Origin of the sequence: Pseudomonas sp. BJa5 (assembly GCF_030272875.2) — a bacterium.
In the GTDB taxonomy this organism is placed as follows: Bacteria; Pseudomonadota; Gammaproteobacteria; order Pseudomonadales; family Pseudomonadaceae; genus Aquipseudomonas.
In genome coordinates, this window is sequence record NZ_JALRNG020000027.1 from 1 (window position 1) to 56,865 (window position 56,865).

Genomic DNA, 56,865 nt, shown 5'->3' on the forward strand with positions numbered 1-56,865 from the left:
ATCGCAGGCTTCGCCAGCTCCCACGAGGGCCGGCGGTGTGCTTGCCACTGTGGGAAACTGAGTTAAGTGGTGCCTTCTTCGCAGGCTTCGCCAGCTCCCACAAGGGCCGGCGGTGTGCTTGCCACTGTGGAAAACTGAGTTGAGTGGTGCTTTCATCGCAGGCTTCGCCAGCTCCCACGAGGGCCGGCGGTGTGCTTGCCACTGTGGGAAACTGAGTTAAGTGGTGCCTTCATCGCAGGCTTCGCCAGCTCCCACAAAAGCAGGAGCAACCCTGGCCTCTGTGGGAGCTGGCGAAGCCTGCGATGGGCCGCAGCGCGGCCCCGGGTGATTCAGGCCGGCCGCGAATCCACCAGCACCGGGCACCTGACCTGATCGACGACCTTGCTGCTGATCGAAGGATCCAGCAGCCGTCCCAGCCGGTTGAGGTGGCGGTGCCCCATGATGATCAAGGCGCACTCGAGCCGCCGGGCCTCGGCCACGATCGCCGCCACCGGCTCACCTTGAACCAGCTTGCCTTCACAGGCGAAGCCCAGTGCCCGCAGGTCATGCAAGGTTTGCGCGACCGCCTGATCGGCATGGCGCTGTTCATCAGTGGCCGCCGGAAACTCCTGCTGCTCGTAAAGGCTGATCGGTTCGCTCAAGGCAAAGGCACTGTCGACGGCCAGCATCACTTGCAGGCGATGGCGGTCCGGCTGGCAGAACTGTTGCGCGAGTGCCACCAATCCCCGGGAAACGCTGGAACCATCGATGGCAATCAGGACCGGACTGAGCATGCAGGACTCCATAAGCGCAATGTCGAGCCGCCCATTGTTGGCCAAGCGCCGGTGCGGATAAATGGCCTGCCGCGCACTGTGTGATTGCGTCCGGCGCACGCTGCTGCCTGCAGTCGAGCTGCTAAGATCCCCTCATTCTTCACGCTTACTCATGGATGCCTGGCAATGCAGATCCCGGATATGAACCTGCTGGTCGCCCTCGACGCCCTGCTCGACGAGGGCAGCGTGGTGGGCGCGGCGCGCCGCATGAACCTCAGCCCGGCCGCCATGAGCCGGACCCTGGGGCGCATCCGCGAGGCCATCGGCGACCCGATCCTGGTCCGTGCCGGTCGTGGCCTGGTGCCCACGCCTCGGGCACTGGCCCTGCACGATCAGGTGCGAGCCCTGGTCGAGCAGGCCGGGCTGGTGTTCCGCAGCCGTGAAGAGGTCGACCTGAGCACCCTGGACCGCGCCTTCAACATCCGCACCAATGACCTGTTCATCGCCCTTTATGGCGCGCAACTGCTGCGCATGATGCATGAGCAGGCGCCACGCACGGTGTTGCGCTTCGTGCCGGAAAGCGTCGGCGACGACGATAGCGTGCTGCGCGACGGACGCACCGACCTGATCGTCAGTTCGACCATCGACCTGGGGCCCGAGATCAAGATGCAGAGCCTGTTCCACACCCTCTATGTGGGCCTGGCGCGTCAGGACCACCCGATTTTCGACGCCCAGATCACCCCCGAGCGCTTTGCCGCCTACCCGCAGATCAGCGTGTCGCGCCGTGGCCGGGCCAACGGGCCGATCGATGTCGAGCTGGCCCACTACAAGGTGCAGCGGCGAGTGGCGCTGATTACCCCGAGCTTCCACTCGGCGATGTTCTCCTTGCCCGACTCCGACCTGCTGCTGCCCATGCCGGCCAACATCCTCAGCAGCGTCAGCAAGCTGGGCCTGCCGCTGCGTTCGTTCGCCATTCCGCTGCCGATGGAGCGGGTGACGGTGATGCAGGCCTGGCACCCACGCTTCGACAACGACCCGGCCCACCGCTGGCTGCGCCAGACACTCAAGGCCTGCTGCAGCGAACCGGTCTGAGGATTGCGTTTGCTGCACTAGTAAGCTGTCAATATGTCGATTTTCGTTAACATTGCCCCTTCGTAAACTTCTTCGGGTTCCTTGCCAGCCCGGAGATGTTTGTCATGAGTTCGCTGACCGCGACGCCTTTACCTGTGGTGCCGACACCGGTCGCTGCGCCTGCGGCGCCGGCAGCCTTCGGCACGCGCATTGTGGTCGGCCTGCTTGGTGTGCTGCTGGCGGTGCTGTGCGCCGGTCTCAACGAGATGGTCACCAAGGCCTCGCTGGCCGATATCCGTGGCGGGATGTTCATCGGCGCCGATGAGGGTGCCTGGCTGATCGCGGTTTACGCGGCGGCGTCGGTGTCGGCCATGGCCTTTTCGCCATGGCTGGCGGCGACCTTTTCCCTGCGCCGCTTCACCCTCTGCGCCATCGCCGCCTTTGCCCTGCTGGGCCTGCTGCAACCCTATGCGCCCAACCTGTCCAGCCTGATGTTGCTGCGCACCTTGCAAGGCCTGGCGTCGGGCGCCTTGCCGCCGATGCTGATGAGCGTCGCGCTGCGTTTCCTGCCGCCGGGGATCAAGGTCTATGGCCTGGCCGGCTACGCCTTGACTGCCACGTTCGGGCCGAACCTGGGGACGCCGCTGGCGGGGCTGTGGACCGAATACGTCGGCTGGCAGTGGGCGTTCTGGCAGATCATCCTGCCGTCGTTGCTGGCCATGGCCTGTGTGGCCTGGGGCCTGCCCCAGGATCCGCTGCGCCTGGAGCGCTTCAAGCAGTTCGACTGGCGCGGCCTGGTGCTCGGATTGCCAGCCATCTGTTCGCTGGTGATCGGCCTGACCCTGGGGGATCGCCTGGGCTGGTTCAGCTCGCCGCTGATCTGCTGGCTGCTCGGCGGTGGCCTGCTGTTGCTGGTGCTGTTCCTGTTCAATGAATGGTCCGAGCCCTTGCCGTTCTTCAAGCTGCAGATGCTCAAGACCCGCAACCTGACCCACGCTCTGGTGACGCTGTTCGGCGTGCTGATCGTGCTCACCGCGGCGATCGTCATTCCTTCCAGCTACCTGGCGCAGGTTCAGGGCTATCGTCCGGTGCAGACCGGCCCCTTGATGCTGCTGGTGGCCCTGCCGCAGTTGCTGGCGCTGCCGCTGGTGGCCGCGCTGTGCAATATCCGCGCGGTGGACTGCCGTTGGGTGCTGGCGACGGGGCTGGGCATGCTGTCGTTGTCGTGCATCCTGGGCACCCAGCTCACCAGCGTGTGGATCCGCGACAACTTCTACCTGCTGCAACTGCTGCACATCTTTGGCCAGCCGATGTCGGTGATCCCCCTGCTGATGCTCGCCACCGGTGGCATGACCCCGCAGGACGGGCCGTTCGCCTCGGCCTGGTTCAACACCATCAAGGGCCTGGCCTCGGTGGTCGCCACCGGGCTGCTCGAAGCCCTGACCACAGTGCGCCGGCATTTTCATTCCAACGCGCTGGTCGACAGCCTGGGCAATTCACCCCTGGCCGACAGTAGCGCCCCAGGCCTTGCCAAACGTATCCACGAACAAGCGCTGGTGCTGACTTCGGCCGACCTCTACCTGTGCATGGCGCTGCTGGCCGCGGCGCTGATCCTGCTGATTCCTTTTGTACCTACACGGATCTACCCGCCGCGTGCGGTGGCTTAGGTTCGTGGCCTTGAGAGAACGACATGACGACTACAACAACACATCGAAAAACCGCCTTGATCGTCGCCGCCCTGGTGGTCGCCGGGCTGGCCGCGATCGCCGGCCCGATATTGCTCGGCAGCGATGCCGAGCAGAGCACCAACGACGCGTACGTGTCGGCCGACTACACCGTGATCGCCCCCAAGGTGGCGGGGTTCATCAAGCAGGTGCTGGTGGAGGACAACCAGCAGGTCAAGGCCGGGCAATTGCTGGCGGTGATCGACGACCGTGACTACCAGGCCGCCCTGGCGGCGGCCCAGGCACAACTGCTGGTGTCCACGGCCCAGCGCCACAACGCCCGCGCCACCCTGGAGCGCCAGGCCTCGCTGATTGCCCAGGCCCTGGCGGCGGTCAACGCTGACCAGGCTGAACTGGCCTTTGCCAACCATGAACTGACCCGCCACAGCCGCCTGGCCGAGCAGGGCGCCGGTACCGTGCAGAACGCCCAGCAGGCGCGCAGCCGGGTCGACCAGGCCCGCGCCCGGCTGGCCAATTCCGAAGCGGCGCTGGCCGCTGCGCGCAAGCAGGTGGACATTCTCACGGCCCAGGTCGACAGCGCCGAAGGTGGCCTCAAGCATGCACAGGCCAGCCTGGAACGGGCGCAACTGGACCTGTCCTATACCCGCATCGAGGCGCCGATCGACGGCATGGTCGGCGAGCGCGCCGTGCGGGTCGGTGCCTACGTCAACCCGGGTGCACGGCTGCTGTCGGTGGTGCCGCTGGAGCAGGCCTATGTGGTCGGCAACTTCCAGGAAACCCAGCTCACCCATGTACAGCCCGGGCAGCCGGTGCAGATCCGCGTCGACACCTTCGCCGACCAGTACCTGCACGGCCGGGTAGAGAGCATCGCCCCGGCCACTGGCGTGACCTTCGCGGCAGTCAAGCCGGATAACGCCACCGGCAACTTTACCAAGGTGGTCCAGCGCATTCCGGTGAAGATCGTCTTCGATGCCGACCAGCCCTTGCTCCAGCGCTTGCGGGTGGGCATGTCGGTGGTGGCGAAAATCGACACCGGCGCCACGCTCACCAGCGGCAATGAGGTCAGCGCCCGATGAAACCTGTGTTCGCCCTCAGTCCCTTGATGCTGAGCCTGCTGGCCGGCTGCACCCTGGGCCCGGACTTCCACCCGCCCGCCAGCCAGGCCCCGGCCACCTGGGCGCCCGTGCAGGAAACGCCCGCGCCCAGTCAGGCGGTGGCCGAGCCACTGGAGCAACGCTGGTGGGAGAGTTTTCATGACGCCAAACTCAGCGACCTGGTCGAGCGCGCCAGCCAGCGCAACCTCGACCTGCAGATCGCCACGGCACGACTGGCGCAAAGCCGGGCGTTGCGCACCAGCATCGCCGCGGAGCAAACCCCCGCGGTCGATCTGAATGCGGGCTACAGCCGTGCCCGCAACAGCGCCGAAGGCTTGAACGATCCTTCAGGCCACAGCGGCAAGTCGGCTTTCAACCTCTGGCAGGGCGACCTGGTCGCCAGCTGGGAGCTGGACCTCTGGGGCCGGGTGCGGCGTCAGGTCGAAGCCGCCGATGCCGTGGTCGAAGTCGCCGAGAACGACCGGCGTGGCGTGTTGCTGGCGTTGCTGGCGGAGACGGCCGGCGATTACATCCAGCTGCGTGCAGTGCAGGGCACCCTGGCCGTGACCCGGGAAAACCTCGATGTCTCGCGGCACAGCCTGCGCCTGTCGCAGATGCGTTTGCGCGATGGCGTCGCCACCGCCCTTGACGTGGCCCAGGCCAGTGCCCAGGTGGCGTCGATCGAGGCGCGCCTGCCGATCCTGGAGGAACGCCAGGCACAGTTGATCAATGCCTTGAGCCTGTTGCTCGCCGAGCCGCCGCGCAGTTTGCAGGCCGAACTGCTGGCACCGGGCGCCATGCCGGCGCCAGAGCAGCGCTTTGCCATTGGCGTGCCGTCGGAACTGGCCCAGCGTCGCCCGGATATCCGCCAGGCCGAGGCGCAACTGCATGCGGCCACGGCCAGTATCGGTGTGGCCAAGGCCGACTTCTATCCGAGTATTCGCTTGTCGGGCAATGTCGGTTTCCAGTCCCTGCAACTGTCCGACTTCGGCGGCTGGGACTCGCGGCGCTTCGGCATCGGTCCCCAGTTGAGCCTGCCGATCTTCGAAGGCGGGCGCCTGCGTGGCGTGCTCCAGTTGCGCGAGGCCCAGCAGCAGGAAGCGGCCTTGCACTACCAACAGGTGGTGCTGGGCGCCTGGCACGAAATCGATGATGTGCTGCGCCTGTACAACGCCAGCCAGCTGCGTCGCGACCTGCTGGCCGAAGCGGTGCGGCAGAACCGCATTGCCTTGCAGACGGCGCAGCAGCAGTACGTGGAGGGGGCGGTGGATTTTCTCAACGTGCTCAGCGTGCAGGGCGCCTTGCTGGCCAGCGAGGAGCAATGGGTCGAAAGTTCGGCGGCGGTGTCCCAGGCGCTGGTCGGCCTGTACAAGTCGCTGGGCGGCGGCTGGCAGTCGTTCGAACCGACGGCGCAGCTCGCGGCACAGGGTTGATCAGAGTACGCCGTCGAGGCCGAAGCGCTTTTTCAGTACCCGCTGCAGCAAGCCCTGGGGCAACCAGGCTTGCAGCAATGGCAGGGCACGGCTGCCATTACCCAGGCGCAGCAACGCCGGAGGCTGCGGTTGCTGCGCTGCCTTGAGCAGGCCTTGAGCAAACTCGCTGGCCGGGGTCGGCTTGTCCTGGGAGGCGCGGGCGCGGGCGCGGATGCTTTCGCGCACCGGCCACCACGGCGAGTTTTCCTCGATCACCTGTTCCGCTTCGCGTCCGGCATTGCTGGCGAATTGCGAGGCGATGGCCCCTGGCTGCACCTCCATCACCCGCACACCGAAGGGCGCCAGCTCCAGGCGCAGGGCATCGCTCAGGGCGTGCACCGCCGCCTTGGAGGCGCAATAGGCGCCGGCAAAGGGGGTGACCAGCACGCCGGACACGCTGCCGATATTCACCACCAGCCCCTTGTTGCGGCGCAATGCCGGGAACAGCGCGCGGGTGACGCCGACCAGGGCGAAGACATTGGTCTCGAACTGTCGGCGCATGGCCTCGACGCCGCCATCGAGCAACGGCCCCATGGCGCCATAGCCGGCATTGTTGATGAGTATGTCGAGGCCGCCATGGGCGCTTTGGATTTCTTCACTCAAGCGTTGCAGGGCATCGGCATCGTTGACGTCCAGTTCACGACTCTTGAAGCCGGCTGCCTGCAACTGCGCCACATCGCCGGCTTTGCGGGCGGTGGCCCAGACCTCGAAGCCGGCATTTTTGAAGCTGTCGGCCAGGGCACGACCGATACCGCTGGAACAACCCGTGATGAGGACAATGGGCATGAGCGAACCTGAGCGCAGAAGAGGGGGAAGGCTCGATCATACGTGCACTCCCAGCAGCTTATCGAGTGCCTTGTTGATATGCCTCCAGTCGCTGCCCATCACCACGCTGCGGTTACCGTTGCGATCGATGAACACTTGCGCCGGGAAGCCGACAATACCCAGTTGCTTGCACAGCAGGCGTTGCCCTTCGGCGGCCAGGGCATAGAAGTCCACTTCGGGGGTGAGTCGGGCTACCTGCTCGACTTGCGGGTGCAGCTGCTCACAGGGCGGACAGTGCCTGGCATACAGCAAGATCACTGACGGTCGAACGCGAGCAGTGCACCCCAAAAGCTGGTTGACCCTGTCGCTGTCGCAGGGTCCGATCTCCACGAGCTGTCCCATATGCTTGTTCCAGGCGGCATTGAACTGGCCTGATTGAACGTCATTTTCGCGCAGGGGGTAACTGACAAAAATACTAGTTGGCGAAGCTGCCTTGCAGCTGTTCGGCGCGGAACTCCAGGGACTGCGGGCGATACCCGGAACGCAGCGGCGGCAAAGGCAGGCAGTCGCTCCAGTCGGCGCCAGGTTGCAGCTCGGGGCCGCGGTAGCGGGGGGCGCTGTAGGTGTTTTCGCTGAGGTTGACGCTGTCACCCGGTGCGTAGGCCGCCACGCGCCAGCGTACGTTGAGCAGCGGTACGTCGTTGCCATTCTTCATCTGCACCCGCAGCGGGCGGTCGGCGGGACAGTGTTCGGGGGCGTAGCTCAGGCGCAGGTCCAGGCGTGCCAACTGCTTGGTTTCGCGGTTGTCCTGCCAGACCACCCAGAGTGCAACCAGCCCCAGGCCGAACACCGCAGCCAGGGAGATGGGCAGGGCCTTGGCCGGGTAGCGCAGCAGCAGGACCAGCCAGGTGAGGATAAGCAGGGCGCCGATCAGCATGGATGAAGCCTTGAGTGCCTGTGAGCTTTTATCCTAACTGGAAATCGGGTGGGCCTCAAAAAAGCATCGCGGGGCAAGCCCGCTCCCACAGGTCTTGTGTCAACCTTGTGGGAGCGGGCTTGCCCCGCGATGGGGTTTTACTGAGCGATGGTCTTGATCGAAATCCCGCGCTCGATCGGTGTCGAGCGTCCGTAGATGTCTTCGAAGCGCTCGATGTCGTCCTCACCCAGGTAGCTGCCCGACTGCACCTCGATGATCTCCAGCGGGATCTTGCCCGGGTTGCGCAGGCGGTGCACCGAGGCGATCGGGATGTAGGTGGACTGGTTTTCGGTGAGCAGGAACACGTTCTCGTCGCAGGTCACTTCGGCGGTGCCGGACACCACGATCCAGTGTTCGGCACGGTGGTGGTGCATCTGCAGCGACAGGCTGGCGCCGGGCTTGACGGTGATGTGCTTGACCTGGAAGCGCCCGCCCATGTCCACCGAGTCGTAGGAGCCCCACGGCCGGTACACTTCGCAGTGGTTCTGGGTCTCGCTGCGGCCTTGCTCGTTGAGAGTGTTGACCAGTTGCTTGACGCCCTGGACCTTGTCCTTGTGGGCAATCATCATCGCGTCCTTGGTCTCGACCACCACGATGTTCTCAAGGCCGATCACCGACACCAGCTTGCCGTTGCCATGGATCATGCAGTTGCGGCTGTCCTGTACCACCACGTCGCCCTTGGTGACGTTGCCGTTGTCGTCCTTCTCGTGCACGTCCCACAGCGACGACCAGCAGCCCACATCGCTCCAGCCGGCACTCAGCGGCACCACGCAGGCGCGCTGGGTCTTTTCCATCACCGCGTAGTCGATGGAGTTGTCCGGGCAGCAGGCGAAGGTGGCTTCGTCGATGCTCAGGTTGTCGCCGTCCTCGACGCTGCGCTCCAGGGTCAGCAGGCAGGTGTCGTAGATATCCGGGTCATGCTTTTTCAGTTCTTCGAGGAAGCGGCTGGCGCGGAACAGGAACATGCCGCTGTTCCAGAAGTAGTTGCCGCTGCGGACGAACTCGGCGGCGCGCTGTTCATCCGGCTTTTCGACGAACTGCGCCACCCGGCTGACGCCCTCGGGCAGCAGGGCATCCTGGCTCGACTTGATGTAGCCGTAGCCGGTTTCCGGTTTGGTCGCCGGCACCCCGAACAGCACCATTTCGCCGCGCTCGGCCGCCACCGTGGCCAGGGCCAGGGCTCGCTGCAGGGCTTTCTGGTCGTCGATCACGTGATCGGCGGGCAGTACCAGCATCAGCTCGTCACGACCTTCGTTGACCAGCTTCATCGCGGCCAGCGCCACCGCCGGGGCGGTGTTGCGCCCGAAGGGTTCCATGAGGATGCCCTGGGTTTGCAGTTTCAGGGTGCTCAACTGCTCGCTGACGATGAACTTGTGGTCCTTGTTGCAGACCACGACGGGGCTGTCCATGCCTTCGAACACCAGGCGCGAGAGGGTCTGCTGGAACAGCGTGTGCTCACCGGTCAGGGCCAGGAACTGCTTGGGGAATTGCTTGCGCGACAGGGGCCACAGACGCGAACCGCTACCACCGGACAGGATGACTGGAATCATGAGAGTTCTCCGAAGATTGAAAGAGGCAGGTGATTAACGGGTCGATACCGGGCGCTTGACCCAGACCGGCGACAGGTTGCTGCCGGAACCGGTGACGTAGAGCACCGCGGCTTCGCCGCGCTCCAGGGCCACGGGCTTGAGGTCGCTGATTTTCTTGTCGCCCTCATACAGCGCCAGGCTGACCTTGACCGGGTTGATCTCGCGCTCGCCGCGAGCCTTGGCGGCTACCGCCTTGACCACTTCGGTCTTGCCGTCGGCGGTCTTCAGGGTCAGGGCCTGGTCGCTGAGGTTCTGCACCCGTACCAGGGATTTCTGCTTGTTCTTGAATGGCGGTTCCTCGACCAGTTGCGGCGTGCCCGAGGCGTGGTTGACCAGGGTGTAGTAGTGATCGGAGGCGAGCTTGACCGGCACGCTCTGGCTGCCGACCTGGGCGCTGTAGTCGCCCTGGGGCATGAAGCTGAAGTCGCTGCTGGCCTGGGCGGCCACCTCGTTGATCTTGGTGTTGCCGACGCTGGCGCTGACCGCCTGGTTGCCGGCGTTAAAGATGCGCACGAAGGTCGAGCCCTTCGGCGCGCTCGGGCCGTAGAGCGCGGCGTCGGCGCCGGCGAAGGCCTGCAGCGAGAGCAGACTCAGACCTGCGGCCAGGGCGCAGGCTTTGGCGATGCGGTGCTTGGTGGTGTGCAAGGTCATGGGTATTTCCTCTTCAGTGTGGCGTCCGGATGGACGACTGGGCCAGGTCTTGGTTGGCAGTTCGGGTTTTTTTCAGTTGGGCGATCCACTGCGGATCGAAGTCGCCCAGGTCGTTCTTCATTGGCAGATAGCGTTCCGGGAACTCCCAGATCAGCACCTGTGGGGCGCTGCTCTTGAAGGCATCGCTCTGCAGGTACTTGAGCATCGGCAGCAGCGGGCCATGGCCGTCTTCGGCGTAATTGACCACGTCGCTGCGCAGGGCCTGCTGCAGGGCGCCGAGGAAGTTCCAGTTGGCGTTGGCGCTGTAGCTGGTGCCGACCAGCGCCACCGGGATCTGGTTGTCGGCGAACAGGGCGTCGCCGTCTTGTGCTGCGCTTTCGGCCGGGCGGGTGCTGCGCTGTTGCAGGGTGTCCGGCGGTGGCAGCAGGTTGCTGAACAGTGGATCGAGCGGCAGGAAGTTGGTCAGGTCGCCCTTGTACGGGGCGCTCTGGCGTTGTTCGGTGACGAACGGCTGCGGCTCGCCGTTGAGCAGGTTCTGCCGGCTGACAGCTTCGGCCAGCTGCTGGGCGACTACTTCGGCGCCCATCGGCGTCCAGTGCGTATCGGTGCGCAGGAACAGCTGGCCGTGGGCCTTGGCGCTTTGCAGCGGCGCCAGCAGGTCCGGGGCGAACACCCCGGCCTGGCGTGCCTGAGCGTGGAACTCGTTGTACAGGTCGCTGTGCAGGGTGGACGGGGTCTGCTCACCCAGGTACTCGCTGTACAGGCGCGCCTTGGCCGGGACGATGGCCAGCACCAGTTGCACGCCGCGCTGCTGCAGGGTGTCGTGTACGCCACGGATCAGCGCCAGGTTCTCCTGTTCGAACTGGTCGCTGCCGGCGATCGGCTTGAACTCTTCGTCACTGAACAGCCAGTGCTCGCGGCCCAGCACCACGCCGGGACGGCCTTCGTTGAACAGGGTGAAGTCCAGCGCCGCCCACAGGTTGGTGCCGATGCGCTTGAGCGGGAACTGCTCGTCGTAGTGGGTCTCGGCGGCCTTGGCCAGCTTGCCGTCGAGCACGCTCATCTGCGCCGTGCGCTGGAAGCCGCTCAAGGCACCCAGCGACCACAGGCCCAGGCCCAGCAACAGGGCGAGGAACAACAGGGAATAGAGTTTGCGTAATGATCGGGTCATGGTCGGCTCGCTCAGAACTGGAAGTAGAGGAACGGCGAGTAGCTTTGCGCCGAGAGCTTGAGGATCGAGGCGACGAACAGCAGCAACACCAGTGCGCGAGTCAGGTACAGGCCCCAGTCCAGGCTCAGGCTGCCGTCGGCCTGCACGGCCACCGGGCTGGCCTTGGGCGCGGGCCTGGCGTTGCGGTAGAAGTCGCGCAGGCCGAAGAAGGCCAGGGTCGCGTAGGCCACCAGCAGGGTGGCGACCTGCAGGCTGGTGAGGTTGGCGCGGTTGAGTTCCGACAGCTGCCAGTCAGCGAAGCTGAACATGGCGCCGTACATGCGAGCGGCCACTTCCATGTTCTCGGCGCGGAAGATCACCCAGCCGACCACCACCAGCAGGAAGGTGAAGGCCCACTTGATCGGGTTGAAGCGCTGCGGGTTGGTGTCGATGCCAAGGGCCCGCTCGATGGCCAGCCACATGCCGTGCCAGGCGCCCCAGATGATGTAGGTGACGTTGGCGCCGTGCCACAGGCCGCCCAGCAGCATGGTCAGGAACAGGTTGCGGTAGGTGGCAACGGTGCCGCCGCGGTTGCCGCCCAGGGTGATGTACAGGTAGTCGCGCAGCCAGGTCGACAGGCTGATGTGCCAGCGCCGCCAGAATTCGGTGATCGACTGGCTGATGTAGGGCTGCTTGAAGTTCTCCATGAAACGGAAACCCATCATCAGGCCCAGGCCGATGGCCATGTCGCTGTAGCCGGAGAAGTCGAAGTACAGCTGCGCGGTGTAGGCCAGGGCGCCAAGCCAGGCGTCGCCGGTGGAGGGGTTGTGCAGGGCGAAGCAGTGATCGGCGACCACCGCCAGGGTGTCGGCGATGAACACCTTCTTGATGAAGCCCTGCATGAACCGCGTGCAGCCCTCGGAGAACTTGTCCAGGGTGTGGGTGCGGTGGTTGAACTGGTCGGCCAGGTCCTTGAAGCGCAGCACGGGGCCGGCGATCAGGTGCGGGAAGATTGCCACGAAGGCGGCGAAGTCGATCAAGTTGCGCGTGGCCGGGGTGTCGCCGCGGTACACGTCGATGATGTAGCTGATCGACTCGAAGATGTAGAACGAGATACCGATCGGCAGCAGCACATGGGTCAGGATGAACGGCTCAAGACCGAAGGAGGTCATGATCGCGTTGATGCTCTCCACGCCGAAGTTGGCGTACTTGAAGTAGCCGAGGATGCACAGGTCCACCGCAACGCCGAGCAGCAGCCAGCGCTGGGCCGGTTTGGTGCGCACGCCGGCGGCGCCGACCTTCAGGCCGATCCAGTAGTTCCACAGGGTCACCCCGGCGAACAGGGCGAGGAAGTCCACCCGCCACCAGGCGTAGAAAATGTAGCTGGCCAGCAGCAACAGTGCGTTGCGATAGCGTTGCCCGCTCAGGTAGTACAAGCCGAGAAAGATCGGCAGGAACAGGAACAGGAACACGTTGGACGAGAACACCATCCCGATCTCTCCTTGTCGTTATCAGTCGGGGCAGCAGCCCCCCAAACCCCCCGTGAAAAATCAGCGGGGAGCGTTCAATAGCATCGCGGGGCAAGCCTGCTCCCACAGGGTTCGCCGCGCTCCTGTGGGAGCGGGCTTGACCGGCGATTGGTCCTACCTCATTTCTTCTGTTCAGCCTGCGGGTCATAGACCCGGGTCAGGTCGCCGCCCAGGCGGAAATTCCGGAACGGCTGCATGGCGTGCTTCTTTTCCAGCACAGCGGCGCTGCAGCGGTAGAGGCTGCACCAGGGTTCGAGCCAGGCGTATTTGCTATCGACCTTCAGGTCGTGCATGTCCTGCTTCTCGCCGTTCTTCGTCTTGAAGGGGCTCGGATCCTTCGCCCCGGCCAGCACCCGATCGCCCAGGCGCTGGAGTGCGCCGTTGTTCTCGGGACGCACATCGACGCCGTTGGCCTGGGCGAAGCTGGCGATCATCACCAGCGGCGGCAGGGCATAGTTGTGGTAGGCCAGGGCACGCTGCTTGCGCTTGAGCTCGTTGGGCAAGAAGCCCTGGGCGTCGACCTGGTTGGCGGCCACCCGGTATTCCTTGATCGACCAGTCGAACAGGTCGCGGCGGTCGGTGACCACGGCCGTGGCCATGACCGACCAGGCCGCCCAGTAGGAGTGGTTGTTGATTTTCGCCAGCGGCAGGCCGCTCCAGTCCTTGACCACCTGGTCGGCCAGGCGCGCGAACCACTTCTCGATCAGTTCGGCCTCCTGCTGGTGTGCGGCCAGGGGCTGGGACCTGGAGAACTTCAGGTGCAGCCAGGACGAACTCAAGCTGCCCAGGGCCCATTTGCGCATGGACTTGCCGGTGTGGTTGTAGTCGGTGGACATCAGCGCATCGGCACGGGCCCAGGTGCCCAGCCACTCTAGGGTGCAGTCCAGCTGCTGCGGGCGGCCGTCGCGCATGTACTGCATCACCTGCTGGCTGACGCCGCGCTCGAGCGTGGTAATGCTCGCGGTGGAGTCGCGGAAGGCCTTTTCCGAGGCCTTGTTCAGGGTCGCGCGGGCGCCGTCCGAACCTTCGTATTTGCTGCGAAACAGCAACTTGCCGGTATAGGGCTTGGGGACGGCCTCGCATTTGTAGCCGCCACCGGTCTTGAGTTTCTCGATCCCGGCGTAGTAGCCCTGGGGCGGAACCAGCCCGGCGGCCTGGGCGAGCGGGCCGAACAGGGCCAGGGCGAGCACCGATACGCAGAAACGGTGGGAGCGCCCCTTGTGGGAGCGGGCTTGCCCCGCGATGCTGTGTTCGCTTGAATCGCGGGGCAAGCCCGCTCCCACAGAAGTGGGGATTGTGCTGAATCTGTTCATAAGTGACTCACTTGCGTTTGCAGAGCGTGGCCTCGACCTTCTGGCTGCCGCTTTGCGGCCCCTGGAGTTCCACGGCGAGCAGGGTCTGGCTGGCCCAGTCCTCGTCCTCGCGCAGCTGGAAGGCGAAGCGCCCGTCGGTGTCGGAGGTCTCCGGCTTCTCGATCTTCACGTCCTCGTGGCGACCGTTCAGGTACCACAGGGTGGCTTGCAATACCTTGACCGAGGTGTCCTCGAAGCGGATGTCCAGCTGGTGGCGGCCATTGACCAGGTCCTTGATCACGCCGCCCTTGCCGTTGACCATCAGCTCGTTCTTGCCGGGCTTGAGGGCGGTGCTGGCCTTCATCAGCGCAGGCTTGCCTTCACAGCCGTTGTCGATCAGGGCGAGCATCTGCCGCCAGATGGTTTCCTGGTCCAGGCGATACAGCGGCGAGAACTCCCAGATGAGAATCTTCGGCGGCTTGTTCTGGAATTCGTCGCTGCCCAGGTACTGGATCATCGAGCCCTCCAGGCCGCCGCCGGGGAAGGCGACGTTGAGCACGTCGGCACCGATGTACTGTTCGAGGAAACCGGAGAAGTTGTAGTTCTTGCCACTGTGGCTGGTGCCGACCAGGGTGATCTGCGGGTTGCCGGAATCGCCGAACAGGTCGTCGCCGCCACTTTCGCCCTTGGGCTCGGTGACGAACTGGTCCATGTACTGCACCGCGTAGCTGGTGCCGCACAGTTGCCCGGCGACGTTGTGCAGGGTGCCGGTCTTGCCCATGCGCCCGGACTTGTGGCTCTCGAACTCACGCCGGGGGATGCCTGCGAACGCCGGCATCTTGTGCACGGTGTCGGCGACGATCTTCGCCGCCCGCTCGGCGCCGTACGGCGTCCAGTGCTGGTCGCCACGGAAGTAGAAGTCCTTGCCCTGGTCGGCGGCCGCCAGTTGCTCGTTGGTCAGCGGCGAGAGATCGGGCACGTGGTAGCCCATCTTGCTGAAACGCCCGAGCATGGCCTGGTAGTTGCCCAGGGCCTTGGCGTAGTTGAAGGCCGCCTTGTCGGCCGGATTGAGCATGTTGCGGTTCACCAGGCCACGGGTCGGCTGGTAGACGATCACCAGCTCCACGCCCCTGGCCTTGAAGGCATCGTGCAACTGCTGCAGGCGGCGATAGCCGGCCGGGGTGGTGTCGAACTCGGTGCGCAGGTCCTCGCGGGTGCGGAACAGCCAGTCGCCCCGGGCCTGTATCAGGGTGGTGAAGTTCTGTTGGTAGCGGGTGGTGTAGCGGCTGGCGTCATGGGCCTCGGGGCACAGCTGGCAGCAGGGCTCGGCGGTAAAGCTCGGCGCCTGTACGTCAGCGGCGCGGGCCGCGTCGGCGGTCGCCAGCAGGGCGGCGCCGAGGCCAAGCAGTTTGATCAGGTGTGGGGTCATGTGGGCTTCCTCAATCCGCCATTTCGGTCTGGCGTTCGACCGGGTCGATCAGTACGGCTTTCTGCTGGCGCACCATCAGGTCGAGGATCTCGTCCTGACGCTCACCCAGCACGCCGGAGAAGCTGATGCCATTGGCCTTGCTCGGCGCCAGCAGCGAGACCCGGTACAACTCGACGCTCAGGGGCGAGTCGATCGACAGCGGGCCGCTGCCATTGGCCGCCAGTTCGCCGCCGACCACGATCAGCGAGACCTTGGTGTCGAACGGGTCCAGGGCGATGTCGCGGTCGGTGTCGGACAGGTCCTTGATGTGCCCGTAGACGCCCACCAGGCCGTTGGCCATGGCGACGTTTTCGTACAGGCGGATGTTCACGCTGTTGCGCACGCGAATGCCGTGGCGGCGGTTATTGATCAGCTTGTTACCCCAGATCAGGTTGTCGCCGCTTTCGTACAGGGTGATGCCGTCGGTGTGGTTGCGATAAATCTCGTTGTAGGCAATCAGGTTGTTGACGCTGTTACGGTCGATCACCACGCCCGAGAGCTTGTTGTCATAGCTCTTGTTGTTGATGATCCAGCTGTCGTTGACCTCGCGGGAGACGATGATCCCGTGCTTTTTCTTGGTCCCGTACACGGTGTTGCCGGCGATGATCAGCCGGTGCGAACGGTCGTGGGGGTCGATGCCGTAGACGATGTTGTCGCGGTAGGTGCTGTCCTTGACCACGAAGTCGCTGGTCTCGTAGCAGTAGAAGCCGTACCACATGTCGCTGAACTCGGAGCCGATGATCCAGCCGGTGGGTTCCGGGCGGCCCATCTGTTTGGCCATGTTCGGCGTGTATTGGGAAATGCTCACGCCATAGGACTTGGACTTGGCATAGCCGAAGCTGGCCATCTTGCTGTTGACGATGTAGGTCTCGGTGCCGCCCCAGGACAGCAGGAACGGGCGGAACTCCTTGGGCGAGCGGAAGGTGGCCGGACCGTTGTCCTTCTCGCGCCAGCCGGTCACCTTGCTGTCGGTGACGAACAGCTTGCCGTCGTTGACGATGAACGAACCGCCCTCCTGGGACAGGCGCAGTTCCTTGACCTTGGCGTCGATCTCCAGCACGCCCTTTTGCCCGACCACGATCGGCAGGCGCGCCAGGTACACGCCTGGCGCGGTTTCGCTCAGGTACTGCTTGGGCACGCGCTTGCTCAGCTCGGTGAAGTCGACATGACCGTCATCGATGAAGATCGCCTGGGGGATGCCGTGCTGGCGTGCCACCCATTCGGCCATCTTGTTGTCGCCGCCGATGAATTCCTTGAGGGCGTTTTCCTGCAGCATGCGTCGCACCGAAACCTTGCCCTTGCGGCTGCGCTCGATCTTTTTCTGCACGGCCTGGGCGGTGTAGCCCGACAGGTCCGGCAGGGTCGGCGCCGGGATCTGCAGCGGCTCGATCGGCGCGCTGCTGACCGTGTAGGTCTTGGCTTGCTGCAGCCCCTTGGCGAGCGGAGCCGAGGCCTGGCTGTTGGCCAGGGCGATGCTGCTGGCCAGCAGCAGGGTGCCGGCCAGCAGGCGTTGCAGGGCGTTGGATTGAAGGCTCATATCAGTGCACTCCAGGCATCAGAAGTGCCAGACCACGTCGACGAAAGCGCGGTGCATGTACGAGTCCGCTTCCTTGCCGTAGGCGTCACCCGGCTTGAACACGCCAGCACGCAAGCGCACCAGTGCCGACGGCTCGTCGATCGACTGGCTCAAGGAGGCTGGCAACAGGCCCTGCTTGAAGTACTTGGTGACCACGACGTCCATTTCCTGGCCCAGGTCTTTCTCGCCCTGGATCAGCGGACGGTTGATGCCGTTGTCGTCGACCACCGCGTTGATGCCGCTGCTGCCGATGTTCTGGTCGCCATCGACGCGCCAGAACTTGTGGTAGATCAGGCTGGCGTCGTAGTCGTCGCGCAGCTGCCAGGAGGTGAACAGGGTGGCGGCCTGCAGGTTGCCCAACTCGCCGCGGAAGGCTTCGCCGAAGCGATGCACGCGCGAGCGGGTGCCGGTGAAGTTGGAGCGGTTGCTCTCAAGACCGGTCTGCTCGTAGTTGCCCGAACCGTCGCTGCCACCGCCGCCGCTGCCACGGGCATAGGCGGCGCCGACCTGCCAGTTGGGGTCCAGGCGCAGGCGGATACCCAAGTCCGTGGCCCAGGCGTTGACGTCGCCGCTCTGCTGGCCGCTGGCGACCTGTTCGCCGTTCACGGTGGTGGTGTTGAGGCTGTCGCGATCACCAGTCAGCCAGGTCACACTGCCCCAGTAATTGACGCGGTTCTGGTTGCGCCAGTTGTAGGCATCGCTGTTGGCCTCAAGGCCCAGCCAGGTGAGATCGCCGGTGCGGGTCTTGTCCAGGGCGTCGACGGTTTCGCCCGGGTTTTTCAGGTTGCCGTCGTCATGCGTGTGGTGGGCGCGCAGGCCAACCCAGTGACCGGGGGTCCACTGGGTGGCGACATCGCCGTAGACGTGCAGGCGGTCCTTGTCTTCGGGGGCCAGTTCGGTGAGGTCGGTGCGGTACTCGCTGAAGCGCTCGGCCACGCCCAGGTTGGCGCGCAGCAGGGTGGTGTCGAAGGTCCAGTTCAGCGCTTCGATATTGGTGTCGCGCCACATGCCGTCTTCATTGCGCAGGCGCTGGCGACCGAAGCGCAGTTGCTCGCCCGGGTAGGCGGTCAGGCCGCTGTAGCCGATCCAGAATTCACGCATGGCCAGGTAGCTCTTGTCGGCTTCGCGGCCATCGGCGCTACCGTTGTCGGATTCGGCCTCGTCACCCGACTGGCGCAGGGTGTCGGTCTCGATGATGTCGGTGGCAGCCACCGCCTGGCCCATGGCAAAGGCGCTCCAGTTGCCGCGTTCACCGTAGACCCAGGGGCGCAGGTCCAGACCCACGCCGTTGACGTCACCGCCGGAGCGGGTGCCCAGGTCGCGGTCGTCTTCGGACTGGGCGGTAATCTTCACGTCCAGGCCGAAGTTCTTCTCGGCGGTCATGGCTGCCAGGGTCGGGCACGACCAGAGCAGGGCGAAGCCCAGGCCCAGGCCGGCTTTCATCCACGGATTGAGTGTCATAGGGAGTCCTCGCCTTGTTCGGGTTGTTGCACGGCTTGCAGGGCCAGGGCGCCGGGGCCGGGCCCCATGGCGCCACGGGCCTGGCGCTCCTGTAGCAGCAGGCGCAGGCCCTGGGCTTTCTGCGCCGGGGTGAGTTGTTGGTCGAGCTGCTCGGCCAGCGCCCGCGACTGATCGCTGGGGTTGGCTTGTGCCAGTTGGATGAAGACCCAGGCGTTGACCAGGTCCTGGCGGATGCCGTGGCCTTCGCTGAACAACTGGGCCAGGGCGTAGTCGGCGCTGAGCTGGCCACCGCGGGCGGCATTGAGCAGGTGGTCGACGGCTTTTTGCGGGTCGACACTGCCCAGGTAGCCACGGCGGTAGAGCTGACCGAGGTAGTAATGGGCGCTGATTTCGCCGGCGTTGGCGGCGTTCTGCAGGTGCGTCTGGGCCTTCTGGGCATCGGCGGGCACGCTCTTGCCTTCGAAGTAGAGGCGACCGAGCAGCAGCTCGGCGCGCGGTTGCTCGGCGGCGCGGCCTTTGTCGATGTAGCCCATCAACTGGTCACTGTCGCCCAGTTCCGGGAAGTCGTAGAGCAGTTGCGCCAGGCTGACCCAGGACCCCGGGTTGACCGGCGCGACCTGTTCGAGCAGGGCCTGGGCGGTTTTTTCATCGGTCTGGCCGAGGCTGCGATCGGCCAGGACGCGGGCGACGCTGTCGACCCGGGAGGCCGGGATCGCGCCGCGTTGGTAGGCGCTTTTTACCTGCTCGATCAACGCGGCCTGTTGTTCGGCTTGCGCGCGTTTTTGGTACACGGTGGCCAGTTCGACATAGCAGATATCGGTGCGGGTCAATGCGGCCTTGCAGATCCGCTCGACCTCATCCAGATGCTGGTCGTAGCTGCCCTGGGTGCGGTACAGCAACACCTGGGCCAGGCCCGCCTCGGGGTAGCCGGCGGCGCGCCACTGGTCGATCTGCTGCTGGGCGCTGGTGCGGGGGAAGCTCTGCGGGTATTGCAGGTAGAGCATGGCCAGCGGGATCAGGGTGTTGCCCTCGCCATTGGCGAAGGCCTTTTTCAACAGGGTTTCGGCCTCCTGGCGCTCGGCCTCGGTGGCCTGAGGCTTGGCTGCCAGCAAGCGGCCGAGACGAGCCTGGGCGCGGGGCGAAATATCGGCGGCAGCGCGGTAGGCCGCCTCGGCTTGCTTGAGCTTGGCCGGGTCGCGGGTTTCCACCTGGATATCGGCCAGCCCAACCTGGGCTTCGCTGTAACCGAGGTCGGCCAGTTGCCGGTAATTCTGTTCGGCCAGGGCCGTGTCACCGCGCTTGAGCGCTTCGTTGGCCAGGCGCTGGTCGGGCAGGCCGGCGCAACCGGCCAGGCTGATAGCCAGCATCAGACCAAGGACAGTGTGGGAGCGGGCTTGCCCCGCGATGAAGTCCGTGCAGTGCTTATGGCTATCGCGGGGCAAGCCCGCTCCCACAGGGGGGGTATTGAGCATATTCACAGGCAACCCCTTATCAAAGCCCACGGGCCACGGCTTTGTCGATCAGCCAGTCCAGCGACGGGCCACGATTGCTGTCCACTGCCACCGGGCGTCCGGCCAGCTCGCTGGGCAGGGCGTCGTCCGGCTTGATCTGCACGCGGATGTCCGACGACAGGTCGGCGCTGTTCAGGCTGGTGCTGCTGATGATCTGGCCGCTGCGGCGCTCGTCGTCGCCGGCCACGGTGAAGTGCACCCGGGTGCCGGGCTGGACGTCGTCGAACTGGCGGTAGCTGAAGCGTGCTTCAACCGTTGCGGTAGTGGTGCGTGGAATCAGCTGGAAGATCACCTGGCCCTTGCTCGCGTACTGGCCGTCGTCCACCAGCTGGCGGGCGACGACGCAATCGCAGGGGCTGGTGAGGGTGCCGCTCAACTGCTTGCCGAACAGTTCCTCGACCTTGGCCGGCTCAAGTTGCTGGTCGTCCAGGTGGCCCTTGAGCATGTCCAGCATGCTGGTGCTGAAGGAGGCCAGCGGTGCGCCCTTGAGCACATTGCCACCGTTCTCCACCAGGCTCTGCAGCGTGCCGTCGCGCGGCATGGTGACGTTGGTGGTCGGTACGCTGACCACGCCGGCCTGGGCATGACTGACGAAGTACAGGCCGTACACCGATTTGGCGATGAAGCCGAACGCCGCCACCCCGACCACGAACACGCCGAGGCTGAAGGTCACCGCGCGCAGGCGGCCCAGGGCGCTCATGCCGTCGTTGCTGTCCTTGTGCTTGCGCGCCTTGGTGAAGTTGTCGCGTTGCAGGGTGCTCAGCACATCGCCAATGGTGATCAGCTCGCCGGACAGGTGCGAGGTGATGATGTGCCGCAAGGTGGCGATGTCGCGTGGTTCGAGGTTCTGGAACTGCACGCCGGTGCGGCCGCTGGAGGTGTCGAAGGAGCGCACCTGGAACTCGATGTCCATGGCCAGCCCCAGCTTGTCGACGGTGAACTGCAGGCGACCGCGCAGCACTTCGCCGACTTTCAGCGGGTGCTTGGCATGGAAGCTCAGGCCCCCGGCAGACAGGTCGTCGACCTTCACTTCCAGGGTTTCGCGGCTGGCCCCCAGGTACCGCAACTTGGCCGGGATGCGCACCCGGGCGTGCTGGCGCTGGGCTTCGGACTCATGCACGACATTGACGTTCACGGCGGTATTCATGGCGATTTGTTCCTGTTTAATCCAATCGGTTTCCGGCTCACACGACCATGAACAGCACAGCAATGAAGATGCTGGCCGCCGAGAAGGTCATGGTCCGGGAGGACCAGGTGTTGAACCATTGTTGAAAGCTGGCGAGGTCGCGTTTGAGGGCAGTGGGCTGGCGGGTCCAGGACTGCTTGTCGAGGCGGAAGAACACGTAGATCTTCATGATCGCGCCGACGATCTGGTTGTAATAAAGAATCAGCGGGTAGGCCGGGCCGATGGTGTGGCCCGAGCACAGCAGCATGATGGTCAGGATCAGCCGGGTGATGCCGATCCACAGCAGGTACACCAGCAGGAACGCCGGGCCGAACTTGAGGCTGGCGATCACCGCGACGGTCAGGCCCAGCAGGCTGGTCCACATCGACACGCGCTGGTCGAACAGCACCACGCTGGTGAACAGGCCCAGGCGGCGGATACCCAGGCCCAGGGCCCGGGAGTTCTGCCGCAGGTTGTTGCCATACCAGCGGTACATCAGCTTGCGGCTGGCCTTGATGAAGCTTTTTTCCGGCGGGTGCTCGACCGTGTTGATCGCCGCATCCGGCACGTAGAAGGTGTCGTAGCCCAGGCGCATGAGGCTGAACCAGCTGGACTTGTCGTCACCGGTGAGGAACTTGAAGCGGCCCAGGCGCCAGTGTTGCAGCGAGTCGTTCTCGACGTCGGCGATGAACTCGGGGTTGGTCACCACCGCGGCGCGGAACACCGACATGCGCCCGGTCATGGTCAGCACGCGCTTGGACAGGGCCATGGAGCACATGTTGATGTGGCGTTGGGCGAAGCGCAGCTTGTGCCACTCGCTCATGATGTAGCCGCCGCGCACTTCGCAGAATTCGTTGGTGGTCAGGCCGCCGACATTGGCGAACAGCTTGAACCAGGGCACGGTCTTGCGCACCACGCCTTCGCCGAGCACGGTGTCGCCGTCGATCACCGCCACCACGGCGTTCTCGTCCGGCAGGTGGCGGGAGATGGCGCGAAAGCCATAGGCCAGGCCGTCACGCTTGCCGGTGCCGGCAATGCGCACGAAGTCGAGGGTGACGCGGTCTGGCGGATTGAATTTTTCCCAGAGGCTTTTCACCAGCAGTTCGTCGGACATTTCCACCAGCGAGCAGACCACAGTGGTCGGGTAGCCGCAGGCGATCGCCTCGCGGATCACCGAGCTGTAGACCTGGGCGGTGGTCAGGGCATCGATGCGAAAACTGGTGACCATCAGGTACACATGCGACGGGTCCGCGGCGCTGCCCAGCTTGCGCACCTTGCGCCGCAGCAGCGGGTAGACCACGTAGAGGAACAGCATGCCGCGCACGAAGTGCGTGGCACCCATGGAATAGCGCCAGATGCCGACGGCGCCGACGAGGAAGATGAAGTCCTTCGAGTCGGGGTCGAAAATCGAGTTGGGCAAGGCCAGGGCGATCGACATGAGCAGGCTCACGTAGAACAGCCATCCGGCGACCTGTAGCAGGCCGTGCTTGAGCCTTTGCATGTTCTGCATCCGTATCCAGTAGGGGGGAGGTGGTGCGCGGAGCCCGAAGGCCCCGCGCCTGCCGGCTTACCAGCAGATGCCTTCGGTGCGGGTGGCCGGGGAAGTGGCCTTGCTCATGAAGCCGACCAGGTCGATGACCTGCTTGCCTTCAGGGGCTTGCTGGGCGAGGGCGCGGAACTTCTCGTCGCGGTTGCCCAGTACGATCACGTCGGCGTGGTGGATGACCTGGTCGAAATCGGCATTGAGCAGCGACGAGACGTGCGGGATCTTCGACTCGATGTAGTCCTTGTTGGCCCCATGGACACGGGCGTACTCGACGTTGCTGTCGTAGATGTTCAGCTCGTAGCCCTTGCCGATCAGGCGTTCGGCCAGTTCCACCAGGGGGCTTTCGCGCAGATCGTCAGTGCCGGCCTTGAAGCTCAGGCCGAGCAGGGCGATCTTGCGCTTGTCGTGGCTTTCGATGATGTCGAAGGCGTTCTGCACCTGGGACTCGTTGCTGGTCATCAGCGAGTTGAGCAGCGGCGCCTTCACGTCCAGGCTGCTGGCGCGGTAGGTCAGGGCGCGCACGTCCTTGGGCAGGCACGAGCCGCCGAAGGCGAAGCCCGGGCGCATGTAGTACTGCGACAGGTTCAGGGTCTTGTCCTGGCAGACCACGTCCATCACGTCGCGGCCATCGACGCCGACCGCTTTGGCGATGTTGCCGATCTCGTTGGCGAAGGTCACTTTGGCCGCGTGCCAGACGTTGCAGGTGTACTTGATCATTTCGGCCACTTCGATGGCCTTGCGGATGATCGGCGCATCGAGCTCTTCGTACAGCGATTGCAGAATGTCGCCGCTGGCGGTGTCCAGTTCACCGATGACAGTCATCGGCGGCTGGTCGTAGTCCTTGATCGCGGTACTTTCGCGCAGGAATTCCGGGTTGACCGCCACGCCGAAATCGACGCCGGCCTTTTTCCCCGAGCAGTCTTCGAGGATCGGGATGACCACGTTCTTGACGGTGCCCGGCAATACGGTGCTGCGCACCACGATGGTGTGGCGGCTGGCTTTTTCGCGCAACACCAGGCCGATTTCACGGCACACCGACTCGATGTACTCCAGGCCCAGGTCGCCGTTCTTCTTGCTCGGCGTACCGACGCAGATCATCGACAGGTCGCTGTCGCGGATGGCCGCGGCGAAGTCGGTGGTGCCGCGCAGGCGGCCGGTGGCGATGCCCTGCTGCAGGAGCGCTTCAAGCCCGGGTTCGACAATGGGCGACTTGCCCTGGTTGATCAGGTCGATCTTGGTCCTGGACACATCCACGCCAATCACTTCGTGACCCCGTGCGGACAGGCAGCCTGCACAGACTGCACCTACATAACCCAAACCAAAGATGCTGATACGCATCGCTATCACCTCATGTGTTTATCATGCCGACTCAACTAGCAGAGCCAGGCCGGGTTGATTAACCAGCAATGTCTGGGCGAGCGGAGTTAGTGGCAAGAAGATGTCACTTCACCGTGCGCAGGCATATAAATGTGGAGTGCGAAATACGCTGCACTCAATATTGGCAGTTAATATCCAATAATTAATGGCGTGCCCTTTACTGCAGCCGTCTTTATTGCAGACCGGTTCTCCGGCGCTGCAGTGCTTGCTCTTTCAAGTGGATAAAATCCTTTGAAATCAACCACTAGGACGATTCTGTCGGGCGCGTATCTCCTGGGTTCGACTGGGCTTCAGTCGTCGACACTCAAGTCAAAAGTTGCTGGGTGCACAACCGTTGTGCAGTTCCAGCAGTGTTGTAGGTCATCTCTCACACTGGGCTGGAGAATCGTTACGGGTGCTATGAGCGATGGTCGAGGGGATAAGTTCCGAGGCGGGTTCGGCGACCGTGAAAGATTTTTAAATATTTTTTCAAGTGCCATTACTTCCACTTTGATGGCACGGGCTAGTTTCATCCCTGTATATAAAGGACGAACTCGGGGAGGGATATTTTTGTGCCAGTATCGAAAAAATTTTTCGAAATTCGTCAAAAAATTACGGGCGGGGGTTATGGCGTTTTGCAATAAAAGAGATGTTGGCGAATTTATGGCGCCATAAAATTGGCGTTTTCACGGGTTCTGTAGGAGCGGGCTTGACCCGCGATGAGGCGGGCAACGTCCACGCATCTGATCGCGGGGCAAGTCGAGTCGTCGCACCGCCGCTCCTACAGGTAGGTATTATTCCTCCGGATGATCGCGCAGGAACACCAGGTTGTCCGGCTTCGACTGCTCGGCACTGTAGTAGTAGCCCTGCACATCGAACTGCTTGAGCCGCTCGGGGTCATTGATGCGCTCCTGGATCACGAAGCGGCTCATCATCCCGCGGGCTTTCTTGGCGTAGAAGCTGATGATCTTGTATTGGCCGTTCTTGAAGTCGCGGAACTCGGTGTTGATGATCCGCGCCTTCAAGGCGCTGCGCTTGACCGCGCTGAAGTACTCGTTGCTGGCGAGGTTGAGCAGCAGGTCGTCGCCCTGGTCGGCCAGGGCCTGGTTCAGCCATTCGCTGATGCGCGTGCCCCAGAAGGCGTACAGGTCCTTGCCGCGGGCGTTGGCCAGCTTGGTGCCCATTTCCAGGCGGTAGGGCTGCATCAGGTCCAGCGGGCGCAGCAGGCCGTACAGGCCCGAGAGCATGCGCAGGTGGTCCTGGGCGTAGCTGAAGTCGTCTTCGCTGAGGGTTTCGGCATCGAGCCCGGTGTAGACGTCACCCTTGAACGCCAGCAACGCCTGCTTGGCGTTGTCCGGGGTGAAGGCCGGGGTCCAGCTGCCGAAGCGCGCTGCGTTGAGGCCGGCAAGCTTGTCGGAGAGGTGCATCAGCTCGCTGATCTGCGCCGGCGACAGTTCGCGCAGTTGCACGATCAGCTCCTGGGAGTCGTCCAGGTACTGCGGCTGGGTGTAGCGCTGGGTCACGGGCGGGGTGTCGTAGTCGAGGGTCTTGGCGGGGGAAATCACCGTCAGCATCGGTCGGGCTCCTGAAATCGTGGGGGCGATTCTACGGGGCGGGGGCTGTGATCTCCAGCTATGACGTCGATAGCCACAGACCATCCCGACGCTTGACGCTATAGTGCGCGGCGAGGAAACCGGGGAGCCCGATCGTGCGCATTGCCTTTGTATTTCTGAGCGGGCTGTTGAGCCTTGCCGCCCACGCCGCGCCGCTGCCGCTGGCGACGTTCGACCGTAGCCACTGGCCGGAGCAGCTCGACAGCCCGGCCCTGTTCGATGTCGCCTCGCGTGCCGAGATCCTTGGCTTTGCCCACGCCCTGCAGGCCAGCGAGGCGCTGGATGAACCGACCCTGGCCGCGCGCCTGGGGCTGCGGCAGATCAACCTGGTATCGATCAACCAGGTGCGCCAGCGCCTGTGGCAACAGTTGTGGCGCAACTACGCGCTGGCGCAGCAAAGTTGCGACCAGGATGCCTCGTTCTGCTATGCCATCGATGGTCAGGCCGAATTGCGCCAGCAGGCGGTGAAGTTCGTGGTGGCCGGTGACTCCTTCTATGCCGGTTGGGCCGGGCCCGCCAGCGAGTTTCACACGCTGTACCTCAATGAGCTGCTGCGCAAGGCCGCGCTGTTCCCGCAGACCGCCAGCGAGATTGAGCGCTATTCGGACCAGGAGCGCAGCGGCGACGAGCTCAACGACCGGCTGTTCATGCTGACCTTCGACTCGGGACCGGGGGCGATCGGCGGCAGTACCGATAGGCTGACCGACTACCTGCGTCGGCAAAAGCTCGCGGCCACCTTCTTCGTGCTCGGCAACAGCCTGCAGACGCGCCGCGACAAGACTTCGCTGGCCGATCTGCGCACGCTCTACCGTGGCCAGTGCGTGGGCATCCAAGGCTGGCAATACCGCTCCCACGGGCAGTGGCAGGACTGGCAGGACTCGGTGCTGCGCAGCCAGGCGCGGGTTCAGGCGGACCTGCCCGAGCAGTATGTGCCGATGTTCAGGCCACCCTATGGCCAGCGTCGGGCCGACAGCCAGGGGTTCTTCGCCAGCCAGGGCTTGCAAGTGGTGCTGTGGAATATCGATGCACAGGACCAGGGCGGGTTAAGTGCCGAACAATCGGCGCAGCGGGTGCTGACCCTGATGCTGCTGTGGCGACGTGGCGTGATCCAGTTTCATGATGGCCAACCCAAGGCGCAGGAAGCCGTGGCCTGGTTGCTCAAGCGCACGGCGCAGACGGGGATTGGTTGGGAAGATTGCCGGCATTTTGTCGGCAAAAGCTGAAATAACGAGTGGAAAGGTTACTCAGCAAGAAAAAGTTACATGCAATTCACAGGGCCTGATTTATGACTGTAGCGGTGCATTGGCCCTGCGCCAAGGGCTATTTGTCATGGCGAAAAATAAACTTCAAAAATGCGTAAAAATGCTTTTTTCGGTAATGGGTTTTGCGGTATCAAGAAGACAGACCGCCGAACCCTGCAGCACAGGTGGCGTCACTGGGCACCTTGATCTGTGGGAGCTTCCCGACCGTAACGACGCGGTACAGGGGAGAACGGCGGCCACTTCTCGGCGCAGCACCGTTTTGGTATTGCGTCGTCAGGCCCCGACAAAGGTGACCGAGTATGGATGACCAAGGACGCACCACTTCCTCCCACAAGCCAATCCTGTATGTGCTCGATACCAATGTACTGATCCACGATCCCAACGCCTTGCTCAATTTCGAGGAGCACCACGTCGCCATACCGATGACGGTGCTGGAGGAGCTCGACAAACTCAAGACCGGCAAGCACACCGTCGCCGCCGAATGTCGCCAGGCCATCCGCCTGATCGACCAGACCCTGGGCGATGCCTCGCCTGCCGATGTCGAGCAGGGCGTGCCGATCCAGCGGGGCAAGAGCGGGCCCAAGGGCTTGCTGTCGATCCTGATGAGTCCGCGCAACGAGCCGCACCGCCTGCTGCCGGAGACTCTCAACGACAACATCATCATCAACCAGTTGCTTGAGCTGCGTAGCCGGCGCAAGGACCTGGACGTGGTGCTGGTGACCAAAGACATCAACATGCGCCTCAAGGCCCGCGCCTGCGGGATCGCGGCCGAGGACTACAGCACCGACCAACTGGTTGACGACGTTTCCCTGCTGTCCAAGGGCTATCACAGCGTCACCGGATCGTTCTGGGACCGGGTCAGCAAGGTCGAGACCCGCCAGGACCATGGTCGCACCTGGCATCGGGTGCAAATGATCGACAACCTGCCGGCGGTGCACATCAACGAGTTCATCATCGACGAGCAGGGCTTCGTCGGCTGGATCAAGGGCATCAAGGACGACGAACTGCTGCTGCTCGACCTGCACCAGGAACCGCTGCTGCACCAGGAAGCCTGGGGCCTGAAACCGCGCGACATCCACCAGAGCCTGGCGCTGTTCGCCCTGCTCGATCCGGACATCCACCTGGTCAACCTGACCGGCGCCGCCGGCTCCGGCAAGACCATCCTGGCCCTGGCCGCCGCCATCGAGCAGACCATGGTCAGCAAGCGCTACCGGCGCATCATCGCCACCCGCAGCGTGCAGGGGCTGGACCAGGAGATCGGCTTTTTGCCGGGCACCGAGGCGGAAAAAATGGAGCCCTGGCTCGGGGCGATCACCGACAACCTCGAAGCCTTGCACATGGATGATGAAAGCACCCATGGCAGCGTCGACTACATCCTCGAACGCGTACCGCTGCAGTTCAAATCCCTGAACTACATTCGCGGTCGCAGCTTCCAGCAGAGCCTGATCCTGATCGACGAGTGCCAGAACCTCACCCCGCACCAGATGAAAACCATCATCACCCGTGCCGGTGCCGGTTCCAAGGTGATCTGCCTGGGCAACCTGGCGCAGATCGACACCCCCTACCTGTCCGCTACCAGCTCGGGCCTGACCTACCTGACCGAGCGCTTCAAGGACTTCCCCAACGGCGTGCACATCACCCTGCAGGGCGTGCCGCGGTCGATCCTGGCCGAATACGCCGAATCGCACCTGTAACCACCAGTCACCGGGCGGCCCTGCCGCCCGGTTTTTTCGCTGCGAAAACCTGACCCTTGGGTTTACACTCTGTGCTCCCTTCACAGGAGCAGAGCTGTGCTGACTCATCTCGATTCCCAAGGTCGGGCCAATATGGTCGACGTCACCGAAAAAGCCGTGACGGCGCGCGAGGCCGTGGCCGAAGCGCGGGTGCGCATGCTCCCGCAAACCCTGCAAATGATTGTCGACGGCGAGCACCCCAAGGGGGATGTGTTCGCCGTGGCGCGTATTGCCGGCATCCAGGCAGCGAAGAAAACCAGCGACCTGATCCCGCTGTGTCACCCGCTGATGCTCACCAGCGTCAAGGTCGAGCTGACCGCCGACGGGCAGGATGCCGTGCGTATCCTCGCCCGCTGCAAACTGGCCGGGCAGACCGGGGTGGAGATGGAGGCACTGACTGCTGCCAGCGTCGCGGCGCTGACCATCTATGACATGTGCAAGGCCGTGGACAAGGGCATGGTCATCGAGCAGGTGCGCCTGCTGGAGAAGACCGGTGGCAAGAGCGGTCATTACAAGGTGGAGGGCGAATGAAGGTCAAGGTCATGTATTTCGCCCGTTATCGCGAACTGCTGGGGCTCGACAGCGAGCGTCTCGAGGGGAGTTTTGCCGTGCTCGACGACGTGCGCCAGGCCCTGGTGGCCAAGGGCGGGGACTATGCGGTGCTGGCCGAGCAGAATCTGATGTGTGCGCGTAACGAGGAGCTGTGCAAGCTCGATGAAGCGCTGGAGGAGGGCGATGAGATTGCCTTTTTCCCACCCGTGACCGGAGGTTGAGCATGGCGGTACGCGTACAGCAAGCGGCATTCGATCCAGGCACCGAGGTCAACGCCATGCATGCCGCCAACGTTGGTGTGGGGGCGGTGGTCAGCTTCGTCGGCTACGTGCGTGATTTCAACGATGGCCTGGAGGTGGCGGGGATGTTCCTGGAACACTATCCGGGGATGACCGAGAAAGCCCTGGCCAAGATCGTGGTCGAGGCCGAGCAGCGCTGGCCGCTGCTCAAGGTCGAGGTGCTGCACCGCATCGGCGCGCTGGAGCCCGGCGAGCCGATCGTCTTTGTCGGCGTGGCCAGCGCCCATCGCCAGGCGGCGTTCGACGCCTGCAATTTCATCATGGACTACCTCAAGACCCGGGCGCCGTTCTGGAAGAAGGAACAGACCGCAGCGGGGGACCGCTGGGTCGAGGGCAAGCAGAGCGACGAGGACGCGGCAGGGCGCTGGTAATTGACCCGGCTCCTGCAGGAGCGATTGTCTTTGTGGGAGCTGGCGAAGCCTGCGAGAGGCTAGCACTGACACAATCTAAGGATCACGAGCGCTGCGCGCTCGATCGCAGGCTTCGCCAGCTCCCACAGCTCCCACAGCTCCCACAGTGCGATCCCGATGTGCTTGAATTCCGCTGTTGAGTTTTCGTACAGAAAAGTCCAGTATGGATTTCAAAGTACAAAACGCCTTGCCATTCCTTTCTTCTGTCTTGCAACACACCTCCAATAACGAGCGAGAGAGACCCTCATGAAGAAGTCCACCCTGATCAGCGGTCTGGTCCTGAGCCTCCTGGCCAGCAGCAATCTGTTCGCCGCCGAGAAAACCTTGCGTATTGGCATCGAAGCCGCCTACCCACCCTTTGCCTCGAAGACCGACAAGGGCGAGATCGTCGGTTTCGACTACGACATCGGCAATGCCTTGTGCGCGCAGATGCAGGTCAAGTGCGAGTGGAAAGAGGTGGAGTTCGACGGCCTGATTCCTTCGCTGAAGGTGAAGAAGATCGACGCCGCGCTGTCGTCGATGACCATCAACGAGGACCGTAAGAAATCGGTGGATTTCACCCACAAGTACTACTTCACTTCGTCGCGGCTGGTGATGAAGAAAGGCGCGGTGGTCGATGACCAGTACGCCAGCCTCAAGGGCAAGACCGTGGGCGTGCAGCGCGCCACCACCACCGATCGCTACGCCACCGAGGTGATGGAGCCCAAGGGCATCACCATCAAGCGCTACAGCAACAACGAAGAAATCTACATGGACCTGGCGTCCGGACGGGTGGATGCGATCTTCGCCGATACCATCCCGCTGGACGACTTCCTGTCCATGCCGCGGGGCGCCGATTATGCCTTCGTCGGCCCGGAGCTCAAGGACCCGAAATACGTCGGTGAAGGCGCCGGGATCGCCGTGCGCAAGGGCAATGCCGAGCTGGTCAGCCAGTTGAACAATGCCATCGATGCCATTCGCGCCAACGGCGAATACCAGAAGATCCAGTCCAAGTACTTCAAGACCGACATCTACGGCGACTGATCGCCCGGCTCAAGGCCTGAAGCGCTTTCAGGCCTTGAGTTCCTTCAGGTGCTTGTACACCGTCGCCCGCCCCATCCCCAGCACATTGGCCACGTAATTGGCCGCACTCTTGCCCTTGAACGCGCCCTCGGCGTGCAGGGCCAGCACCAGCTCGCGCTTGTGGTCGCGGGTCAGTACATTCAGGCTCAACTGGCGCTGGCGCAGCCAGCTGTTGAGGAAGGTATTGATGCGCTCCTGCCAGTCGTCGCGAAACAGCGCATCGGGCTGCGGGATCAGCCGGTTGGGCGAGAGGAACAGCTCCAGCGCCGCCCGGGCGTTCTCGAACAGGGAAATATTCAGGTTGATGCACAGCACCGCAACCGGCTTGCCGGCGCCGTCGCGCAGCACCGTGCTCAGCGAACGGATCTTCTGCCCGTCCCAGTTGAGCTTTTCGTAGGGGCCGATGTTGGTTTCCTCGCTACCGGTCTCGAGCATGTCCTCCAGCGCCGCATCGTCACCGATCTCGCGCTTGGACAGGTTGTTGGCGATGTAGTCGATCTTCTGGCTGCGCAGGTCGTGCAGCACCACCTCGGCGTGGGGGAAGAACAGGGTGGCGATGGCATCGGCGATGGCCCGGTAGTTGTCCAGGGCAGGATCGGGGCGGGGTAGCGACATTCAGGCAGGCTCCAGGCGGTGTCAGCGCCCTTGTTTCAAGGGCGCTGCGAGTGTGCCGCAATCGCGGCGGTGCGTCATCCCTGCAGGCGGCGGGGCGACAGCGCCTCGGCGCTCAGGCCGAAGCCTTCGAGGTGCTCGCCCAGCGCCTGGCCGCGCACCAGGGCGGCGCTGGCCTGGCCCATGGCCGGCGAGGTCTGGATGCCGTAGCCGCCTTGCGCCGCGACCCAGAACAGGCCTGGTACTTGTGGGTCGAAACCGGCCACCAGGTCGCCGTCGCTGACGAAGCTGCGCAAACCGGCCCAGGTACGGGTAGGGCGGCGGATGCTCAGGGTGGTGGCTTCCTCGATCTGGTAGATGCCCATGGCGATGTCCAGCTCCTCGGCCTGCACGTCATGAGGCTCGACCGGGTCGGCATTGGCCGGCGAGCCGAGCAGCATGCCGGCGTCGGGCTTCATGTAGAACGACTCGTCGAGGCTGACCAACATCGGCCAGGCATGGCTGTCGATACCTTCGGGGCCGGCAAAGATAAAGGCGGCACGGCGCTTGGGTTGCAGGCCCAGGGGTTGGGCGCCGGCCAAGGCGCCGATCTGGTCGGCCCAGGCACCGGCGGCGTTGATCAGCACGGGGGCGCTGAAGCTGCCGCGGTTGGTATGCACCTGCCAGTGGCCATCGGCATCGCGCTCCAGGCGCTGCACTTCGCAATCGCTGTGCACTTCGCCCTGCTGGCGGCGGATGCCGCGCAGGTAGCCCTGGTGCAGGGCGTCGGTGTCGATGTCGCTGGCGCTCGGATCATAGAGTGCGCCATGCACTTTTTCGCGGCGCAGCACCGGCAGGCGCGCGCAGGCCTGGTCGGCGTCGAGCAGTTCGACCTGGGGCACACAGGCTTTGGCGCTCTGGTACTGGCGTTGCAGTTCCTGCGGGTCGCCGTTGAAGTCCACGGTCATTTCCCCACGCGGCGTCAACAGCGGATGCTCGGCAAAGCCTGCCGGCGGGTGATCGAAGAAGTCGCGGCTGGCCAGGGTCAGGGCGCGCACCTGGGGGGTGCCGTAGGCGGCGGTGTAGAGCGCTGCCGAACGGCCAGTGGAGTGATAGCCGGGTTGCGCTTCGCGTTCGAGCAGCACTACCCGGCCATGGGCCGCCAGCCAGTAGCCGGTGGAGGCGCCGGCGATGCCGGCACCGATGATGATGTAGTCAGCCTGTTGCATGAGTCTCTCCTCAGCGCTTGCGCTGCAGTTGGTACAGCGCATTGGCCAGGGCGATGTCTTCCAGCCCCAGGCCGATGGAGCGGAAGAAGGCGTGGCGCTGGTAGCTCGGAGCAGGCGCCTGGCCGCTGACCAGTTGCGCGAGGTCGCCGACAATCGCCTCGGGCTGCCAGCCGTGCTGTTCGGCGGCGATGCGCATTTCACCGGCGCTGCCCGGGGTGGTTACCCGGTAGTCGCAATACACCTCCATTTCGCCAAGGCAGGCGGGTGGAATTTCGTGGGCGCGCACGGCATTGGTGCTGATCGAGGTGATCAGTGCCGGCTTGCTCAAGGTGCGCGGGTCGATGACCGGGCTCGGCGACGAGGTGCACAGCAGGATCACATCGGCGTCATCGGTCGCCTGCTCGAGGCTGTCGCTGAGGGCCAGGCGTGGGTCGAGGTCGCGCAGGGCCTGGCGCTGTTCGTCGGTGTGCTGGGCCAGGTTGGCCGAGAACAGGCGGATGTCCTGCCAGTCGCGCAGGCTGCGGATGTAGTGCAGGTGGGCGCGGGCAATCGGACCGCTGCCGATCACGCACAGGCGCCGGGCGCTGGCCGGGGCCAGGCTGTCGACGGCCACGGCGGTGGCGGCGGCGGTGCGCGCGGTGGTCAGCTCGCCGGCGTCGCACAGCAGCAGCGGCTGGCCGCTGTCCATGGACATCAGCAGGGTCCAGGCGGTCACCAGTGGGCCCTGCTCGCGGACGATGTAGGGCGAGGTCTTCAAGCCATAGACGCGCTCGTTGGCCAGCACGCCGCCATAGTTGATGAAGTCGCCCTGGCCCTGGGGAAATTCCACCAGTTGCTGGGGCGGTTGCACCGCTTGTCCGGCGGCAAGATCACGGAACAGGTTGCGCAGGATCTGCGGAACATCCACCTGGGCGAGCAGTTGGCGGGCGAGCTGTTGATCGATGACGAGAGGCGCGGACATGCGAAACTCCAAATGAACTATTTTGTCTATTATGGACTTTTTGTTTATTTGGGCAATATCAGCCGATCCGAAAATGCAAAAAGCATCGCGGGGCAAGCCCGCTCCTACCGTAGGAGCGGGCTTGTCCCGCGATGCCTTTTGTTGGTGACCCGCGATCAGTGATGCTTGCGCGGTACCGCTTTGAGCAACTCGGTTGGCGGCATCTCGCAGCTGATCTTGCGGCCCAGCAGTTCTTCGATGGCCGGCAACTGGTAGGAGTCGTCCTCACCGGCGAAGCTGATCGACACGCCGCTGGTACCGGCGCGACCGGTACGACCAATACGGTGAACGTAGTCGTCCGGATCTTCCGGCAGGGTGAAGTTGATCACATGGCTGATGCCGTCGATATGGATGCCACGACCGGCCACGTCGGTGGCGACCAGCACGGTGATGCGCCCTTCGCGGAAGTTTTCCAGGGTCTTGATGCGCTTGTGCTGGGGCACGTCGCCCGACAATTGGGCGGCATTGACGCCGTCACGCACCAGGCGTTCTTCGATGCGTCGCACTTCATCCTTGCGGTTGGCGAAGACGATCACCCGTTCCCACTTGTTTTCGGTCACCAGGTTGTACAGCAGTTTGTACTTGTCGCTGCCGGCCACGGCATAGACGTGCTGCTCGACCGTTTCGCTGGCCACGTTCTCCGGCTCGATCTCGACGATGGCAGGGTCAGTGGTCCACTGCTTGGCCAGGTTCATCACGTCGTCGGTGAAGGTGGCGGAGAACAGCAGGGTCTGGCGTTCGCTCTTGGGTGGCGTCTGGCGGATGATCTGCCGGACCTGGGGGATGAAGCCCATGTCGAGCATGCGGTCGGCTTCGTCCAGCACCAGCACCTCGACCATGTCCAGGTGGGCTTCGCCGCGCTGGTTGAAGTCCAGCAGGCGGCCTGGGGTGGCCACCAGGATGTCACAGTGACGGGCTTCGAGGGCCTTGAGCTGCTTGTCGAAGTCCATGCCGCCGACGAAGGTCATCACGTTCAGACCGGTGTATTTGGTCAGCGCCGCGGCGTCCTTGGCGATCTGCACCACCAGTTCGCGGGTCGGGGCGATGATCAGCGCCCGTGGCTCGCCCATGTAGCGCTCTTTGGGCGGCGGGGTCTGCTGCAGCTGGGTGATGATCGAAATCAGGAAGGCCGCGGTCTTGCCGGTGCCGGTCTGGGCCCGGCCGATGGCGTCCTTGCCACGCAGGGTGTAGCCCAGCACCTGGGCCTGGATCGGCGTGCAGTACGGGAAGCCCAGGTCGTGGATCGCATGCATCAGCTCTGGCGAGAGCTTGAAGTCATGGAACCGGGTCTTGCCTTCCTGGGGCTCGACCACGAAATCTTCCAGCTTCCAGGTGGAGGCTGCCGGTTTTGGCTTGCGCTCCCGGCGCGGCTTGGGCTCGGCAGGCTTTTCGGCGCGTGCAGGCTTGGCTGCCTCGGTCTCGGCAGTGAGCGGGGCGGCCGGGGCAGGGGCCTGGGCCTGGGCCGGCGCCGGTGGCGGCGTCACAGGGGCGGCGGCTTCGGGGGCGAGTTGCTCAGCCTCGCTCTTGCCGAACATCTTCTTGAGTGCTTTGAGCACGGTCATCTCATCAATTGGTTAAGGAATGTACGCCGGGCAGTGTAAAGCAAGATTCGGGCGCGGCGTAGTGGATTGCACCGACAACTACAGCGCTGCCTTCAGCGCAGCTGCTTGCTCAGCCAGTTGTAGATGTCCTGGATCTCCTCCTGCAGCACTTCGTGCTCCATGGGGTACTCCTGCCAGTTGGCGTCGACGCCCCAGCGCTTGAGGTGTTCGAACGCGGTGCGGCCCATGGACGGGATCACCACCGGGTCGTGCACGCCGTGCAGGCACAGGGCTGGGGTGCGTTGCTGGCAGGCGGTCAGTTGGGTGTCGTCGGCAAAGGTCGGTGCATAGGTCGACAAGGCCAGCACGCCGCCCAGGGCCTCTTGCCACTTTATATAGGCGGTGTGCAGCACCACCGCGCCGCCCTGGGAGAAACCGGCGAGGAAGATCCGCGAGAGGCTGATGCCCTTGGCCTGTTCGGCCTTGATCAGGGCGATGACCTGGTCGGCCGAGGCTTCGAGCTGGTCCTGGTCGATGGCCCGCGCCGGGGTCATGGCCTTGATGTCGTACCAGCTGGGCATTTCGTACCCGCCATTGATGGTAACAGGGCGGGTTGGCGCCTGTGGCATGACGAAACGGGTACTCAGCAGTCCACCCTGCAGGGCCTCGGCCACCGGCAGGAAGTCGTAGCGATCGGCCCCCAGGCCATGCAACCAGATGACACAGGCATCGGCGGTGTTTTGTGGTTCGAGAATCAGCGGGTTGGTCATGACTGCTCCGAAAGAGTGCGCACATAGTTGATCGAGTGCATGAAAACAAGGCGCGCCGGGTGAAACAAAGAAAAAGATGTCGCACGGCTGAAACTTTATTGCTTGACGCGCACTGAAACGCTTAAGCCTCTGACTGTGGTACGCGCTTTGCTATGAACATTCCGATGCGAGGTTACACGTTTTGGACGGTAACACCCGTTAGCGATTCCCAAGGCTGTCACAGAACAGCGCATTGCGCCAATTGACCCAAAAACAAGCCAACACGGGTCGGATGCGCCTCATAAGGGTGCGGTGCAATTCCGGCTCAATACAACAAGAGCAAAACTGGAGGTTTGAATGAAGATGTTGAAATCCACCCTGGCAGTGGTTACCGCTGCTACCGCACTGGGTATCAGTGGTCTGGCACAGGCGGGCGCAACCCTGGATGCGGTACAGAAGAAGGGATTCGTCCAGTGTGGTGTCAGCGACGGCCTCCCGGGGTTCTCGGTACCGGATGCCAAGGGCACCATCGTCGGCATCGACGCAGACGTCTGCCGCGCGGTAGCCGCAGCGGTGTTCGGCGATGCCACCAAGGTCAAGTTCAGCCAGCTCAACGCCAAGGAGCGCTTCACCGCGCTGCAGTCCGGTGAAGTCGACGTGCTGTCGCGCAACACCACCTGGACCAGCTCCCGCGACGCCGGCATGGGCCTGGTGTTCGCCGGTGTTACCTACTACGACGGCATCGGTTTCCTGGTCAACAAGAAGCTGGGCGTATCCAGCGCCAAGGAGCTCGACGGCGCAACCATCTGCATCCAGGCCGGTACCACCACCGAACTCAACGTCTCCGACTACTTCCGCGCCAATGGCCTGAAGTACACCCCGATCACCTTCGACACCTCCGACGAAAGCGCCAAGTCGCTGGAATCCGGCCGTTGCGACGTGCTGACTTCCGACAAGTCGCAGCTGTACGCACAGCGCTCCAAGTTGGCCGCGCCAGCCGACTATGTGGTACTGCCGGAAACCATTTCCAAGGAGCCCCTGGGCCCGGTGGTGCGCAAAGGCGACGAAGAGTGGTTCAGCATCGTCAAGTGGACCCTGTTCGCCATGCTCAATGCCGAAGAGATGGGCATCAACTCCAAGAACGTCGAGGCTGAAGCCAAGTCCACCAAGAACCCTGACGTGGCGCGCATGCTCGGTGCCGACGGCGAATACGGCAAGGACCTGAAACTGCCGAAGGACTGGGTGGTGAAGATCGTCAAGCAGGTCGGCAACTACGGCGAGGTGTTCGAGAAGAACCTCGGCAAGGAGACCCCACTGCAGATCGACCGTGGTCTGAACGCCCTGTGGAACAACGGCGGCATCCAGTACGCACCGCCTGTGCGCTGATGGCTGCACCTGCGGCGGCAATGGGCCGCCGCAGGTTGTTCGACTCCCTTTTCTCCGGGGCATTACATGCAAAATCAAATCGGCGCACCCAAGGGGCTATCCCTGAGCGATCCACGTGTGCGTGCGTGGCTGTTCCAGATCATCACCGTGGTCGCGGTGGTCGCTCTGGGCTGGTACCTGTTCCACAACACCCAGACCAACCTGCAACACCGGGGCATCACCTCGGGTTTCGACTTTCTCGAGCGCAGCGCCGGCTTCGGCATCGCCCAGCACCTGATCCCCTACACCGAGCAGGACAGCTATGCCCGGGTATTCGTCATCGGCCTGCTCAACACCCTGCTGGTGACCTTTATCGGTATCGTCCTGGCGACCCTGCTGGGGTTCATCATCGGTGTGGCGCGGTTGTCACCGAACTGGATGATCAACAAGCTGGCCACGGTGTATGTCGAGACTTTCCGTAACATTCCACCGCTACTGCAGATCCTGTTCTGGTACTTCGCGGTGTTCCTGACCCTGCCGGGACCGCGGGGCAGTATCAACATCAACGACGCCTTCTTTATCAGCAACCGGGGCCTGAACATGCCCGGTGCTTCCGTGGCCGAAGGATTCTGGCCATTCGTCGTCAGCCTGGTGCTGGCTATCGTCGCCATCGTGGTGATGGTGCGCCTGGCCAACCGGCGCTTCGAAGCCACCGGCGAGCCGTTTCACAAGTTCTGGGTCGGCCTGTTCCTGTTCTTCGGCATTCCGGCGCTGTGCGTGCTGCTGTTCGGTGCCCCCCTGCACTGGGAAATGCCGCAGCTCAAGGGCTTCAACTTCGTCGGTGGCTGGGTGCTGATCCCCGAGCTGCTGGCCCTGACCCTGGCCCTGACCATCTACACCGCAGCGTTCATTGCCGAGATCGTGCGTTCGGGCATCCGTTCGGTCAGCCATGGCCAGACCGAAGCCGCCCGTTCCCTGGGACTGCGTGAAGGGCCGACGCTGCGCAAGGTGATCATTCCCCAGGCGCTGCGGGTGATCATCCCGCCGCTGACCAGCCAGTACCTGAACCTGGCGAAGAACTCTTCGCTGGCGGCCGGTATCGGTTATCCGGAAATGGTCTCGCTGTTCGCCGGTACCGTGCTCAACCAGACCGGTCAGGCCATCGAGGTGATCGCCATCACCATGAGCGTCTACCTGGCCATCAGCATCAGCATTTCGCTGCTGATGAACTGGTACAACAAGCGCATTGCGCTGATCGAGCGGTGAGGACACGCGCATGACTTCCCATGTATTCAAACCCGATATGCCGCCACCGGTGAAAACCGTCGGTGTGCTGGCCTGGATGCGCAGCAACCTGTTCTCCAGCTGGCTCAACACCTTGCTGACGCTGTTTGCCCTGTACCTGGTATGGCTTATCGTACCGCCGCTGCTGCAGTGGTCGATCTTCGACGCCAACTGGGTCGGCACCACCCGTGCCGACTGCACCAAGGAAGGCGCCTGCTGGGTGTTCATCCAGCAGCGCTTCGGCCAGTTCATGTACGGCTACTACCCGACCGAACTGCGCTGGCGGGTCGACCTGACCGTGTGGCTGGCGGTGATCGGCGCCGCGCCGCTGTTCGTCTCGCGCTTCCCGCGCAAGGCGATCTACGGCCTGTGCTTCCTGGTGGCCTACCCGATCATTGCCTACACCCTGCTGCATGGCGGCTTCCTGGGCCTGGCCACGGTGCCGACCAGCCAGTGGGGCGGCCTGATGCTGACCCTGGTGATCGCCACCGTGGGCATCGTCGGCGCCTTGCCGCTGGGCATCCTGCTGGCGTTGGGGCGGCGCTCGAACATGCCGGCGGTGAAGGTGGTCTGCGTGACCTTCATCGAGTTCTGGCGGGGCGTGCCGTTGATCACCGTGCTGTTCATGTCGTCGGTGATGTTGCCGCTGTTCCTGCCCGAAGGCATGAGCTTCGACAAGCTGCTGCGGGCGATGATCGGGGTGATCCTGTTCCAGTCGGCCTACATCGCCGAAGTGGTACGCGGCGGCCTGCAGGCTATTCCCAAAGGCCAGTACGAAGCGGCCGCGGCCATGGGCCTGGGCTACTGGCGGGCGATGGGCCTGGTGATCCTGCCGCAAGCCCTGAAGCTGGTGATCCCGGGCATCGTCAACACCTTCATTGCCCTGTTCAAGGACACCAGCCTTGTGATCATCATCGGCCTGTTCGACCTGCTCAACAGCGTCAAGCAAGCCGCTGCCGACCCTACCTGGCTGGGCATGGCGACCGAGGGCTACGTGTTCGCCGCCCTGGTTTTCTGGATTTTCTGTTTCGGTATGTCCCGCTACTCCATGCATCTGGAGCGCAAGCTGGACACAGGCCACAAGCGTTAGGAGTGTTCCCATGAGTGAAGCGATCAAACAGCCTGTGAGCCCTGAAGGCATTATTCAGATGCAGGGCGTGAACAAGTGGTACGGCCAGTTCCACGTGCTCAAGGACATCAACCTGAATGTGCGCCAGGGCGAACGTATCGTCCTGTGCGGACCGTCGGGTTCGGGCAAGTCCACCACCATCCGCTGCCTCAACCGCCTGGAAGAGCACCAGCAGGGCCGCATCGTGGTCGATGGCGTGGAACTGACCAACGACCTCAAGCAGATCGAAGCGATCCGCCGTGAAGTCGGCATGGTGTTCCAGCACTTCAACCTGTTCCCGCACCTGACCATCCTGCAGAACTGCACCCTGGCGCCGATGTGGGTGCGCAAGATGCCCAAGCGCAAGGCCGAGGAAATCGCCATGCATTACCTTGAGCGGGTGCGGATTCCGGAGCAGGCCAACAAGTACCCGGGACAGCTGTCCGGTGGTCAGCAGCAGCGGGTGGCGATTGCCCGTGCGCTGTGCATGAAACCGAAGATCATGCTGTTCGACGAGCCGACCTCGGCGCTCGATCCGGAAATGGTCAAGGAAGTGCTCGACACCATGGTCAGCCTGGCCGAAGACGGCATGACCATGCTCTGCGTGACCCACGAAATGGGCTTTGCCCGAACCGTGGCGAACCGGGTGATCTTCATGGACAAGGGTGAGATCGTCGAACAGGCGGCGCCGGACGACTTCTTCGACCGGCCGCAGAATGAGCGGACCAAGCTGTTCCTGAGCCAGATCCTGCACTGAGGCCTCTGGCTTTAACGGTGCACTGTAGGAGCGGGCTTGCCCCGCGATGAAGCCGGTTCTGGCAACACATCTGCGTTGTCTGTCCAGACGTCATCGCGGGGCAAGCCCGCTCCTACCCGGTATCAGTCTTCTTCCTTGGTCACCGGCGCAGGCGGCGGACGCAGGCCGATCTCGGCGGTCAGCTTCAGCTCCTTGCCGTTGCGAATGACCTGGATCGCCACCTTGTCGTTGGGCTTGATCCGCGCCACCTGGTTCATCGAGCGACGACCATCGCCGGCCTGTTCGCCGTTGATGCTGAGGATCACGTCACCCAGTTGCAGGCCGGCCTTCTGCGCCGGGCCGTCGCGGAAGATCCCCGCCACCACGATCCCCGGACGCCCTTGCATGCCGAAGGATTCCGCCAGTTCCTGGCTCAGCGGCTGCACTTCGATGCCCAGCCAGCCACGAATCACCTGGCCATGTTCGATGATCGACTTCATCACCTCCAGCGCCAGCTTGGTCGGAATGGCGAAGCCGATGCCCTGGGAACCGCCGGACTTGGAGAAGATCGCTGTGTTGATGCCGGTCAGGTTGCCGTTGGCGTCTACCAGCGCGCCACCGGAGTTGCCCGGGTTGATCGCGGCATCGGTCTGGATGAAGTCTTCGTAGTTGTTCAGGCCCAACTGGTTACGGCCGGTGGCGCTGATGATGCCCATGGTCACGGTCTGGCCGACGCCGAAGGGGTTGCCGATGGCCAGGGCGACGTCGCCGATGTGGATGTTGTCGGAACGGCCGATGGTGATCGACGGCAGGTTCTTCAGGTCGATCTTGAGGACGGCCAGGTCGGTTTCCGGGTCGCTGCCGATGACCCGTGCCAGGGTTTCGCGGCCATCCTTGAGCGCCACCACGATCTGGTCGGCGCCGGAGGTCACATGGTTGTTGGTCAGCAGGTAGCCTTCCGGGCTCATGATCACCGCCGAACCCAGGCTCGATTCCCAGCGCCGCTGCTTGGGCAGGTTGTCACCGAAGAAGCGGCGGAACTGCGGGTCTTCGAACAGCGGGTGGGCGGTCTTGTTGACCACCTTGGTGGTGTACAGGTTGGCCACCGCCGGGGCGGCATTGCTGACCGCGTCGGCATAGGACACCGGGCCCTGCATGATCCGCGTGGTCTGCGGCGCCTGCTGCAGGTTGACGTCCTGGCTGGGCAGGCCGACCCATTGCGGAAAACGCTGGATGATCAACAGGGCGATCAGCACACCGACCAGCAGTGGCCAGGCAAAGTAACGCAAAGCCTTGAACATTGAACAAATCCTGGGAGTTGGCAGAGGGCCGTGGACAGCCGGGAGCGTGAACGCGCGCGATCATACTGTGGCAAGGCCTGGGCAGGAACTGCCAAAGCACCACGAAGGCCAACGTCGGATACCCCCGGGCAACTGCCGTCGGTTTCCCCAAACCCGGCGACGGCCCATAATGGCAGCCATTATACGGGGCCTTGTGCCGCGCTGAACCTGATTTGAGGAGTCTTTTCATGGCTGTTGCCCTGAGCACCCTGGTCGAGGAAGCCGAACGCTACCTTGGCAGCGCAAAAATCCAGGATTACTGCCCCAATGGCCTGCAGGTGGAAGGGCGTCCGCAGGTGACCCGCATCGTCAGCGGCGTCACCGCCAGCCAGGCCTTGCTGGATGCGGCGGTCGAAGCCGAGGCCGACCTGGTGCTGGTGCACCACGGTTACTTCTGGAAGGGCGAAAACCCCTGCATCACCGGCATGAAACAGCGCCGGCTCAAGACCCTGCTCAAGAACGACCTGAGCTTGCTGGCCTATCACCTGCCGCTGGACCTGCACCCGGAAGTGGGTAACAACGTGCAACTGGCCCGCCAGCTGGATATCACCGTGGAAGGACCGCTGGACCCGGACAACCCGCGGGTCGTCGGTCTGGTCGGCTCGCTGGCCGAGCCGATGTCGGCGCGCGACTTCGCCCGCAAGGTGCAAGAGGTGATGGGCCGCGAGCCGCTGGTGATCGAAGGCGAGCAGGTGATTCGTCGGGTCGGCTGGTGCACCGGGGGCGGCCAGGGTTACATCGACCAGGCGATTGCCGCCGGTGTCGACCTGTTCCTCAGCGGCGAAGCCTCCGAGCAGACCTTCCACAGTGCCCGGGAAAACGGCATCAGCTTCATCGCCGCCGGTCACCATGCCACCGAGCGTTACGGCGTGCAGGCGTTGGGTGATTACCTGGCCCGACGCTTTGCCCTGGAGCACCTGTTCATCGATTGTCCGAACCCGATCTGAGGCTCAAACGGCAGGGTATATTCTTATACTGTTTCGTTCTAGTTGGGCGGCTAAATAGAATCGAGTGCTGTGATACAGTGACCCGCTCGAACACGGCCCGCTGGCCGTCCATAAGATCGTATTTCCGTGAGTAGCCATGGTCGACAAACTGACGCATTTGAAACAGTTGGAGGCGGAGAGCATCCACATCATTCGTGAGGTGGCCGCCGAGTTCGATAACCCGGTGATGCTGTACTCGATCGGCAAGGACTCGGCCGTGATGCTGCATCTGGCGCGCAAGGCTTTCTTCCCGGGCAAGCTGCCGTTTCCGGTGATGCACGTCGACACCCAGTGGAAATTCCAGGAGATGTACAGCTTCCGCGACAAGATGGTCGAGGAAATGGGCCTGGAGCTGATCACTCACGTCAACCCAGAAGGCGTCGCCCAGGGCATCAACCCCTTCACCCACGGCAGTGCCAAGCACACCGACATCATGAAGACCGAGGGCCTGAAGCAGGCACTCGACAAGCATGGTTTCGATGCCGCCTTCGGTGGTGCCCGCCGCGACGAAGAAAAGTCCCGGGCCAAGGAACGCGTCTACTCGTTCCGCGACAGCAAGCACCGCTGGGATCCGAAGAACCAGCGCCCGGAGCTGTGGAACGTCTATAACGGCAAGGTCAACAAGGGCGAATCGATCCGTGTCTTCCCCCTGTCGAACTGGACCGAGCTGGACATCTGGCAGTACATCTACCTCGAAGGCATCCCGATCGTGCCGCTGTACTTCGCTGCCGAGCGTGACGTGATCGAGAAGAACGGCACCCTGATCATGATCGATGACGAGCGCATCCTCGAGCACCTCTCGGATGAAGAAAAGGCCCGCATCGTCAAGAAGAAAGTGCGTTTCCGTACCCTTGGCTGCTACCCGTTGACGGGCGCTGTCGAGTCTGAGGCTGAAACCCTGACCGACATCATTCAGGAAATGCTCCTGACGCGCACTTCCGAGCGCCAGGGCCGCGTCATCGACCACGATGGTGCCGGCTCCATGGAAGACAAGAAACGTCAAGGCTATTTCTAAGTTAGGGTCAGACCATGTCGCACCAATCCGAATTGATCAGCGAGGACATCCTCGCCTACCTGGCCCAGCACGAACGTAAAGAACTGCTGCGCTTCCTTACCTGCGGTAACGTCGACGACGGCAAGAGCACCCTGATCGGGCGCCTGCTGCACGACTCGAAGATGATCTACGAAGACCATCTGGAAGCCATCACCCGCGACTCGAAGAAAGTCGGCACCACCGGTGACGACATCGACCTGGCGTTGCTGGTCGACGGCCTGCAGGCCGAGCGTGAGCAGGGCATCACCATCGATGTGGCCTACCGCTACTTCTCCACTGCCAAGCGCAAGTTCATCATCGCCGACACCCCGGGTCACGAGCAGTACACCCGCAACATGGCCACTGGCGCGTCCACCTGCGACCTGGCGATCATCCTCGTCGACGCCCGCTACGGCGTGCAGACCCAGACCCGCCGGCACAGCTACATCGCCTCGTTGCTGGGTATCAAGCACATCGTCGTCGCGGTCAACAAGATGGACCTCAAGGGCTTCGACCAAGGCGTGTTCGAGAGCATCAAGGCCGACTACCTGGCGTTCGCCGAAGCCATCAACATGACCCCGAGCAGCCTGCACTTCGTACCGATGTCGGCGCTCAAGGGCGACAACGTGGTCAACCGCAGCGAGCGTTCGCCGTGGTACACCGGCCCTGCGCTGATGGAAATCCTCGAAACCGTGGAAGTAGCGGCCGACCGCAACTTCACCGACCTGCGTTTCCCGGTGCAGTACGTCAACCGTCCGAACCTGAACTTCCGCGGCTTTGCCGGCACCCTGGCGAGCGGCGTGGTGCACAAGGGCGACGAGATCGTGGTACTGCCGTCGGGCAAGAGCAGCCGGGTCAAATCCATCGTCACCTTCGAAGGTGAGCTGGAGAACGCCGGTCCCGGCCAGGCCGTGACCCTGACCATGGAAGACGAGATCGACATCTCCCGTGGCGACCTGCTGGTGCATGCCGACAACGTGCCGCCGGTGACCGACCAGTTCGACGCCATGCTGGTGTGGATGGCCGAAGAGCCGATGCTGCCGGGCAAGAAATACGACATCAAGCGCGCCACCAGCTATGTGCCGGGCTCGATCGCCAGCATCACTCACAAGGTTGATGTGAACACCCTGGAGCAGGGCGCTGCCAGTGCCCTGCAACTGAACGAGATCGGCAAGGTCAAGGTCAGCCTCGACGCACCGATCGCCCTGGACGGCTATGACAGCAACCGCACCACCGGTGCGTTCATCATCATCGACCGCCTGACCAACGGCACCGTCGGCGCCGGCATGATCATCGCGCCACCGGTCGTGCCGCACGGTACCGTTGGCCAGCATGGCAAGCTGGCGCATGTGGACACCGAAGAGCGTGCCCTGCGCTTCGGCCAGCAACCGGCCACCGTGCTGTTCAGCGGCCTGTCGGGTGCGGGCAAGAGCACCCTGGCCTACGCCGTGGAGCGCAAGCTGTTCGACATGGGCCGTGCGGTCTATGTGCTCGATGGCCAGAACCTGCGCCACGACCTGAACAAGGGCCTGCCCCAGGACCGTGCCGGGCGTACCGAGAACTGGCGTCGTGCCGCCCACGTGGCGCGCCAGTTCAACGAAGCCGGCCTGCTGACCCTGGCCGCCTTCGTCGCCCCGGATGCCGAAGGCCGCGAACAGGCCAAGGCCCTGATCGGCAAGGAGCGCCTGCTCACCGTCTACGTCCAGGCTTCGCCGCTGGCCTGCCGCGAGCGTGACCCGCAGGGCCTGTATGCCGCCGGTGGCGACAACATCCCGGGTGAAAGCTTCCCGTATGACGTACCGCTGGATGCGGATCTGGTGATCGACACCCAGAGCGTCAGCCTGGAAGAGGGCGTCAAGCAGGTGCTGGAGCTGCTGCGTCAGCGTGGTGCGATCTAAGCGTCAGCCCTGAACGGAAAACCCCACCTCGGTGGGGTTTTTTGTTGCCCGAACCAAACTCCGGCCCTGTAGGAACGGCGGTGCGGCGACCCGACTTGCCCCGCGATGCGGCGGTGATATCAATCGCGGGGCAAGCCCGCTCCTACCAGCGCTGCTTGCGCCGAAGCAGCCTGCTCAAATGTGTTTTTCCGACACCGGAATCACCCGCTTCTCCTTCACCGCCTTGAACGAAAAGCTCGAATAAATCTCCTTCACCCCCGGCAACGACTGCAGCACTTCCCGGGCGAACTCGCCGAACGACTCCAGGTCCCGCGCCAGGACCTCTAGCAGGAAGTCGTAGCGTCCGGAGATGTTGTGGCAGGCGACGATCTCGGGAATCTCCATCAGCCGCTGCTCGAAGGCCCGGGCCATGTCCTTGTTGTGCGAATCCATCATGATGCTGACAAAGGCCGTCACGCCAAAGCCCAGGGCCTTGGGTGAGAGGATGGCCTGGTAGCCGGTGATGTAGCCGTTTTCTTCCAGCAGCTTGACCCGCCGCCAGCAGGGCGAGGTAGTCAGGGCGACGTTGTCGGCGAGTTCGGAAATGGTCAGCCGGGCATTGTCCTGCAAGGCGGCGAGCAGGGCGCGGTCGGTACGGTCGATGGCGGTAGGCATGGTTTGCCCTCCGTGGCCTGGAATCACTGTTTTTTTATCAACAACCCCGGGTAAGGGTGGTCACATTTGGAAAAAATTCAGCACCTCAGTGGCATAAGCTTATAACAAACCACAAGAGGCTGTTGTCATGAGCGGCTCCACCAAGGATTCAGGTTTTGCTACCCGTGCCATCCATCACGGCTATGACCCGCTGGCTCATCAAGGGGCGCTGGTGCCCCCGGTCTACCAGACGGCCACCTTCGCTTTTCCTACAGTCGAATACGGCGCGGCCTGCTTTGCCGGGGAAGAGGGTGGACACTTCTACAGTCGCATCTCCAACCCCACCCTGGCCTTGCTGGAGCAACGGATGGCGTCCCTCGAAGGCGGCGAAGCCGGCCTGGCGCTGGCATCGGGCATGGGCGCGATCACGGCGACCTTATGGACCCTGCTACGTCCCGGTGATGAAGTGCTGGTGGGGCGCACGCTCTACGGCTGCACCTTCGCCTTCCTGCACCACGGCATCGGTGAGTTCGGGGTCGAGGTCCGGCATGTGGACCTGACCGACCTTGAGGCCGTTGCGGCAGCGATCAGCAGTAAAACCAAGGTCATCTACTTCGAAACCCCGGCCAACCCTAATATGCAGATGGCCGATATCGCTGCGGTGGCCGCGCTGGCCCACGCGCACGACATCAAGCTGGTGGTCGACAACACCTACTGCACCCCCTACTTGCAGCGTCCGCTGGAACTGGGCGCCGACCTGGTGGTGCATTCGGCCACCAAGTACCTCAGTGGCCACGGTGATATCACCGCCGGCCTGGTAGTCGGACGCAAGGCACTGGTGGACCGGATTCGCCTGGAAGGGCTGAAGGACATGACCGGTGCCGTGATGTCGCCCCAGGACGCCGCCTTGCTAATGCGCGGCATGAAAACCCTGAACCTGCGCATGGATCGCCACTGCAGCAATGCCCAGGTCATCGCCGAGTTCCTCGAGCAGCACCCGTCCGTGGAGCTGATCAACTACCCCGGCCTGCCCAGCTTTCCCCAGTACCAGCTGGCCAAGCAGCAGATGCGCCTGCCCGGCGGCATGCTCGCCTTCGAACTCAAGGGCGGCATCACTGCGGGACGGCGCTTCATGAACGCCCTGCAACTGTTCAGCCGCGCCGTCAGCCTGGGCGATGCCGAGTCCCTGGCCCAGCACCCGGCGAGCATGACGCATTCCAGCTATACCCCAGAAGAGCGTGCCCGTTATGGCATCTCCGAGGGGCTGGTGCGGTTGTCGGTGGGCCTGGAGGACATCGACGACCTGCTGGCGGATATCGAACAGGCGCTGAAAGCCTGCGCCTGAACCCTCACGGAAGAGGTCAATACGATGGTGGCGATGATGAGCCTTGTGCCTGGCGATGCTGTGCCGCGGCCAATAGGGGACGATCCACAAGTCGACAGCGATCCGGGTGAGACCGCCGAATGGCTGGAGGCGCTGGAGTCGACCCTGCGCCACTGCGGCCCGGAGCGCGCACGATTCCTCCTCCAGCAATTGCAGGCCCATGCTCGCGAGCTGGGCGTGGAACATGGCGTGCAGCCCTTTTCGGCGTACCGCAACAGCTTGTCGGTGGAGCAGCAGGGCGCCTACCCGGGCGACCTGGAGCTTGAGGAGCACATCACCAGCATCCTGCGCTGGAACGCCCTGGCCATGGTGGTGCGGGCCAACCACGCCTATGGCGACCTGGGTGGCCATATTGCCAGCTACGCCTCGGCGGCGGAAATCTTCGAGGTCGGCTTCCAGCACTTCTTTCGTGGCGACAGCGGCGGCGAGCGACGCACGGCCGACCTGGTGTTCTTCCAGCCCCATTCGGCGCCGGGCATTTATGCACGGGCGTTTCTCGAAGGGCGCTTGAGTGAGGAGCAGCTGGCCAGTTACCGCCAGGAAGTGGCGGGCAAGGGGCTGTGCTCTTATCCACACCCCTGGTTGATGCCGGACTTCTGGCAGTTCCCCACCGGCTCCATGGGCATCGGCCCGATCAACGCCATCTACCAGGCGCGCTTCATGCGCTACTTGCACAATCGTCAGTTGGCCGACACCGCGCAGCGGCATGTCTGGGGGGTATTCGGCGATGGCGAGATGGATGAGCCGGAATCCATTGCCGGCCTGACCCTGGCGGCGCGCGAGCAACTGGACAACCTGACCTTCGTGGTCAACTGCAACCTGCAGCGCCTGGACGGCCCGGTGCGTGGCAACGGCCAGATCATCCAGGAGCTCGAAGCGCTGTTCAGCGGCGCCGGCTGGAACGTAATCAAGGTGCTCTGGGGCTCGGAGTGGGATGCGCTGTTCGCCCGCGACACCGAGCATGTGTTGCTGCGCCAGTTGGCGGCGACACCGGATGGCCAGTTCCAGAACCTGGGCGCCAAGGACGGCACCTATAACCTCGAACACTTTTTCAACCAGCAACCGGCCCTGCAGAAGCTGGTGGAGCACATGAGTTCGGCCGAGATCAACGCGCTCAAGCGTGGAGGTCACGATTTTCGCAAGTTGCACGCGGCCTTCGCCGCCGCCCGGGCCTGCAAGGGCCGCCCCAGCGTGATCCTGGCCAAGACCAAGAAAGGTTATGGCATGAGCGCTGCCGGCGAGTCGCGGATGACCGCGCACCAGGCCAAGAAGCTCGACGTGCAGGCCCTGCTGGCCTTCCGCGACCGCTTCCACCTGCCGCTCAGTGACAGCCAGGTCGAGCAGTTGCAGTTCTATCGCCCGGCCCAAGACAGCCCGGAAATGCGCTATCTGCGGGAGCGCCGAGCGGCCCTCGGCGGACCCTTGCCGGCACGGCGCAGTGAAGTGCGCCCGATAGCCGTGCCGGCGCTGGCGACCATGGGCGGCTTTGCCCTGCAGGCCGAAGGCAAGGAAATGTCCACCACCATGGCCGCGGTGCGCATGCTCGGTGCCTGGCTCAAGGCGCCGGAGCTGGGGCCGCGGGTGGTGCCGATCGTGGCCGACGAGGCGCGCACCTTCGGCATGGCCAGCCTGTTCCGGCAGATTGGTATCTATTCGCCCCTGGGGCAGTGCTATGAGCCTGAGGATGCCGGCTCGTTGTTGTCCTACAAGGAGGCCCAGGACGGTCAGTTGCTGGAGGAGGGCATTACCGAAGCCGGGGCGATTTCTTCCTGGGTGGCGGCGGCAACGTCCTATGCGGTGCATGGCGAGCCGATGCTGCCGGTGTACATCTACTACTCGATGTTCGGCTTCCAGCGCGTGGGCGACCTGATCTGGGCGGCAGCCGACCAGCGCGCCCGCGGGTTATTGCTCGGCGCCACCGCCGGGCGTACCACCCTGGGCGGCGAAGGCTTGCAGCATCAGGACGGCTCGAGCCTGGTGATGGCTTCGATGGTGCCCAATTGCCGCGCCTGGGAGCCGTGTTTTGCCGGCGAACTGGCGGTGATCCTCGAGCATGCGGCGCGGCGCATGCTCAGCGAGCAACGGGACGAGTTCCATTACGTTGCGGTGATGAACGAAAACTATCCACAACCGTCACTGCCCGAGCAGGTGCACGAAGAGGTTTTGCGCGGTATGTACCGTTATGTCGAACAGCGCGTGGCGGATGCCAGGGGGCGCGTGCGCCTGCTGGGCTCCGGTGCGATCCTGCGCGAAGTGATTGCGGCCAGTGAGCTGCTGGCGGCCGACTGGCAGGTCGAGAGTGAGGTGTTCAGCGTCACCAGCTTCAGCGAGCTGGCGCGTGAGGCACGGGATATCCAGCGGCTCGGACGACTTGGGCAGGACAGTGCAGGCGCCAGTCATGTGCAGCGTTGCCTTGAGGGCAGCGCACCGGTGATCGCCGCCAGCGACTACGTGCGCGCCTGGCCGCAGCTGATCGCCGAGTATGTGCAGGCGCCCTATGTCACCCTGGGCACCGATGGCTTTGGGCGCAGTGATACCCGGCAGCAGCTTCGCCGGTTTTTCGAGGTGGATCGCTACAGTGTCGTGGTGGCCAGCCTGCACACCCTGGTTGGACAGGGGAGTGTCGAGCGGCAGGTGCTGGACCGGGCGTTGGAGCGCTATGGCCACAGGGTTGGTCAGGCCCCCTGGTACAGTTGAACTAACGCTTCTGTAGGAGCGGGCTTGCCCCGCGATGGCCCCAACAAAAAACCCCGCCAATCGGCGGGGTTCGTGTTATCAGCGCTTGAGCCCGTAATGCTCGTCGAGCATGCCTGGCGCGTTGGGTGCCTTCGGCGCGTAGTCGCGTGGCACCTCGGTGTCCCGGGGTGGGGTCAGGCGATCACGCGGGGCCTGGGCAGCCTCCGAGTGCAGGGCGGCCAGCAGGCGCTGGCGGGTCAGTTCGTCCAGGGCCAGGCGGTTGGCGCCATCGGCCAGGTGATCCTGGACTTCCTGGTAACTCTGGGTCAGTTTCTTGACCAGCGCAGCCGTACTGTTGAAGTGAGTCACCACCTCGTTCTGGTAGCTGTCGAAACGTTCCTGGATATCATCCAGCTGCCGCTGGGTGCTGCTCGGTGCCGCATTGGGCAGCAGGCGGGCGACCAGGAAACCAACGACGACGCCCACGACGAGGGCCAGGGTCGGCAACAACCAAACTAAGAGCGAGAGTTCCACGAGTCCTTCCTCTATAAACGGCTTTGCTTTACGTTAACGGCTCGGACCTGCGCTGTATACCGCGAACGATCGCAAATATCTCAGACAGAATCATTCAGCTAGACGAGTCGACCCTTTCCGAGGTCACGGAGTTTATCCTTGCTTATCCGCGAAACCCCCGTATTCATCGATGGCCCGGTCGGCCAACTGGAAGCCTTGTACCTTGATGTCGCCGACGCCCGCGGCGTGGTGCTGCTGTGCCACCCCAACCCGGTACAGGGTGGCACCATGACCAACAAGGTGGTGTCGATGCTGCAACGCACCGCCCGCGATGCAGGTTTCATCACCCTGCGCTTCAACTACCGGGGCGTCGGCGCCAGTGCCGGCAGCCATGACATGGGCAGCGGTGAAGTGGACGATGCCCAGGCGGCGGCCAAGTGGCTGCTGGACAAGCACCCGCAACTGCCGCTGACCCTGATGGGCTTCTCCTTCGGTGGTTTCGTCGCCGCCAGCCTCGGCGGGCGCCTGGAAGCCAATGACATCGCGCTCAAGCACCTGTTCATGGTGGCCCCGGCGGTGATGCGCCTCAGGGACCAGGATACGCTGCCACAGGCGTGTGCGCTGAGCGTGATCCAGCCGGATACCGACGAAGTGATCGATCCGCAGATCGTTTACGACTGGTCCGACGCACTTGCACGCCCCCATGAGCTGCTGAAAGTGGCAGAATGCGGACACTTTTTCCATGGCAAGCTCACCGACCTCAAGGAACTGGTGCTGCCGCGCCTTTCGAATTGATACAAGCCTGATAAGCGATTATCCATGACTACGCGCATCCTTACCGGTATCACCACCACGGGCACGCCTCACCTGGGCAACTACGCCGGTGCCATCCGTCCGGCTATCCTCGCCAGCCGCGAGCCGGGTGTCGACTCGTTCTACTTCCTGGCCGACTACCACGCCCTGATCAAGTGCGATGACCCGCAGCGCATCCAGCGCTCGCGCCTGGAAATCGCCGCGACCTGGCTGGCCGGTGGCCTGGACCCGGAGCGCGTGACCTTCTATCGCCAGTCCGACATCCCCGAGATCCCTGAGCTGACCTGGCTGCTGACCTGCGTAGCGGCCAAGGGCCTGCTCAACCGCGCCCACGCCTACAAGGCCTCGGTGGACAAGAACCTGGAGAACGGTGAAGACCCGGATGCCGGTGTCAGCATGGGCCTGTACAGCTACCCGGTGCTGATGGCCGCCGACATCCTGATGTTCAACGCCAACAAGGTGCCGGTCGGCCGCGACCAGATCCAGCACGTGGAAATGGCCCGCGACATCGGCCAGCGCTTCAACCACCTGTTCGGCCAGGGCAAGGAGTTCTTCGCCCTGCCGGAGGCGGTGATCGAGGAAAGCGTGGCGACCCTGCCGGGCCTGGACGGGCGCAAGATGTCCAAGAGCTACGACAACACCATTCCGTTGTTCAGCAGCGCCAAGGACATGAAGGATGCGATCTCGCGCATCGTCACCGACTCCCGTGCCCCGGGCGAAGCCAAGGATCCGGACAATTCGCACCTGTTCACCCTGTTCCAGGCCTTCGCCACCCCGGCGCAAGCCGAGGAGTTTCGCAGCGAGCTGCTGCAGGGCCTGGGTTGGGGCGAAGCCAAGCAGCGTCTGTTCCAGCTGCTCGACGGCCAACTGAGCGAGCCGCGCGAGCGCTATCACCAGCTGATCAGCCGCCCGGGCGACCTGGAAGACATCCTCCTGGCCGGTGCGCAGAAAGCGCGCAAGGTGGCCACCCCGTTCCTCGAGCAACTGCGTGAAGCGGTCGGCCTGCGTTCGTTCCGCTCGATCGAGCAGGGCGCCACCCAGGTCAAGAAGAAAGCGGCCAAGGCAGCGCGTTTCGTCAGCTTCCGCGAAGACGACGGCAGCTTCCGCTTCCGTCTGCTGGCAGCCGATGGCGAGCAACTGCTGCTGTCGCGCAACTTCGCCGATGGCAAGACCGCCGGTGCGGTGAGCAAGCAGCTGCAGCAGGGTGGTGAGCTGGATGTGCGCTGCGAAGGCCTGGGCTTCAGCCTATGGCTGGAAGGCGAGTGCGTAGCCGACGGTCCGCAGCTGGCCGACGAGGCCGCGCGCGATGCCGCCATCGAGAGCCTGCGCGCGGCGCTGCAGCCGCAGGACTGAAACGGCCTGACGCAAGTCTGATTGCCATTATCCGGGGCCGTCGCTACAGTGACGGCCCGCTTTTGTTGCCTTGCTAACGAATTATGACGCCCCTAGAACGATATCAAGCAGATCTGAAACGTCCCGAATTCTTCCATGACGCGGCGCAGGAAACAGCGGTGCGTCATCTGCAGCGCCTGTACGACGATCTGATCGCGGCGCAGAACAACAAGCCAGGCGTGTTCGGCAAGTTGTTCGGCAAGAAGGAGCAGGCACCGGTCAAGGGCTTGTACTTCTGGGGTGGGGTAGGGCGCGGCAAGACCTACCTGGTCGATACTTTCTTCGAAGCGCTGCCGTTCAAGCAGAAGATGCGCACGCACTTCCACCGCTTCATGAAGCGCGTGCACGACGAAATGAAATCGCTCAAGGGCGAGAAGAACCCGCTGACCCTGATCGCCAAGCGCTTCTCCGATGAAGCACGGGTGATCTGCTTCGACGAATTCTTCGTCTCGGACATCACCGACGCGATGATCCTCGGCACCCTGATGGAGGAGCTGTTCAAGAACGGCGTGACCCTGGTGGCCACCTCCAACATCGTGCCGGACGGCCTGTACAAGGACGGCCTGCAACGTGCGCGCTTCCTGCCGGCCATTGCCCTGATCAAGCAGAACACCGACATCGTCAACGTCGACAGTGGCGTCGACTATCGCCTGCGTCATCTGGAGCAGGCCGAACTGTTCCACTTCCCGCTGGACGAAGCCGCCCACGAGAGCCTGCGCAAGAGCTTCCGGGCCCTGACGCCGGAATGCACCCAGGCGGTGGAGAACGACGTACTGATCGTCGAGAACCGCGAGATTCGTGCCTTGCGCACCTGTGACGACGTGGCCTGGTTCGACTTCCGCGAACTGTGCGACGGCCCGCGCAGCCAGAACGACTACATCGAACTGGGCAAGATCTTCCACGCCGTGTTGCTCAGCGACGTCGAGCAGATGGGCGTGACCACCGATGACATCGCCCGGCGCTTCATCAACATGGTCGATGAGTTCTATGACCGCAACGTCAAGCTGATCATCTCGGCTGAAGTCGAACTCAAGGACCTGTACACCGGCGGGCGCCTGACCTTCGAGTTCCAGCGGACCCTGAGCCGCTTGCTGGAAATGCAGTCCCACGAGTTCCTGGCGCGGGCGCACAAGCCTTAATCTTGGTAATACCACATCGCCGGCTATGCCGGCTCCCACAAGGTTCGGATCTGGCCTCTGTGGGAGCTGGCGTAGCCGGCGATGCTGTTTACGCCTCTTGCATGAACTGCTGCCGATACTGGTTCGGCGACAACTCGGTGTGCTGCCTGAACAGCCGCGCAAAGAAACTCGCATCGTCGTAGCCGACCTCGTAGCTGATGGTCTTGATGCTCTTGCGCGTACCCGACAACAAGCCCTTGGCTGTCTCGATCCGCAGCCGTTGCAGGTAATGCAACGGTTTGTCGCCGGTTGCGCTCTGGAAGCGGCGCATGAAGTTGCGGATGCTCATGCCATGGTTGCGCGCCACGTCCTCGAAGCGGAACTTGTCGGCGAAGTGCTCTTCAAGCCACTGCTGGATCTGCAGGATGATCAGGTCCTGGTGCAGTTTCTGCCCGCCGAAACCCATGCGCCCCGGGGTATAGCTGCGCTGCACTTCGTAGAGGATGTCGCGGGCCACGGCCTGGGCCACGTTGGCGCCGCAGAAGCGCTCGATCAGGTAGATGTACAGGTCGCACGCCGAAGTGGTGCCGCCTGCGCAATACAGGTTGTCGGCGTCGGTCAGGTGCTTGTCCGGGTTCAGGCTGACCTTGGGGAAGCGTTCGGCGAACTGGTTGAAGAAGCGCCAGTAGGTGGTCGCCTCCTTGCCGTCGAGCAGCCCGGCTTCGGCCAGCCAGAACACACCACTGGCTTCGCCGCAGAGCACTGCGCCACGGGCGTGCTGGTCACGCAGCCAGGGCAGTACCTGGGGGTAGCGCTGGCAGAGGGCGTCGAAGTCGTCCCAGAAGGCCGGCAGGATGATCACATCGGCCTGTTCCAGGCCACTGTCCACCGGTAGCAGGACATCGCTGAAGCTGCGCACCGGCTGGCCGTCGGGGCTCACCAGGCGGGTCTCGAACATGGGCTGCAGGCCCAGTCCCAGTTGCTTGCCATAGCGCAGGCTGGCCAGGTGGAAGAAGTCCTTGGCCTGCATCAGGGTCGAAGCGAACACATTGTCGATGGCCAGGATGCTGACGCGCCGCAAGGACGCGGAGGGTTGGGTAAACATCATTTTCTTTATTCTTATAGGGTAGAGTGGTCAATCACCGGCTGGATCGTCTTATTTTTTGGCCGTTGTGTCTACCCTCGGTTCTAGTGGGAGCGGGCTTGCCCCGCGATTGCGTTTGTCAGTCACATCGCATCGCGGGGCAAGCCCGCTCCCACCGACCGTTTCTCCCGCCAGGCTTATGGCGCCGGATTGGGTTGGTCCTGGTGAATGGCCTCGATAGCTGCCAATAGCTCGTCCGAGAGCTTGAGGTCGAGGCTGGCCAGGTTGCTGTCCAGCTGCTCAAGGGTGGTGGCGCCGATGATGTTGCTGGTCACGAACGGCTGGCGGGTGACGAAGGCCAGGGCCATCTGTGCCGGGTCCAGGCCGTGGTCGCGGGCCAGCTTCACATAGCGGCTGCAGGCCGCCACGGTCTGCGGGTTGGAATAGCGCGAGAAGCGGCTGAACAGGGTCAGGCGGCCCTTTTCCGGGCGAGCGCCGTTCTCGTATTTGCCCGACAGCATGCCGAAGGCCAGGGGCGAGTAAGCCAGCAGGCCGCACTGTTCGCGGATGGCGATTTCCGCCAGGCCCACCTCGAAGCTGCGGTTGAGCAGGTTGTAGGGGTTCTGGATCGACACCGCGCGGCTCCAGCCGCGGCTCTCGGCCAGTTGCAGGAACTTCATGGTGCCCCACGGCGTTTCGTTGGACAGGCCGATATGGCGGATCTTGCCGGCCTTGACCTGCTCGTCGAGCACTTCCAGGGTCTCTTCCAGCGGGGTGAAGTGGTCCAGGGGCAGGTGCTGGTAGCCCAGCTTGCCGAAGAAGTTGGTGCTGCGCTCGGGCCAGTGCAGCTGGTAGAGGTCGATCCAGTCGGTCTGCAGGCGCTTGAGGCTGTCGTCCAGGGCGGCGACGATGTGCTGGCGGTTGTGCTTGAGCTGGCCGTCGCGGATATGGCTGATGCCGTTGCCGGGGCCGGCTACCTTGCTGGCCAGGATCCAGTCGGCGCGATCGCCGCGCTGCCTGAACCAGTTGCCGATGATCCGTTCGGTGGCGGCGTAGGTTTCCGGGCGGGGCGGCACCGGGTACATCTCGGCGGTGTCGATGAAGTTGATGCCGGCGGCTTTGGCGCGTTCGATCTGGGCGAACGCCTCGGCCTGTTCGTTCTGCTCGCCCCAGGTCATGGTGCCCAGGCACAGGGCGCTGACATTGAGGTCGGTACGGCCCAGCTGGCGGTATTCCATCGGCTTCTCCCTGGCAAAAGAAGCATAAAAGCAGGTTGAATTTTTTTTCGCAATCTGGATAATTCAGCCCCTCTCCGCGGTGCGGAAGTGATGCCCCGCCCGTAGAAGAACCCT

At 63.6% G+C, this 56,865-nt stretch carries 49 protein-coding genes; 22 read left to right on the forward strand and 27 right to left on the reverse strand.

The window, feature by feature from the left end; genetic code table 11:
- Positions 1-329 precede the first annotated feature (329 nt).
- Positions 330-773 (reverse strand): universal stress protein, encoded by a 444-nt coding sequence (locus M2D63_RS16095; protein WP_285863938.1) that lies wholly within the window; start codon positions 771-773, stop codon positions 330-332.
- Between the two features lie 165 nt (positions 774-938).
- On the opposite strand from M2D63_RS16095, the gene M2D63_RS16100 reads away from it, so the two are divergent.
- The 4 genes from M2D63_RS16100 (at position 939) to M2D63_RS16115 (ending at position 6,035) form a co-directional block, all read left to right on the forward strand.
- Positions 939-1,844 (forward strand): LysR family transcriptional regulator, encoded by a 906-nt coding sequence (locus tag M2D63_RS16100; protein ID WP_285863939.1) that lies wholly within the window; start codon positions 939-941, stop codon positions 1,842-1,844.
- A gap of 104 nt (positions 1,845-1,948) precedes the next feature.
- Positions 1,949-3,490, forward strand: coding sequence for an MFS transporter (locus M2D63_RS16105; protein ID WP_285863940.1), 1,542 nt, complete (start codon positions 1,949-1,951; stop codon positions 3,488-3,490).
- A 23-nt stretch (positions 3,491-3,513) separates the two neighbouring features.
- Entirely contained in the window at positions 3,514-4,584 is a 1,071-nt protein-coding gene (locus tag M2D63_RS16110; protein ID WP_285863941.1) for an HlyD family secretion protein, read from the forward strand.
- Positions 4,581-6,035, forward strand: a complete 1,455-nt coding sequence (locus M2D63_RS16115; RefSeq protein WP_285863942.1) for an efflux transporter outer membrane subunit — start codon at positions 4,581-4,583, stop codon at positions 6,033-6,035. Before M2D63_RS16110 ends, M2D63_RS16115 begins: the two co-directional genes overlap by 4 nt.
- On the opposite strand, the gene M2D63_RS16120 is transcribed toward M2D63_RS16115, so the two are convergent.
- From M2D63_RS16120 to yaaA, 16 genes are all read right to left on the reverse strand, one after another.
- Positions 6,036-6,860, reverse strand: coding sequence for an SDR family oxidoreductase (locus tag M2D63_RS16120; RefSeq protein ID WP_285863943.1), 825 nt, complete (start codon positions 6,858-6,860; stop codon positions 6,036-6,038). It lies immediately after the preceding gene.
- Positions 6,861-6,896: 36 nt separating this feature from the next.
- Positions 6,897-7,157: a thioredoxin family protein gene (locus tag M2D63_RS16125; protein WP_285863944.1), complete on the reverse strand. Its 261-nt coding sequence runs from the start codon at positions 7,155-7,157 to the stop codon at positions 6,897-6,899.
- Positions 7,158-7,314: 157 nt separating this feature from the next.
- Positions 7,315-7,776, reverse strand: coding sequence for a multidrug transporter (locus tag M2D63_RS16130; protein ID WP_285863945.1), 462 nt, complete (start codon positions 7,774-7,776; stop codon positions 7,315-7,317).
- A 137-nt stretch (positions 7,777-7,913) separates the two neighbouring features.
- Positions 7,914-9,365 (reverse strand): mannose-1-phosphate guanylyltransferase/mannose-6-phosphate isomerase, encoded by a 1,452-nt coding sequence (locus M2D63_RS16135; protein ID WP_285863946.1) that lies wholly within the window; start codon positions 9,363-9,365, stop codon positions 7,914-7,916.
- 33 nt (positions 9,366-9,398) lie between these two features.
- The gene (locus M2D63_RS16140) at positions 9,399-10,055 is read right to left on the reverse strand and encodes an alginate O-acetyltransferase AlgF (protein WP_285863947.1); all 657 of its coding nucleotides are present in this window, start codon (positions 10,053-10,055) and stop codon (positions 9,399-9,401) included.
- 13 nt (positions 10,056-10,068) lie between these two features.
- Entirely contained in the window at positions 10,069-11,226 is a 1,158-nt protein-coding gene (locus M2D63_RS16145) for an alginate O-acetyltransferase (protein WP_285863948.1), read from the reverse strand.
- 11 nt (positions 11,227-11,237) lie between these two features.
- Positions 11,238-12,695: an MBOAT family protein gene (locus tag M2D63_RS16150; RefSeq protein ID WP_285863949.1), complete on the reverse strand. Its 1,458-nt coding sequence runs from the start codon at positions 12,693-12,695 to the stop codon at positions 11,238-11,240.
- 158 nt (positions 12,696-12,853) lie between these two features.
- A complete protein-coding gene (locus tag M2D63_RS16155) occupies positions 12,854-14,047 on the reverse strand; it encodes a mannuronate-specific alginate lyase (protein WP_405310305.1) in 1,194 nt (397 codons plus the stop codon).
- A 7-nt stretch (positions 14,048-14,054) separates the two neighbouring features.
- Positions 14,055-15,455: an alginate O-acetyltransferase gene (locus M2D63_RS16160; protein WP_285863950.1), complete on the reverse strand. Its 1,401-nt coding sequence runs from the start codon at positions 15,453-15,455 to the stop codon at positions 14,055-14,057.
- Between the two features lie 10 nt (positions 15,456-15,465).
- Positions 15,466-17,031, reverse strand: a complete 1,566-nt coding sequence (gene algG / locus M2D63_RS16165; protein WP_285863951.1) for a mannuronan 5-epimerase AlgG — start codon at positions 17,029-17,031, stop codon at positions 15,466-15,468.
- Between the two features lie 18 nt (positions 17,032-17,049).
- Positions 17,050-18,531, reverse strand: coding sequence for an alginate export family protein (locus tag M2D63_RS16170; RefSeq protein ID WP_285863952.1), 1,482 nt, complete (start codon positions 18,529-18,531; stop codon positions 17,050-17,052).
- Positions 18,528-19,898, reverse strand: a complete 1,371-nt coding sequence (gene algK, locus M2D63_RS16175; RefSeq protein ID WP_405310308.1) for an alginate biosynthesis TPR repeat lipoprotein AlgK — start codon at positions 19,896-19,898, stop codon at positions 18,528-18,530. The genes M2D63_RS16170 and algK overlap by 4 nt, the downstream gene beginning before the upstream one ends.
- A gap of 124 nt (positions 19,899-20,022) precedes the next feature.
- Complete coding sequence (locus M2D63_RS16180) at positions 20,023-21,189, reverse strand: alginate biosynthesis protein Alg44 (RefSeq protein WP_285863954.1); 1,167 nt, start codon at positions 21,187-21,189, stop codon at positions 20,023-20,025.
- Positions 21,190-21,226: 37 nt separating this feature from the next.
- Positions 21,227-22,717 carry a mannuronan synthase gene (gene alg8, locus M2D63_RS16185; protein ID WP_285863955.1) on the reverse strand — a complete coding sequence of 497 codons (1,491 nt, stop codon included), beginning with the start codon at positions 22,715-22,717 and terminating at the stop codon, positions 21,227-21,229.
- Positions 22,718-22,774: 57 nt separating this feature from the next.
- Entirely contained in the window at positions 22,775-24,091 is a 1,317-nt protein-coding gene (locus tag M2D63_RS16190) for a nucleotide sugar dehydrogenase (RefSeq protein WP_285863956.1), read from the reverse strand.
- An 812-nt stretch (positions 24,092-24,903) separates the two neighbouring features.
- Entirely contained in the window at positions 24,904-25,683 is a 780-nt protein-coding gene (gene yaaA, locus M2D63_RS16195; RefSeq protein ID WP_285863957.1) for a peroxide stress protein YaaA, read from the reverse strand.
- 134 nt (positions 25,684-25,817) lie between these two features.
- Between yaaA and M2D63_RS16200 the strand changes: the two genes are divergently transcribed.
- The 6 genes from M2D63_RS16200 (at position 25,818) to M2D63_RS16225 (ending at position 31,001) form a co-directional block, all read left to right on the forward strand.
- Complete coding sequence (locus M2D63_RS16200; protein ID WP_285863958.1) at positions 25,818-26,945, forward strand: polysaccharide deacetylase family protein; 1,128 nt, start codon at positions 25,818-25,820, stop codon at positions 26,943-26,945.
- Positions 26,946-27,283: 338 nt separating this feature from the next.
- Positions 27,284-28,678 (forward strand): PhoH family protein, encoded by a 1,395-nt coding sequence (locus M2D63_RS16205; RefSeq protein WP_285863959.1) that lies wholly within the window; start codon positions 27,284-27,286, stop codon positions 28,676-28,678.
- A gap of 96 nt (positions 28,679-28,774) precedes the next feature.
- A complete protein-coding gene (gene moaC / locus M2D63_RS16210; protein ID WP_285863960.1) occupies positions 28,775-29,248 on the forward strand; it encodes a cyclic pyranopterin monophosphate synthase MoaC in 474 nt (157 codons plus the stop codon).
- Positions 29,245-29,490, forward strand: coding sequence for a MoaD/ThiS family protein (locus tag M2D63_RS16215; protein ID WP_285863961.1), 246 nt, complete (start codon positions 29,245-29,247; stop codon positions 29,488-29,490). Before moaC ends, M2D63_RS16215 begins: the two co-directional genes overlap by 4 nt.
- A 2-nt stretch (positions 29,491-29,492) precedes the next feature.
- Positions 29,493-29,939, forward strand: a complete 447-nt coding sequence (gene moaE / locus M2D63_RS16220; protein WP_285863962.1) for a molybdopterin synthase catalytic subunit MoaE — start codon at positions 29,493-29,495, stop codon at positions 29,937-29,939.
- A 285-nt stretch (positions 29,940-30,224) separates the two neighbouring features.
- A complete protein-coding gene (locus tag M2D63_RS16225) occupies positions 30,225-31,001 on the forward strand; it encodes an ABC transporter substrate-binding protein (RefSeq protein WP_285863963.1) in 777 nt (258 codons plus the stop codon).
- A 27-nt stretch (positions 31,002-31,028) separates the two neighbouring features.
- On the opposite strand, the gene M2D63_RS16230 is transcribed toward M2D63_RS16225, so the two are convergent.
- The 5 genes from M2D63_RS16230 to M2D63_RS16250 all read right to left on the reverse strand — a co-directional run bounded on the left by M2D63_RS16230 (position 31,029) and on the right by M2D63_RS16250 (position 36,171).
- Positions 31,029-31,655: a transcriptional regulator gene (locus tag M2D63_RS16230; protein ID WP_285863964.1), complete on the reverse strand. Its 627-nt coding sequence runs from the start codon at positions 31,653-31,655 to the stop codon at positions 31,029-31,031.
- Positions 31,656-31,729: 74 nt separating this feature from the next.
- A complete protein-coding gene (locus tag M2D63_RS16235) occupies positions 31,730-32,860 on the reverse strand; it encodes an FAD-binding oxidoreductase (protein WP_285863965.1) in 1,131 nt (376 codons plus the stop codon).
- Between the two features lie 10 nt (positions 32,861-32,870).
- On the reverse strand, positions 32,871-33,821 hold the full coding sequence (locus M2D63_RS16240; protein WP_285863966.1) for an ornithine cyclodeaminase family protein: 951 nt from the start codon (positions 33,819-33,821) through the stop codon (positions 32,871-32,873).
- 155 nt (positions 33,822-33,976) lie between these two features.
- Positions 33,977-35,416, reverse strand: a complete 1,440-nt coding sequence (rhlB, locus tag M2D63_RS16245) for an ATP-dependent RNA helicase RhlB (RefSeq protein ID WP_285863967.1) — start codon at positions 35,414-35,416, stop codon at positions 33,977-33,979.
- 98 nt (positions 35,417-35,514) lie between these two features.
- A complete protein-coding gene (locus M2D63_RS16250) occupies positions 35,515-36,171 on the reverse strand; it encodes an alpha/beta hydrolase (RefSeq protein WP_285863968.1) in 657 nt (218 codons plus the stop codon).
- 336 nt (positions 36,172-36,507) lie between these two features.
- On the opposite strand from M2D63_RS16250, the gene M2D63_RS16255 reads away from it, so the two are divergent.
- From M2D63_RS16255 to M2D63_RS16270, 4 genes are all read left to right on the forward strand, one after another.
- Entirely contained in the window at positions 36,508-37,536 is a 1,029-nt protein-coding gene (locus tag M2D63_RS16255; protein ID WP_285863969.1) for an amino acid ABC transporter substrate-binding protein, read from the forward strand.
- Positions 37,537-37,602: 66 nt separating this feature from the next.
- Entirely contained in the window at positions 37,603-38,781 is a 1,179-nt protein-coding gene (locus tag M2D63_RS16260; RefSeq protein WP_285863970.1) for an amino acid ABC transporter permease, read from the forward strand.
- Positions 38,782-38,791: 10 nt separating this feature from the next.
- A complete protein-coding gene (locus tag M2D63_RS16265; protein ID WP_285863971.1) occupies positions 38,792-39,889 on the forward strand; it encodes an amino acid ABC transporter permease in 1,098 nt (365 codons plus the stop codon).
- Between the two features lie 10 nt (positions 39,890-39,899).
- The gene (locus M2D63_RS16270) at positions 39,900-40,664 is read left to right on the forward strand and encodes an amino acid ABC transporter ATP-binding protein (protein ID WP_274295875.1); all 765 of its coding nucleotides are present in this window, start codon (positions 39,900-39,902) and stop codon (positions 40,662-40,664) included.
- A 122-nt stretch (positions 40,665-40,786) separates the two neighbouring features.
- On the opposite strand, the gene algW is transcribed toward M2D63_RS16270, so the two are convergent.
- A complete protein-coding gene (gene algW, locus M2D63_RS16275; protein ID WP_285863972.1) occupies positions 40,787-41,944 on the reverse strand; it encodes a Do family serine endopeptidase AlgW in 1,158 nt (385 codons plus the stop codon).
- Positions 41,945-42,171: 227 nt separating this feature from the next.
- On the opposite strand from algW, the gene M2D63_RS16280 reads away from it, so the two are divergent.
- The 3 genes from M2D63_RS16280 to cysN all read left to right on the forward strand — a co-directional run bounded on the left by M2D63_RS16280 (position 42,172) and on the right by cysN (position 45,900).
- Positions 42,172-42,930, forward strand: a complete 759-nt coding sequence (locus M2D63_RS16280) for a Nif3-like dinuclear metal center hexameric protein (protein WP_285863973.1) — start codon at positions 42,172-42,174, stop codon at positions 42,928-42,930.
- Positions 42,931-43,066: 136 nt separating this feature from the next.
- Positions 43,067-43,984 (forward strand): sulfate adenylyltransferase subunit CysD, encoded by a 918-nt coding sequence (cysD, locus tag M2D63_RS16285; RefSeq protein ID WP_285863974.1) that lies wholly within the window; start codon positions 43,067-43,069, stop codon positions 43,982-43,984.
- A gap of 14 nt (positions 43,985-43,998) precedes the next feature.
- Entirely contained in the window at positions 43,999-45,900 is a 1,902-nt protein-coding gene (gene cysN, locus M2D63_RS16290; RefSeq protein ID WP_285863975.1) for a sulfate adenylyltransferase subunit CysN, read from the forward strand.
- A 174-nt stretch (positions 45,901-46,074) separates the two neighbouring features.
- Here cysN and M2D63_RS16295 read toward each other — a convergent pair whose 3' ends face one another.
- Positions 46,075-46,554 carry an Lrp/AsnC family transcriptional regulator gene (locus M2D63_RS16295; protein ID WP_285863976.1) on the reverse strand — a complete coding sequence of 160 codons (480 nt, stop codon included), beginning with the start codon at positions 46,552-46,554 and terminating at the stop codon, positions 46,075-46,077.
- Positions 46,555-46,681: 127 nt separating this feature from the next.
- Between M2D63_RS16295 and M2D63_RS16300 the strand changes: the two genes are divergently transcribed.
- Together M2D63_RS16300 and mdeB are read left to right on the forward strand one after the other, a co-directional pair.
- A complete protein-coding gene (locus M2D63_RS16300; RefSeq protein ID WP_285863977.1) occupies positions 46,682-47,878 on the forward strand; it encodes a methionine gamma-lyase in 1,197 nt (398 codons plus the stop codon).
- A 36-nt stretch (positions 47,879-47,914) separates the two neighbouring features.
- On the forward strand, positions 47,915-50,614 hold the full coding sequence (mdeB, locus tag M2D63_RS16305; protein WP_285863978.1) for an alpha-ketoglutarate dehydrogenase: 2,700 nt from the start codon (positions 47,915-47,917) through the stop codon (positions 50,612-50,614).
- A 78-nt stretch (positions 50,615-50,692) separates the two neighbouring features.
- On the opposite strand, the gene M2D63_RS16310 is transcribed toward mdeB, so the two are convergent.
- The gene (locus M2D63_RS16310) at positions 50,693-51,127 is read right to left on the reverse strand and encodes a YhcB family protein (protein WP_285863979.1); all 435 of its coding nucleotides are present in this window, start codon (positions 51,125-51,127) and stop codon (positions 50,693-50,695) included.
- A gap of 138 nt (positions 51,128-51,265) precedes the next feature.
- Here M2D63_RS16310 and M2D63_RS16315 point away from each other — a divergent pair, with 138 nt between their 5' ends.
- From M2D63_RS16315 to zapE, 3 genes are all read left to right on the forward strand, one after another.
- Positions 51,266-51,901: an alpha/beta hydrolase gene (locus tag M2D63_RS16315; protein ID WP_285863980.1), complete on the forward strand. Its 636-nt coding sequence runs from the start codon at positions 51,266-51,268 to the stop codon at positions 51,899-51,901.
- 24 nt (positions 51,902-51,925) lie between these two features.
- Positions 51,926-53,272 (forward strand): tryptophan--tRNA ligase, encoded by a 1,347-nt coding sequence (locus M2D63_RS16320; protein ID WP_285863981.1) that lies wholly within the window; start codon positions 51,926-51,928, stop codon positions 53,270-53,272.
- 83 nt (positions 53,273-53,355) lie between these two features.
- Positions 53,356-54,450, forward strand: a complete 1,095-nt coding sequence (zapE, locus tag M2D63_RS16325) for a cell division protein ZapE (protein ID WP_285863982.1) — start codon at positions 53,356-53,358, stop codon at positions 54,448-54,450.
- 88 nt (positions 54,451-54,538) lie between these two features.
- On the opposite strand, the gene M2D63_RS16330 is transcribed toward zapE, so the two are convergent.
- The gene (locus M2D63_RS16330; RefSeq protein ID WP_285864008.1) at positions 54,539-55,435 is read right to left on the reverse strand and encodes a GlxA family transcriptional regulator; all 897 of its coding nucleotides are present in this window, start codon (positions 55,433-55,435) and stop codon (positions 54,539-54,541) included.
- A gap of 275 nt (positions 55,436-55,710) precedes the next feature.
- Positions 55,711-56,751, reverse strand: coding sequence for an NADP(H)-dependent aldo-keto reductase (locus M2D63_RS16335; protein ID WP_285863983.1), 1,041 nt, complete (start codon positions 56,749-56,751; stop codon positions 55,711-55,713).
- Positions 56,752-56,865: the final 114 nt, after the last annotated feature.

Bases quoted from the DNA above. Each gene is read 5' to 3' on its own strand.
- algK (WP_405310308.1), bottom strand. From the start codon at position 19,898: ATGCTGGCTATCAGCCTGGCCGGTTGCGCCGGCCTGCCCGACCAGCGC.
- M2D63_RS16265 (WP_285863971.1), top strand. From the start codon at position 38,792: ATGACTTCCCATGTATTCAAACCCGATATGCCGCCACCGGTGAAAACC.
- M2D63_RS16230 (WP_285863964.1), bottom strand. From the start codon at position 31,655: ATGTCGCTACCCCGCCCCGATCCTGCCCTGGACAACTACCGGGCCATC.
- M2D63_RS16295 (WP_285863976.1), bottom strand. From the start codon at position 46,554: ATGCCTACCGCCATCGACCGTACCGACCGCGCCCTGCTCGCCGCCTTG.
- zapE (WP_285863982.1), top strand. From the start codon at position 53,356: ATGACGCCCCTAGAACGATATCAAGCAGATCTGAAACGTCCCGAATTC.
- cysN (WP_285863975.1), top strand. From the start codon at position 43,999: ATGTCGCACCAATCCGAATTGATCAGCGAGGACATCCTCGCCTACCTG.
- M2D63_RS16225 (WP_285863963.1), top strand. From the start codon at position 30,225: ATGAAGAAGTCCACCCTGATCAGCGGTCTGGTCCTGAGCCTCCTGGCC.
- M2D63_RS16215 (WP_285863961.1), top strand. From the start codon at position 29,245: ATGAAGGTCAAGGTCATGTATTTCGCCCGTTATCGCGAACTGCTGGGG.
- M2D63_RS16320 (WP_285863981.1), top strand. From the start codon at position 51,926: ATGACTACGCGCATCCTTACCGGTATCACCACCACGGGCACGCCTCAC.
- M2D63_RS16140 (WP_285863947.1), bottom strand. From the start codon at position 10,055: ATGACCTTGCACACCACCAAGCACCGCATCGCCAAAGCCTGCGCCCTG.
- alg8 (WP_285863955.1), bottom strand. From the start codon at position 22,717: ATGCAGAACATGCAAAGGCTCAAGCACGGCCTGCTACAGGTCGCCGGA.
- M2D63_RS16160 (WP_285863950.1), bottom strand. From the start codon at position 15,455: ATGACCCCACACCTGATCAAACTGCTTGGCCTCGGCGCCGCCCTGCTG.
- M2D63_RS16105 (WP_285863940.1), top strand. From the start codon at position 1,949: ATGAGTTCGCTGACCGCGACGCCTTTACCTGTGGTGCCGACACCGGTC.
- M2D63_RS16100 (WP_285863939.1), top strand. From the start codon at position 939: ATGCAGATCCCGGATATGAACCTGCTGGTCGCCCTCGACGCCCTGCTC.
- mdeB (WP_285863978.1), top strand. From the start codon at position 47,915: ATGAGCCTTGTGCCTGGCGATGCTGTGCCGCGGCCAATAGGGGACGAT.
- M2D63_RS16135 (WP_285863946.1), bottom strand. From the start codon at position 9,365: ATGATTCCAGTCATCCTGTCCGGTGGTAGCGGTTCGCGTCTGTGGCCC.
- M2D63_RS16120 (WP_285863943.1), bottom strand. From the start codon at position 6,860: ATGCCCATTGTCCTCATCACGGGTTGTTCCAGCGGTATCGGTCGTGCC.
- M2D63_RS16250 (WP_285863968.1), bottom strand. From the start codon at position 36,171: ATGACCAACCCGCTGATTCTCGAACCACAAAACACCGCCGATGCCTGT.
- M2D63_RS16235 (WP_285863965.1), bottom strand. From the start codon at position 32,860: ATGCAACAGGCTGACTACATCATCATCGGTGCCGGCATCGCCGGCGCC.
- M2D63_RS16170 (WP_285863952.1), bottom strand. From the start codon at position 18,531: ATGACACTCAATCCGTGGATGAAAGCCGGCCTGGGCCTGGGCTTCGCC.
- M2D63_RS16300 (WP_285863977.1), top strand. From the start codon at position 46,682: ATGAGCGGCTCCACCAAGGATTCAGGTTTTGCTACCCGTGCCATCCAT.
- moaE (WP_285863962.1), top strand. From the start codon at position 29,493: ATGGCGGTACGCGTACAGCAAGCGGCATTCGATCCAGGCACCGAGGTC.
- algW (WP_285863972.1), bottom strand. From the start codon at position 41,944: ATGTTCAAGGCTTTGCGTTACTTTGCCTGGCCACTGCTGGTCGGTGTG.
- M2D63_RS16205 (WP_285863959.1), top strand. From the start codon at position 27,284: ATGGATGACCAAGGACGCACCACTTCCTCCCACAAGCCAATCCTGTAT.
- cysD (WP_285863974.1), top strand. From the start codon at position 43,067: ATGGTCGACAAACTGACGCATTTGAAACAGTTGGAGGCGGAGAGCATC.
- M2D63_RS16145 (WP_285863948.1), bottom strand. From the start codon at position 11,226: ATGACCCGATCATTACGCAAACTCTATTCCCTGTTGTTCCTCGCCCTG.
- M2D63_RS16130 (WP_285863945.1), bottom strand. From the start codon at position 7,776: ATGCTGATCGGCGCCCTGCTTATCCTCACCTGGCTGGTCCTGCTGCTG.
- M2D63_RS16150 (WP_285863949.1), bottom strand. From the start codon at position 12,695: ATGGTGTTCTCGTCCAACGTGTTCCTGTTCCTGTTCCTGCCGATCTTT.
- M2D63_RS16280 (WP_285863973.1), top strand. From the start codon at position 42,172: ATGGCTGTTGCCCTGAGCACCCTGGTCGAGGAAGCCGAACGCTACCTT.
- M2D63_RS16335 (WP_285863983.1), bottom strand. From the start codon at position 56,751: ATGGAATACCGCCAGCTGGGCCGTACCGACCTCAATGTCAGCGCCCTG.
- M2D63_RS16115 (WP_285863942.1), top strand. From the start codon at position 4,581: ATGAAACCTGTGTTCGCCCTCAGTCCCTTGATGCTGAGCCTGCTGGCC.
- M2D63_RS16155 (WP_405310305.1), bottom strand. From the start codon at position 14,047: ATGAACAGATTCAGCACAATCCCCACTTCTGTGGGAGCGGGCTTGCCC.
- M2D63_RS16270 (WP_274295875.1), top strand. From the start codon at position 39,900: ATGAGTGAAGCGATCAAACAGCCTGTGAGCCCTGAAGGCATTATTCAG.
- M2D63_RS16260 (WP_285863970.1), top strand. From the start codon at position 37,603: ATGCAAAATCAAATCGGCGCACCCAAGGGGCTATCCCTGAGCGATCCA.
- algG (WP_285863951.1), bottom strand. From the start codon at position 17,031: ATGAGCCTTCAATCCAACGCCCTGCAACGCCTGCTGGCCGGCACCCTG.
- M2D63_RS16110 (WP_285863941.1), top strand. From the start codon at position 3,514: ATGACGACTACAACAACACATCGAAAAACCGCCTTGATCGTCGCCGCC.
- M2D63_RS16095 (WP_285863938.1), bottom strand. From the start codon at position 773: ATGCTCAGTCCGGTCCTGATTGCCATCGATGGTTCCAGCGTTTCCCGG.
- yaaA (WP_285863957.1), bottom strand. From the start codon at position 25,683: ATGCTGACGGTGATTTCCCCCGCCAAGACCCTCGACTACGACACCCCG.
- M2D63_RS16180 (WP_285863954.1), bottom strand. From the start codon at position 21,189: ATGAATACCGCCGTGAACGTCAATGTCGTGCATGAGTCCGAAGCCCAG.
- M2D63_RS16190 (WP_285863956.1), bottom strand. From the start codon at position 24,091: ATGCGTATCAGCATCTTTGGTTTGGGTTATGTAGGTGCAGTCTGTGCA.
- M2D63_RS16255 (WP_285863969.1), top strand. From the start codon at position 36,508: ATGAAGATGTTGAAATCCACCCTGGCAGTGGTTACCGCTGCTACCGCA.
- M2D63_RS16240 (WP_285863966.1), bottom strand. From the start codon at position 33,821: ATGTCCGCGCCTCTCGTCATCGATCAACAGCTCGCCCGCCAACTGCTC.